This window comes from Croceibacterium xixiisoli (genome assembly GCF_009827305.1).
GTDB classification, from domain to species: Bacteria; Pseudomonadota; Alphaproteobacteria; order Sphingomonadales; family Sphingomonadaceae; genus Croceibacterium_C; species Croceibacterium_C xixiisoli.
In genome coordinates, this window is sequence record NZ_WTYJ01000001.1 from 225588 (window position 1) to 282633 (window position 57046).

The following is a 57046-nucleotide window of genomic DNA, read 5'->3' on the forward strand; positions in this document are numbered from 1 at the left end:
GCGATCGCCCGGGCGCTGGTTGGCCGGCCCGATCTGATGGTGGCGGATGAACCCACCAGCGCGCTCGACGATGCCAATGCGCAGCGCATCGCCCAGTTGCTGATCGATACCGCACGGGCACAAGGCACCACGCTGCTGATCGCCACCCATGACCAGCGCCTGCGCCAGTTCATCCCGCGCTCGCTCGATCTGGCCACCATGGCGGAGGCTGCCTGATGCTCAAGCTCGCCTTTGCCTATATGAACGATCGCCGGCTGGTGACTGGTCTCAACATCCTGCTGCTGGCGCTGGCGGTGGCGACACTGGTGATCCTGCTGCTCGCCTCCACCCAGCTGGCCGACCGGATTCAGCGCAATGCGGAGGGGATCGATCTGGTCGTCGGGGCCAAGGGTTCCCCGCTGCAGCTGATCCTTTCCAGCATCTATCACATGGATCAGCCGACCGGGAATGTGCCGCTCGAAAGTGTGCAGATGCTCCGCCGCGATCCGGCCGTGCGCCAGGTTGTGCCGCTGGCGCTGGGGGACAATTTCCGCGGCTATCGCATCGTCGGCAGCGAACCGGCCTATCTGGGCCTCTACAATGCCGAACTGGCCGAAGGAAAAATCTTCGGGGGTCAGGGGGAGGTGGTGCTCGGCGCCGATGCCGCCCGCAATCTGGGCGCCGGTCTCGGGCAGAAATTCATCGGCAGCCATGGTCTGTCCGACAGCGAGGGCGCCGGTGAACACGATTCGCATCCGTTCGAAACGGTCGGCATTCTCAAGCCCACCGGCACCGTCATCGACCGGCTGATCCTCACCTCGATCGAATCGGTATGGGACGTGCACGGCATCGCGCATGAGGAAGAAGACGCGCATGATCACGATCATGACGCACACGGCCATCACCCCGATCACGAAACCGAAGCCGCCGCCTCGCGTCACGCCGGCCTCTTTCCCGAAGTCACCGCGCTGCTGGTCCGCTATCGCTCGGCCGCCGGGGCGGTTCGCCTGCCATCCATGATCAACCGTCAGACCGATATGCAGGCAGCGGTGCCGGCGGTGGAAACCGCGCGCCTGCTCAACCTGCTTGGGGTCGGGATCGATGGCGCGCGGCTGTTCGCCTGGCTGCTGGCGGCGGTCGGCGGCCTATCGATCTTCGTCACTCTGCTCAATGCCGCCAGCGCGCGCGAAGCCGATCTGGCGCTCCTGCGCGTGATGGGCGCCAGCCGCGCGCGGGTGTTCGGCACGGTCATGGTAGAAGGGCTGGTGACCGCCGGCATCGGTGGGCTGGTCGGCATCGCGCTGGGCCATGCCACGCTCGCCGGGGCGATGGGCAGCTTTGCCGCGCTGGGCGAAATCGGCCTGCAACCGTGGCAGATGCATCCGGGCGAACTGGTGATCCTGGCCGTGGTGCTGCTGATCGGCCTGCTCGCCGCGCTGATCCCGGCGATCCGCGTGTTCCGGATCGATCTGGCCGCCACGCTGGCAAAGGCAGGGTAAACATGATGTCCCGACTGGTTCAACTGGCGCTTGCCGCAACATTCGCCTGCATCGCCGCCGCTCCGGCCCCGGCGATGCAGGATGGCGGGCAGGCCCCGCATGATGGCACCTGGCAACCCGCGCGCACCCCGCCGGGCGGCACCTCCTGGCGCCTGCTGGAATCCACCCGTCTCAACGATCGCACCGATCCATCCACGAAGATCATCTACACCCGGCCGGTCTTCCCCGCCGGGATACGCAATTTGTCCGGGCGGCAGATCAAGGTGGCAGGCTGGATGATGCCGCTGGAAAACGGCGCGCGGCAGAAACATTTCGTGCTGCTCGGCTATCCGCCCGGTTGCCCCTTCCATCTCCATGCGCTGCCGAATCAATTCATCGAAGTCTATTCATCGGTCCCGATCCGGATGGACGAAGTAAATCCGATCATTATTTCAGGCACTCTGGAATTGACCGGCCAGGATGAAAGCGGTGTTTTCTACCGGCTTAGGAACGCCCGCCCGGCGTAGCCTTGCCCAAACTTGCTATCGGCAAATTGGCTTAAATGGTTTTAAACCTTATCGACCTACTCCGGTGGAGAGAGCGATTCGTGCATCAGGCCGTTTCGTCAGCAGGGCGGACAGCGCAAAAATGGTGGGGCAACATCCAGCAGAGACAGGTCCGGCGCCCGTTTTGAGCGGCGCGGAACTGCGTGGAGCGGCGCGATATGCGCTCCTGCTGCGCATCGCCAAGCTGATCGGCGATGGGTGCGAATTCCTCTGCGTGCTGCGCGATGCCTCCGCCACCGGCGTGGCGGTAAAGCTGTTTCACCGCCTGCCGGCCAACATGCCGCTGATGCTGGAAATGCCCAATGGCGATCGCCATCCGCTGCAACTGGTGTGGGAAAACGAAGGCAAGGCCGGTTTCCGCTTCCTGATGCCGGTGGAAATCGACCGTTTCATCGCCAGCCCCAGCCCCTATCCCGCGCGCCCGGTGCGGGCCAATGTGAATATTCCCGTCACCGCCGTCATCGCCGGCCGCCCGGCGCCTGCGCAGATCGGCAATATCTCGCAACAGGGCGCGCTGCTGACCTGTTCGGAACATCTTGCCGTCATGCAGCGGATCCGGATCGAAAGCCCGATGCTGCCCGGCCTGTTCGCGACTGTTCGCTGGCGCCGTGAAATGGATTACGGACTGGTTTTCGAAAACACTTTCACCCTGGCCCAACTGGCAGAATTGCTCGATACACTTCATCGCCGCCAGCACTGAATATTTCTTTCCAGCACTGTGACTTAAGGGGCTGGTAACCATTTTCCTTTACTCCGGAAATCACAAATCTCCGGGGGCTTTCATGACAGATTCGGCAAATGGTACGCGCGGTTCGATGGTTGTTGACGTGGCCATTATCGGCGCGGGGCCGGCTGGGCTGACCGCTGCCTATCTGTTGACCAAAGCGGGCAAGACCGTCGCGATCATCGAAAAAGACGCCACCTATGTCGGCGGCATCAGCCGCACGGTCGAACATGAAGGTTATCGGTTCGATATCGGCGGCCACCGCTTCTTTTCCAAGAGCCAGCAGGTGGTCGATCTCTGGAACGAGATCCTGCCCGACGATTTCATCCAGCGCCCGCGGATGAGCCGCATCTATTACGAAGGCAAATTCTATTCCTACCCGCTGCGCGCGTTCGAGGCGCTCGGCAATCTGGGCGTGCTCCGCTCCACCGCCTGCATGGTCAGCTATCTGTGGAGCAAGCTCTTCCCGATCAAGGACGTGAAAAGCTTCGAAGACTGGACCAGCAACCAGTTCGGCAAGAAACTCTATTCGATCTTTTTCAAGACCTATACCGAGAAGGTCTGGGGCATGCCCTGCAATGAAATGAGCGCCGACTGGGCCGCGCAGCGCATCAAGGGGCTTTCGCTCTGGGGCGCCGTGGTCGACGGCCTCAAGCGTTCGCTCGGTCTCAACAAGCGGCCCAATGACGGGCAGGCGGTCAAGACCCTGCTGGAAAGCTTCCGCTATCCGCGCCTGGGCCCGGGCATGATGTGGGATGCCGCGCGCGACAAGGTGGAGGCGACGGGATCGCGCGTCCATATGAACCACGCACTCAAACAGCTCGCCAGCGATGGCCAGGGCGGCTGGCGCATGACCGCGACCGGTCCCGATGGTGATGTCGTGATCCAGGCCGCCCATGCGATCAGTTCGGCCCCGATGCGCGAACTGGCCGCCCGGCTGCATCCGCTTCCGGCCACGACAATCAATGCCAGCCAGCTCAAATACCGTGATTTCCTGACTGTGGCGCTGATGATCCGTTCGGACGATCTGTTCCCGGACAACTGGATCTACATCCACGATTCGAAGGTCAGTGTCGGCCGCGTGCAGAACTTCCGCAGCTGGTCGCCCGAAATGGTGCCCGATCCCGATGTCGCCTGCGTGGGCCTGGAATATTTCTGTTTCGAAGGGGATGGTCTGTGGTCGCGCAGCGACGATGCTCTGGTCGCTCTCGCCACCCAGGAAATGGAAATCCTCGGCCTGCTCGATCCGAAAGACGTGATCGGCGGCGCGGTCGTGCGGCAGGAAAAGGCCTATCCGGTCTATGACGAAACCTATGCCGCCAATGTCGATGCCATGCGGCATGAACTGGAAGAACGGCACCCGACGCTGCATCTGGTCGGTCGCAACGGCATGCACCGCTACAACAACCAGGATCACGCGATGATGACCGCGATGCTGACGGTGGAAAATATCCTCGCCGGCGAACGGATCTACGACACCTGGTGCGTGAACGAAGACGCCGAATATCATGAAGCCGGCGATGAAGGCGCTGAACGCACGCTGCCGGCCGCACGCGCCGTCACCGCCGATCAGGCCGCCGCGCTCGCATCGGTGCGTGACGTGCCCGAACGGATTGCAGCAGCAGACACCACCCGCCAGGCCGCGTGATGATCGCCCTGGCGCGTCGGCTGCTGGCCGACACCTTCCTGCGCTACGTCGCCGCCAGCGGCGTGGCTCTCGCGGCCGATCTCTCGGCTTTCTTCGCTTTGGTGTTCGGCGGCATGCCCGCTGGCGCCGCCTCCGCACTGGCCTATTCCTTCGGCATCATTGTGCATTGGCTGATCGCCAGCCGCGCGGTGTTCATCGGCGATGTCGCGGAACGCGGCCGTGCCCGCACCCGGCAGAAGGCGCTGTTTGTCCTGTCCGCCTTCGCGGGGCTGGCCCTGACCACGGGCATCGTCAGCGCCGGTGCCGCGGTGGAGGCCAATCTGCTGCTCACCAAACTCGTCGCGGTGGCCACCAGCTTCGCGGCCAATTGGATGATCCGCCGCCGGCTGGTGTTTCGACTGGCCCCGGCAACCGCGTGATCCTGTCCGGGTGGCCCGCCGGTGCGGCGGGTCCGCCACCGGGCGCCATGTTTTCAGGGGAATTAGGCAATGGCATTCTATCTGGTTACCGGCGGTTCAGGCTTTGTCGGCACCTTGCTCGTGTCGCGCCTGCTGGATGAAGGGCATGATGTCGCCAGCATCGATCTGCTGCCGACCAGCCTGTCGCATCCGCGCCTGCGCGCCACCATCGGCGATATCCGCGACCGCGCCACGCTGGATGCCATCTACGCCACCGGCACGCCCGATGCGGTGTTCCATTGCGCGGCGCTGCTGGCCCACGGATCGATCAGCACGTCGGATATGATGTCGCACAATGTGGAAGGGACGCGTGTTCTGGCCCAGGCCAGCGCCGCCGCCCATGTGCGCAAGATCGTCTATCTGTCGAGCAATTGCCTCTGGGGCCGGGGCTTTGATCGCCCGGTCGATCTGGAACAGCCCGAACCATGCGAAGCCTATGGCGTCAGCAAGCTGGAAGGCGAACGCGTGCTGGCCGCGCTGGGTGACCGGATCGAAACGGTTGCCATCCGTTGCCCGACGATCATTGATGAAGGGCGGCTGGGCCTGCTCGCGATCCTGTTCGAATTCATTGCAGACGGCAATCGCGTCTGGCTGGTGGGCAAGGGGGACAATCGCTACCAGTTCATCTACGCCGCCGACCTGCTGAACGCGATGATCCGCGCCGCCCACGTTCCCGGCTCGCATGTGTTCGGCATCGGGTCGGACAATGTCCCGACCATGGCGGAAACCTTCCAGCATGTGATCGATGGCACGGGTAGCCGGTCCCGCCTGGCCGCCGTGCCCAAGGCGCCGATGATCGCCGCGATGAAGATCGCCCACCATCTGCGGATATCCCCGCTCGGGCCCTACCACTATCGCATGATCGCCTCGTCCTTCGTGTTCGATACCAGTCGCATCAAGCAGGTGCTCGGCTGGCAGCCTACGCTCACCAATGGTGAAATGCTGCTCAAGGCCTATCGCTATTATGACAGCAATCGCGCCGAAATAGCGGCCCGCGCCGATGTGTCCGCCCATCGGCAGGCGACGAAGATGGGCGTGATCCGCGTGCTCAAATATATCTCATGATCGTCACCGCCCGATCATCCACCCAGCCGGAAACTGCCACCGGCCGGCGCCCGGATGCCCAGGCGCATGGCTGGGCGCTGGACTGGGCGCAGGGGTGGAAGATCGCGGCGCTGGTCGCCTTCGCCGCCTGGGTGCTGGCGATTGGCGCTCGCCACGAACCCTGGTTCGATGAAGCGCAGGCCTGGCTGCTGGCGAGAGACAGCGGCCTGGTCGAACTGCTGGCTGAACGGGTTCGCTATGAAGGCACGCCGGGGCTGTGGCATGCCATCCTGTGGATCGCGATCCGCTGTGGCCTGCCCTATGCACAGTTTCAGCTGCTGCCGGCAGGCTTCGCCATCGCCGGGGCGGCGGTGGTGTTGTGGCGCGCGCCCTTTCCTGGCTGGATGCGCCTTGCGGTCATCTTTTCCTATTTCTTCGCCTATCAATATTCGGTCGTCGCGCGCAGTTACACGGTGGATCTGCTGCTGATTCCGCTTGCTGCCGCCTTCTTTGCCCAGCGCAGCGAAAGACCGCTGCGCTATGCGCTCGTCATCGGCCTGATCGCCAATCTCAACGCTCACGGCTTTCTCGCTGCGGCGGTGCTGGGGCTGGAACTCGCCTGGCACCTGTATCGCGCTGACCGCCTGCCGTTCGGGCGGCAGGGCCTAACCGGCTGGCAGGCGCTCGCCATCGCGGTCGCGTGCGGGCTCTTCGCCCTGGCCTGCGCCTGGCAGCCGGCGGACAACAACTATGTCCGGGCCGGGCAGGCCTGGATTTTCCGTCCCTTGATCGAAGGGCTAAACTATCTGCGTTATGCCTATGTGGATCGGCTGGCCCTGACCTCTGCTCCAACCACGCAGCTGTCTGCGGTGGAGGCGCTGGCCGGGCTGTTTGTGCTGGCCTTCTGCCTTATCCCCTTGATCGTCCTCGTCGGCAGAGGTCCCCATCGCTGGCTCTGCGTCGGGGTGACCGGTGTCCTTCTGCTGTTTTCGGTCACGACCTACGCCAACTATTGGCACAGCGGGCTGCTCTATCTGTTTTCGCTGTTCGCGCTGTGGATTTCCTGGCCTGCTTCGGTCGCCGCCCTGCGCCGCCATGCGATGATCGGTTTCGCCGTGATTGCGGCATTGCAGATCGTGCAGACCGCCAGGACGGGGATACTCGATGCACGGCATGTCTATTCGCCCGGGCGGGAACTGGCGCTGTTCCTTGCCGATTATCGCGCAAGCCATCCTGATGCCCGGATCAGCGCATTCGGCTTCAAGGCCTTTGCCGCGCAACCCTGGCAGCCGGGCAATGCTTTCGACGGAATTGCCGATCAGGCCTATGTCGACTGGTCGACCAGGGCTGCGTGGGAACCCTTTCCCAATGCCCATGCCTGGCAATCGATCATGCGCGAAACGCCCGATGTGATCGTTGCCTTTGCCCCGGCGTTCGATGCCGACAATCCCGAAGGGCGCATCGATGCCTGCCAGTCAGGCTATGTCCCGATCCGGTCCTTTGCCGGAACAATGGTCTTTCGCGGCTTCGTGGTGGAAGACAATTCGCTGGTGGTGCTGGAACGTCGCGACGCAATCGCCTGCCGCTGACGGGTAGCCCGCTCAGGTCGGCTGGAAATTCATCGCCACGCCGTTCATGCAATAGCGCAGGCCGGTGGGGCGCGGGCCGTCGTTGAACAGATGGCCCAGATGGCCGCCGCAATCGACGCAATGCACTTCGCGGCGCGGATAGCCGAGCTTGTGGTCCACCTTCGTGCCGATGGCGCCCTGCAACGGGCGGAAGAAGCTGGGCCAGCCGGTGCCGCTGTCGAACTTGGTGTCCGACGAAAACAGATTGTTGGTGCAACCTGCGCAGGTGAAGGTGCCCTTGCGGTGCTCCAGATTGAGCGGAGAGGAAAACGGCCGTTCGGTCGCCTCTTCGCGCAGCACGCTGAACTGTGCGCGGGTCAGCCGGCTGCGCCATTGTGCTTCGGTCAGATTGACCCGCAGCGGCCGCGCCTCGGCTGTCTCACCCCAGCCGCCGAACAGCGGAATGGCCACACCCGCGCCCAACAGGGCGAGTGCGGTACGGCGATCCGGGCGAAATGACGTCATGCTGGGCCTCCTCGGGCAGAACGGCTGTCTACGCCGCCTTGCCCGAACGCAGTCTGAACAGCCGGGCAAAAATCCCCCGCCGCTTGCGCCCGGCGCCCTGCGGACCCGATTTCATCACCCGCGTGCGGAACAGCCGTGATCCCACCCGAATGAACACCGCCACGCACACCGCCTGCCACGCCAGCGCCAGCGCATGCGGCCACAGCGCATCCTGCTGTGCCGCGCGGGACAGCATGGCGAAGGGGGAACTCAGCGGAAACGCCACCGCGATCAGCTCCACCGGCTGGCCGATCCGGTTGACCGTGGAGCTGGCGAAGAAAAACAGCAGAATCTGCGCCATGCTGGCCGGCATCGACAGGGTCTGCACCTCGCGCACCGTGGTCGCGAGCGATCCGATCGCCAGGAAGATCGACCCGAGCAACAGATAGCCGGCGGAAAAATACAGCACGCCAAAGGCCACGAACAAGGGCCAGCCCACCGCCGGCGTCGGCAGCACCGGCATGCCCGAACCGCCGAGCGACAGCACCAGCAGAATGGTGGAGGTCCAGACCGCGATCCCGACCATGGACACCGCCAGCATGGCGAACAGCTTGCCCAGGAACACCGCATCCATGGGGATCGCGGCGGCCAGGATCTCGATGATCTTGTTGCCCTTTTCCTCCACCAGGTTGGACAGAACCATGCCCGCCAGCACCATCATCAGCAGGAACAGCAGCAATTGCGCGGCCTGCGCCGTCGCCAGCCGGTCCTGCATCTGTGCCGCGCCGCTGGTGGTCACGGTTTGCACCGCCACCGGCGGAAACTGCGCCGGCTCCGTCTCCAGCGCGGCGGCCCCGATCATGCCCACCACGCCGCGCCACATGCTGCCGCGCTCCGCCGTGGCGGTCAGCACCGGGGCGGCCGGGGTGCCGCTCACGATCGCGGCCAGATTGCCGCCCTTCTCTGCCAGCGTTGCCCTGGCATCGAAGCTTTCCCCCGGCGGCACGGTCTGGATGATCGCCATGTCGGGCACCCCGCCGCTCAACTGCCGGGCGATCCGTTCGCGCGCGGCCAGCATGGCGGCGCCATCTGCCGCGCTCATGGCAATGCCGATCTGCGGCGCGGCCGCTTCGGTGCTCACCTGCCGGCCGATCCCACCCGCCAGCGCGCCCACCACCAGCGGGAACAGCGGCGCCAGCAGGAAGAAGATGAAGGATCGGCTGAACAGGATCGCGCCGATATCGCGCCGCGCCACCACCAGCGCCGCCTGCATCAGCGGCAGTCTGCCCTCGCTCATTGCCCGTCCTCCCCATCGGTGGCGCCGCTGGTCAGCGCCTCGGCCGCCGCCTGCCCGGCAATCGCCACGAAGGCATCATGCAGCCCAGCCCGCTCGATCGAAAGCGAGCGAATCCCAGCATTGCCGGCGATCAGCGCGCGCAGCAGCGGCTCCACCCCGCTTTCGGGCAGCGGAAAATGCCAAAAATTGCCGATCCGGCTGGTGTCGGCGGGCAGCGCCGCGCGCCATGGCCCGTCCGCATCGCTGGTCTCCAGCCGCACCTGCGCCGGAATCCGGTCGCGCGCGGTGTCGACCGATCCGGCATAGGGCACCTTGCCCCCGGCAATGATGGCGACATTTTCGCACAGGCGTTCGGCATGGGCGATCACATGGGTGGAAAACAGCACCGTCGCGCCGCGATCCGCCAGCGACCGAATCAGCCGTTCCAGCTTGCCCTGGTTGATCGCATCCAGCCCGCTGAACGGTTCGTCCAGCACCACCAGCCGCGGTTCATGCACCAGCGTGCCCAGCAATTGCACCTGCTGCGCCATCCCCTTGGACAATTGCCGGATCTGCCGCTCGGCCGCATGGCCCAGGCCATATTCCTCCAGCAAAGCGCGCCCGCGCCGCCGCCCCTCGGCCTGTGGCAATCCGCGCAGCGCCCCCATGAAACCGATCGCCTCATAGGCTTTCATCGCCGGGTACAGCCCGCGCTCTTCGGGCAGATAGCCGATCTGCCGGGCGATATCCTGTGGATTGGCATGGCCCAGCACCCGCCGTTCGCCCGAATCGGGCTCGATAATGCCCAGCAGCATCCGCAATGTCGTGGTCTTGCCCGCGCCATTGGGCCCCAGCACGCCATAGATCGTGCCCTGCGGCACTGACAGATCGACTCCGTCCACCGCCAGCGTCCCGTCGAACCGCTTGACCAGTCCGCGCGCTTCAATGGCCAGCATTCCGGTATTCCCGGAAATGATCGGCCCATTGCCCGTGTTGGCCGCTTGGCCTAGCCGCATTTGCATGATGACCGGCATAGCCGGGGCTTATGGACAGGAGCAAACCGGATTTGGTTAACGCGGCGGTGATCGACGGGCTGAAGGCGCGGCTGATCGATCAGGCGCGCGCGCTGGGTTTTGCCGCCATCGGTTTCGCCCCGGCAGAGGATGATCCGCTGCGCGCGGAACGCCTGCATGAATGGCTCGATGCCGGCTATCACGGCGATATGGCCTGGATGGCGGACCGCGCCGATGTGCGCCAGGGGCCGCAGAGCATGTGGCCCGATGCCGCCAGCGTCATCGCGCTCGGCATGTCCTACGCCCCCGATCATGATCCGCTCGCGCTGGAAGGAAACCCCGAACGCGCGCGCATTTCCGTCTATGCCCAGGGGCGCGATTACCATGACGTTGTGAAGAAGGCGCTGAAGGCGCTCGGCCGTTGGCTGGCCGCGGAAACCAAGGCCCTGGGGCTGGAGGAAGCGGGGATGAAGGTCTTCGTCGATACCGCCCCGGTGATGGAAAAACCGCTCGGCGAAGCGGCCGGGATCGGCTGGCAGGGCAAGCATACCAATCTGGTCAGCCGCGAACATGGCAGCTGGCTGTTCCTCGGCGCGATCTATTCCACCCTGCCTTTTGCGCCCGATGAACCGCATGATGGCAATTGCGGCACCTGCAATGCATGCCAGACCGCCTGCCCGACGGATGCTTTCCCCGCGCCCTATCGGCTCGATGCGCGGCGCTGCATCTCCTATCTCACCATCGAACACCACGGCCCCATTCCGGAAGAATTCCGCCGCCCGATGGGCAACCGCATCTATGGCTGCGATGATTGCCTGGCCGTCTGCCCGTGGAACAAATTCGCCAGCTCCGCCGCGCGCAACCGCGCCTTCATGGCCCGCGCCGAACTGATCGCCCCCCGGCTCGAGGAATTGCTCGCCCTCGATGATGCGGGGTTCCGCAGCCTGTTTTCCGGCTCCCCGATCAAGCGGATCGGGCGCAACCGCTTCGTGCGCAACTGCCTGATCGCCGCGGGCAACAGCGGCAATCCCGCCCTGCTGCCCCCGGTCCGCGCCCTGCTCAACGATGCGGACGACACCGTGGCGGAGGCGGCGAACTGGGCAGAGGCGGAACTTACAGCATCTCCTTGATCGGGATGTCGACATCGGCCAGCACCTCGGGCGCGATCGCTGCCCGCGCTTCCACCAGCTTGCGCCCTTGGGCGTAATCCTTGGTCCGGTTGACGCAATCGAGCGCAATCACTCTGCCATGGCGCAGATAGATCACCGAGAAAGACCGCTCGGCCACATCGCCGCGCAGCACCGTGGCATCATGGCCGATGCTCAGCCCCACGGTCTGCAGCCGCAGATCATATTGGTTGGACCAGAACCACGGCACCGCATGATAAGGCTGCGCCGTGCCGCAGATCATCCTGGCCGCCGCAGTCGCCTGGTCATTGGCGTTCTGCACGCTTTCCAGCCGGATCACCGCCCCATCGGCAAAATCATTGGCATGGGCGGCGCAATCGCCCACCGCATAGATGTCGGGCAGGCTGGTGCGGCTGTATTCATCCACATCCACCCCATTGGCCCCCGAAGCCCCGGCGGCGATCAACGGGCCGATCGCGGGGATGATGCCGATCCCGGCCACCACGATGTCGCAGGCGATGGCGCTGCCATCGGCAAAGCGCGCGCCGGCCACCCGCCCGGTCATGCCATCCATCGTGCCGGTCAGCTCCACCAGTTCGGTTTCCAGCCGCAGATCCACCCCATGCGCGCGATGTTCCGCTTCGTAGAAGGCAGACAAATCCGGCCCCGCCACGCGCGACAGCAGCCGATCCTGCTGTTCGATCAGCACCACCTCGGCCCCCAGCTTGCGCAGCACGGCCGCCGCTTCCAGCCCGATATAGCCCCCGCCAACCACCAGCGCCCGCCGCGCGCCGCCTTCCAGCTCGGCCATCATCCGGTCCACATCGGCCCGGTCGCGCACATAATGCACCCCGCTCAACTGCGCCCCGGGGCAGGAAAGCCGCCGCGGATCACCCCCAGTGGCCCAGATCAGCGTGCCATAGGTCAGCGCTTCACCATTGCTCAGCGTCACGGTTTTGGAGGCCGGATCGACCTTCACCACCGGGCTTTCCAGCCGCAGCGTGATCGCCTTGTCCTGCCAGAACTGCAGCGGGCGGATCAGGATACGCTCGAACGGCTTTTCGCCCGACAGATACTCCTTGGACAGCGGCGGCCGCTCATAGGGCGGATTGGCATCGCGCCCGACCATCAGGATCGACCCCTCAAACCCCGCCTGGCGCAGGGCAATCGCTGCCTGGGCCCCGGCATGGCCGGTACCCACGATAATGATATCCGCCGTCAAATCCGCCTCTTCCCTTTGTGGTGTTTGGCGCTGTTCTATCACCTCTGCCGCAACAGGGTAGTGCGTGAAGGTTGGACGCGGGCGGGGAGTGATTGGAGGCACGCCCGCCCGAGACATGGTGAGCACTCACCCCTTCGGAAGGCACATTTCCAAAGGCTGCGCCCGGCCCATCAGCAGCGCCGTCGTGGCATGGCGATCCACCGCGCGAGAGAACAGATAGCCCTGGCCCAGTTGGCAGCCGAAATCCTGCAAATGCCGCGCCTGTTCCTCGGTCTCGATCCCCTCGGCCACGACGCGGATGTCGAGCTTCCCGGCTATCCCGATCAGCCCCTCGACAATCGCCCTGTCGGCCTCATTGGGTCCCAGCCCGTCGACAAAGCTCTTGTCGATCTTGATGATATCGACCGGCACCGTGCGCAGGTGAGTGAGGGAGGCGTATCCGGTCCCGAAATCATCCAGGGCCACGCGCAGCCCTTTTGTCCGCAGCGCCTCGATGGATTTTTGCACCGCGCGATTGCCATCCCCCATATAGACGCTTTCCGTCACCTCCAGGATGACGTGTTTGAGCGGAACATTCTGCCGCTCGAACGCGCCAACCAAAACATCATGGAAGGTGCAACTGTGCATGTCGGCGGAGGAGACGTTGATGCCAACATGCTGAAACGGAATACCCATGTCGAGCCAGGCGCGAACATCGGCGGCCACCAACTCCACCATCCGCTCCGTCAGGGCCGCGGCAACATGCACATCGGTGGTCGCTTCGTGGAATGAGCTGGCAGAGATGATCTCCCGGCCAATGCGCATCCGGCACAAGGCTTCGAGCCCGACAATCTCGCGCGTGTCGAGCCGCACGATCGGCTGGTAATATCCATCGATCCGGTCTTCGCGCAGTGCCGCATCGACATCCCTGATGGCGGTCAGGCGCTGGGTTATTCTGGTGCCGAGACCAGGCCAGTATCGCACGAACCCCCCGCGTCCGGTCTCCTTGGCATGGTAGAGCGCAAAATCCGCGTTCTGGCGCACGCGCTCGGGAACCCGCTCTCCTGCTCCCAGCACGGCTCCACCAATTGTCGCGCGGGGAACGATCACGTGCCCGCCGCAATCCGCCGGGGTCAGCATTGCCGTCAGGATTCGGTCAGCCATCCCCTCCAGATCATGCAGCGCCTCGGGGGACTGGATAATGATCGCGAACTCGTCACCGCCGACCCGAAACATCCGCTCGGGCGATGCGGCGGCCAGAATCCGCTCGCCGGCCACTTTCAGCAGGCCGTCGCCAGCGTAGTGGCCGAATGTGTCATTCGTGACCTTCAGATTGTCGAGGTCCACCACGAACAGCGCCCAGGACCCTGGCACCTCGCAGTCAAGCGACGCGAGCGCGATGTTGAACGCGGCCCGGTTGGGCAAACCCGTCAGAGCGTCGGTGAACGCCCGTCGCTCATGTTCGGCAACGCGCTGATGGCGGTCGATGGCTATGATGAGCAGGTAAACGCAATGCTGGACGATTTCCTGCTCTAACGCGGTCGGCCCGCGATGCTCTCGGTAATAGAAGGCAAAGGTTCCGATGGGCGCATTCTGGGCATCAAGGATCGGGCTGGACCAGCAGGCGCGCAGCCCGATCGGGAGCGCCAGGTGCTTGTATTTTTCCCAGCGAACATCCGTCTCGATGTCATGCGCGGCAACATCGGTCCGGAGGTAGGCGGCGGCCCCGCAGGAGCCTGTATGCGGTCCAATGGGCAACCCGTCGAGCGCTGCCGAATAGGAATCCGGCAGGCTGGGCCCGGCCAGCGGGTGAAGGATGCCGGCCTGATCCACCGTCAGGACCGAACAGATCGCCCCGTCTACCAGCCTCTCGACCTCGATGCAGAGCCGGGCGGCGGTATGCGCCAGCGTGTGCCCCTTCGCGATCATCTCGAGAATGATGTTATCAAGCTGTAGCAAGGTACCTCGATCCCCGGCGACATGGGGAACAACCCGAAGGCCAAAATGCGGTCAACGAAGCATGAAACAATTTTCTGGACTTGAACCGTACTCACCCTCTTCGCCGGCGCGGTGGTTCGGTGCTTACCGACAGGTCACCTGGCGAGGAAGGGATTGTCAAGGATCGCTGCGCAAGGCCTCAAGACTTTCAAGTCCGAAAATGGAATGAACCGCCCCATGCGCTTTGACGACGCCCGATAACAGCGACTTCGGGGTAGAGTATTGTCGGGAAACGTATGTCTGTTCCATTCACCGACCCCCTATGTCCGTCCCCAACACCCGCGACACTCGCCTGCGACCCCGCCCGCAACACCCGTTAGCAACCCCCGCTCGTGCTGAGCCCGTCGAAGCACAGCCACAAGGTTTGCCTCGTCCGGGAGGCCGGAGCGCAGTCTTCGACGGGCTCGGGCCGGGCGAGTGAGGGCTGCGTTTAGAGCAGTTCCTAGGCGTCAGAGCAGGCGATCTTCAAAATCACCATCCGCCTGCTGCGAAATGATGATCTCAGCCATTTCCGGATGCAGCCGCCTTCTTGCCCTTCGCCCGCGTGATAATGGCTTCCATGTCGAGTGGTCCGGCAACACCGCTGGCCTTGCCACGATCCCATGCCTCGCGCAGCGCCCGCAATTCTTCCTGTCGGAACTCGCGCCGCTCACTCCACAGCCGCATGGCATCGCGCACGACTTCGCTGGCAGAGGCATATTCACCCGCTTCGACGGCGGCATGGATTTTCGCGGCCATCTGATCGGGGACCACCACAGTCATTCTTTCATATGCGTCCATGGATCCGTCACTCACGCTGGTATGATATATTCATAATATCTCATAACCGGATGCTGTTCGACGGGACGCGATCGGCCTTCGACGGGCTTAGGCTGCACGGAGTTTGATGAAAGGCTGCGGCTGGTAAGCGCCAACCCTAACGGAGGAATTGGCTTCGAGCACGCATGACGCGCCCTACGTCAGATGAGCTTTAGCTTGTCAAACAAGGCTCCGTTTCGGCGCTGCGCGTCGCGTAGCACTTTCCCGTAGTCTAGCACTTCGTAGTATGCGTTGTAATTCCGACTATAGCCGTAGAAGCCTTGGCCGTCCGGGAGCATGGTCGCATCTCGTTCTTTTAACACTTGCTTTAGTTTTGGTGTGAGGTCGCAGACCACGTAGCAGGTCGTCGGGATATTAGGGCTGGCGACCGCGATCGGACGTCCATTCGCATCCAGCTTTGTGCCGGAGCGGACTTTGTCGATCACAGCGAATACCTGGTTCAGCGGATTTACGTCGTCGGTATAGTCGTCGCGCATGGGCCGCTTGAACTCGACCACGGTCAGGCTGTTCAGAGGCTGCGGTCCGTCGCCGAGCAAGTATTCTTGGTCGAAGGCGATTAAGTCAGGGCGTAGCGCTGCATCGGATTCAAGCCCGTCAATCGACCGCAGCTGCCTGTCGGAATGGATTACTCCATAGGAATTCAGGCGCTCGTCCAGCAACCAGAGGTTCTGCTGCGAATAGAGCGTGTCATCGGTGCTCGACCTCATCGGAAAAATGATCTGGTGAAGGATTCTCTCCAGCGGATACCGGCCGTCGCTATTCGAACTCAGCGCCTTCTCGAAAAGCTGGAGGATGATCTTCCGGTGCGCGACGTACTGGGCAAGCGCCGCGACGCCGAGCTCGTTGTTGTTCTCCAGGAAATGCGACAGGCGCTCCCGGTAATCCTCGTAGTCGTCCAGCTTGGCCGCCTCGACTATGATCCGACTGCCCTCCTTCTTTAGCTCGACCTCCCGCTGGTGAAGTTCGCGGTGTAGCGCCAACTCCAGCTCGCTCTTGGTCCCGCTAGGCGGAATGCGGTCGATGAACTCGTCGGCGCGCTTGAGCAAGACGCGATAATGTGGCGCGTCGGTGGCGACGTAGCTGCGGATCCGCTCTAGCTTGCTTGAATTGATGTCGGCGAGCACCTCGGACAGGTCGTTTCGCACAAAGTCAAGGCAGGCGTTACGGATTTCCGCCCGCTTGAGATTTGGCACGAGCATGGTGCCCTGTGAGGCCTCGTCATCGGTGTCGTCGTCGATGTCAAACGCCGTCCGCTCCTGGTTGACGTGCTCGTTCAGGAAGCTGCCGGTGACCACTGCGAGATAGACGAATGTTTCTCCGTTGCCGTCCGTCAGACGGCCCGACAGATTCTGGACGAAGTTGTCCAAATTCTCCGACAGCACCGCGCGTTCGTCGGCACAGTATATAAGCCTATGACGGGCGGTGCGCGGCAGGGTTAGTCTAAAGCCGTGAACGGTGAAGTCTTGATCCTTGATGCTGAACGTTGTGCGCGTGGCGTTCTGGCTGAATCCCTCTTCGAAGAAGGCGTTTAGCGACAACCGCTGCTTCCCGGAGCGCAGTTCGATCCGTGGACAGCTCGGCTGCATCAGCAGCAGGATGAAGTGTTCGCACATCCGCAGCGCAATGTGATCGAGGTCGAGGGTTAGTTCGCTTCGGTAGGGTTCCTGGAAGCCAGACAGATTAATGGAAGTCGCAACTTTTGCGTCCCTGGCTGTTTCCGCCTCAACCTGATCGGGATCATATTTGGGGTCAAAGACGAACTTGCGGCGGAGTCGGCCTTCGCCCTCGGCCTCGAACACGCTGTCGATTTCAACCTTGTCGAACGCCTTTAGCCAAAGGAAGCGGCCCACACCTTTACCGCCCTTCGCGAACTTATATTCGGAATAGGCGGTGTTGAACGAGTCCATGTTCTCGTCGGTGAATCCTACACCGTCGTCATAAATGACGAAGCGCTCGATGCGATCGATGTCGTCGATCTTGAGTGAAGGGGCCTCGACGATGTTCACGATGATCGAGCCTTGCACGCCCCGATCTTGTATCGACTGAACGGCGTTCATCACCGCCTCAAACACGGGAAGGAGAGGCTTCCACTTGGGCAGCTTTGTCTGCCTGATCTGACCCGAGAGACTTGCGCGAAACATTCAATGCTTGTGCGGTGAAATGCCAACGGACGCCACCCGAAATTCTCAACTGCTCAGCGACTAGCCGAGACTCATGCATTAGCTTCCGTCGGTATGATCACGCTTGAAACGGACAGGTGCGGCGCCTTGAACGCGATCAAAGACCGTCTTCCCTGCCGCTTGGATCAGTTGCTGCAGCCACTCCTGCAACCGGTACCGGTCTTCGAAGAACGCCAAGCTGTCATCGAAATCCATTATCGGAAGCATGACCTGAAGGTCGTTGAACGGCTGAAAGGTGGACATCGCAAGCCGCATGCGGTCGATGTCGGTGTGGGCAACAACCTTGTTTCGTCGGTCCCAAAGGCGATCATGTAGAGCCTGCTGGTCAGGCTTGGGCTTGATGTCTAACTTCTTGAAGCTTAGCGTGGGTAGACCTTTTGAATGCCCACGCCCCCCTTATTGTTGAATATACTAATCGTTTTAGCCATGTTGCACTCCTATCGTCTGAGCTATAGTTAGTCGATCCGACGGTGGCGCTCAACCGCTGGAGCAGGTGTAAAAAAGATAAATCTGGCCGATTTACTGACAAGTTGATCTGAGGGGCTCTACGCAGGAATGCGTTTTGCCGGCTTGCGTTCAATCCTAAGGCGGGGGCTGCTGTCATCTGAGCGCTGAAGACATACGCAAGGCTTCGGCGCCAACGCTTAGGGATTGAAGGCAACGGACTGTGGGGCATCGCTGAATGACCAGATGAAGTAGAAGGCGGAAGCGCGGGAGCTCTGTTCTTAGGTTCGACGTATGCGAGAGCGATCCATGGGGTTTTTCGAAGCAGTACAGACAGCGACTATTGATGCAGTCCGCCAGGCCGCATCCGAGGCCTATCAGAAGCTTGGCAAGGAAGACCTGTTCGGGTTTGGGCTCTGCACGCACGATGACGTCGACACAGTCTATCACGTGTATGCCACCCGAGATTGGGTGCGGGAACGTGAGGTGGACGACCCTGAAATCGGTTTGATCTCTGTTGAGTGGACACTGGCATCGGATGATGCGCCGTTTCTCGCCCTGTCCAGAATGCTTCAGGAATGGGCTTCGTCAGATGAAACCGCACCGGACGCCGACTATCTCCGCGATCGACGGGAGCGATTTCGCGCATTGGTCGAGGCTATGAAGATATGTAGGGATGAGGGGGTTTTTGATGCAGGCACCTTGCTTTCGGTCAGCAGCACAGACCCTGACGAGGCGATGGTTGTTCTGGCGTGCGACGCAGCAAGACAACTGAACACCCAAGAAAATGCCGTGGCATACTGCGAAATGATGGGATGCTGAGTTCTACTCGTAGATGCCATCCTCCGAGACGGCGTCCTCCTGTCTGCCATCCTTTCACTCAGGTCGCGTATATCGGTCGTCCGCCTTGAAACCTTCGCGAGGTAGAGATTGGGTGCAGATAGCATCTGCCGACATCGAAGCGCCATCGGTCCGAACTACAAAGTACCAATGCCCATCGCTCCGATCAAAAGCTTGTTGGCTTGCTATTTGAACCCCGTGCATGTCCGGTCCCCAGAGAAAGAATGTTATTCGATTTCCATCGTCTGAGGCGATTTCATTCGGACCACCAAATTGCCCGTCCACATAGTAGGTGAGCAAGTCCAAGTTCACGTCAACAATCCAGGTTTGAATTGGCGGTCGGGGTTCCTTGGTGCTTACACAGGTCAGGGTGAAGCGCCGTGGATCGGGGGAATCTGCGGCTAATCCCGTTGCCGACAGCACCATCCCTGCGATGACTGAGAACATGTACTCTCTTTCCCCCTCAACGCGCGCCTACAACACCCCCTCTTGCTGAGTGGGTGGGCCCCGCCACCCCTCAAACCCGCTGCAACAAATTCCGCGCCTGCCCCGCCAGCCGCGCCAGCATCGCCGGCGTCAGCGGCGAAGACGCCTTGGCCCGGGCGATTACATTGCGGAAATGCCGGATCGGCGTCGCATTGCTCTCCGCCCAGCCGGTGATGTGGCTCACCGGATCGGCCGATTTTTTCAGCCCGCGCAGGAAATCGAACCGCATCTGCTGGAAATCGCGGGCGAGGCCGGCCACCAGCAGCCGTTCCCACGGGTCGGACGGGTTCATGACCGATGCCTTGTATTGCGCCCAGTCCAGCCCCAGCCGTTCGCCCAGATCGATGAAGCCATTGGTCAGCTGCACGGCCGGAATGCCGGTTTCGCGCGCCAGCTGCGCCAGACCGATGGCCCCGTCCACGGCGAACAGATTGGCCACCATCCGCGCCAGGTCCTCCGGCGCGCCCACGCCGGTCAGTTCGCCGGCAATCGCCTGCGAATGGTCGCGCGCTTCGGCGGCCAGCAGATCGTCGACATGGTCGATCAGATCGGCCACGCCCTTCTCCACATCGCCAATGATGCGCGATGGCGCGCGGGCCGGGCCGCCGGTGCGCAGCAGATCGGCCATATGGCCGCGCAGCGCCTGGGCCGCCTGATCGAACAGCATCACCCGCGCCTGTTCGGGCATGTCGGCCGCATCGATCGCGTCCCACACCTTTTCCATGCCCAGCAATTCGCCGGCACACACGAAGGCCGCCGCCACCAGATCCAGCCCGGCGCCCTCTTCCTCGGCCAGTTCGAACGGATGGACCATGCCCATGCGGTTGACCATGCGGTTGGCAATCGCCGTCGCCACCAGTTCACCGCGCAGCTGATGGGTCAGCAGATATTTGCGCTGCTGTTCGCGCATCTGCGGCGGGAATTTTTCCAGCAGCAGCGGCACCGTGGCATCGTCCTGCGCCAGATCGCTGGTCTCGATCGCCTCCTGCAGCACCAGCTTGGCATTGGACATCAGCACCGCCAGCTCGGGCCGGGTCAGCCCCTGGCCGTCGGTCGCCCTGCGGGTCAGCACCTGGCTGTCGGCAATGCCTTCGGTCTTGCGGTCGAAATCGCTGATATCCTCCAGCGCTTCGATCAAACGCACCAGCGCCGGCACGGCGGGCGCGCCGCCGCGTTCGGCGATCGACAGCGCCAGCACCTGCAGCCGGTTGTCTTCCAGCACCAGCTCGGCCACCTCGTCGGTCATGTCGCGCAACAGGGCGATCCGGCGCGGTTCGGACAGGCGCCCGGCCCGCCGCGCGGCGGCCAGCGCGATCTTGATGTTCACCTCATTGTCCGAACAATCGACCCCGGCCGAATTGTCGATGAAGTCGGTGTTGATGCGCCCGCCATGCAGCGCATATTCGATGCGCGCCGCCTGGGTCACGCCCAGATTGGCCCCTTCGCCCACCACGCGCGCGCGCACTTCGGCGGCGGTGACGCGCAGCCCGTCATTGGCCGGATCGCCCACCTGGGCATCGGTTTCGGTCGCGGCGCGGATATAGGTGCCGATCCCGCCGAACCACAGCAGGTCGACCGGGCTCTTCAAAATCGCATTGATCAGGCTTTCGGGGTCGAGCGATTCCTCATTGATGCCCAGCACCGCGCGCGCTTCGGGCGACAGCGGAATCTGCTTCATCGATCGGGGGAAGATGCCGCCGCCCTTGGACAGCAGCTTTTCCGAATAATCGGCCCAGCTGGATCGGGGCAGGGCGAACATCCGCTCCCGCTCTTCCCAGCTCGCCGCCGGGTCCGGATCGGGGTCGATGAAGATATGCCGGTGGTCGAAGGCGGCCACCAGGCGGATCGCCTTGGACAGCAGCATGCCATTGCCGAACACATCGCCGGACATGTCGCCGCAACCGGCCACGCGCACCGGCTGGCTCTGCACATCGATGCCCATTTCGCGGAAATGCCGCTGCACCGAAATCCACGCCCCGCGCGCGGTAATCCCCATCGCCTTGTGGTCGTAACCATTGGAACCGCCACTGGCGAAGGCATCGTCCAGCCAGAAATCCAGATCGCGGGCGATGGCATTGGCGGTGTCGGAAAATGTCGCCGTGCCCTTGTCCGCCGCCACCACGAAATAGGGGTCGGGCCCGTCATGGATCACCACCCGGGGCGGATGCACCACCGCATCATCCACGATATTGTCGGTCAGCGACAACAGGGTGCGGATGAACAGCTTGTAGCTTTCGCGCCCTTCCTCGAACCAGGCATCGCGGTCGATCGCCGGATTGGGCAACCGCTTGGGATAAAACCCGCCCTTGGCCCCGGTCGGCACGATCACCGCATTCTTCACCCGCTGCGCCTTCATCAGGCCCAGGATTTCGGTGCGGAAATCGTCCCGCCTGTCAGACCAGCGCAGCCCGCCGCGCGCCACCGGCCCGGCGCGCAGATGGATACCCTCCACGCGGCGCGAATAAACGAAGATTTCGCGCCACGGCACGGGCTTGGGCAGGCCCGGCACCAGCGCCGAATCCAGCTTGAACGCCAGCGCTTCGCTGGCCGCCGGGGCAAAGGCATTGGTCCGCAGCATCGCCGATATGGTCGCCCAATACAGCCGCAGCAGGCGGTCGTCATTGATCGCCGCCACCTCGGCCAGCCCGGCGCGGATTGCCTCTTCCACCTCCTGCACGGCCGCGTCGCGGTCGCCGGTGAAATCGGGGTCGTGCCGCGTGCGGAACAGCTGCACCAGCGCGCGGGCCACGGCGGGCGCGCCCTGCAGTGCATCGACCACCGTATAGATGGTGAAGCTGACATTGGCCTGCCGCAGATAGCGATAGATCGCGCGCAGCCAGTCGGCCTCGCCCGCGCTCAGCCCGGTGCCGATCACCAGCCGGTTGAACACATCGTCTTCGGCCAGCCCGTTGATAACCGCGCGCACCGCCTGCTCGATCGCCTCGGCCCGGGCCAGCAGCGGCTCGGCCGCCTCGCCTGCGGGCAGGGCGATGTGAAAATCATGGATCGTGTCGTGATCCCCGCCGGTCAGCTCAGTCTCTTTTTCCGCCAGCACGCGGAAACCGAAATTCTCCAGCGCCGGCACCGCGTCGGACAGCGGCATGGCGCCGCCCTGCTGATAGATTTTCAGCCGCAACTGCCCATCGGGGTCGGCGGCATGGCGGAACAATCGCGCATCGCGCCCCAGCGGGCAGGTGTCTTCGGCGGCGGGCAGGGCGCGCAGGCGCAAAATGTCCTGTGCGGCTTCCGGCGGACCATAGGCAGTGCGATAGGTGGAAGGGAAGCTTTCGGCATAGCGGGTGGCCAGCGCGGCGGCGCGGCCGGCCTCCTCATCCTCGCGCAGCGCGCTTTCCACCGCATCGCCCCAGCCGCGCAGCATATCCTGCAGCGCGCTGTCGATATGCTGGCTGTCGACCCGGCCTTTTCCACCCTCATTGTCGAGCATGAAGCGCAGCATGGCCAGCGCCCCGCCTTCCACCATCAAGCTCCAATCCACGGTGGTGGCGCCGGTTTCGCGCTCGATCAGCTCCTGGATTTCCAGCCGCGTGGTGACGGACATCATGTCGCGCGGCAGCCAGGCAAAGGCGAAGATGTGCCGTTCCAGCGGGGCGGAGACCACCACGCTGCGCGGGCGGGGGCGGTCGGTCAGCGCCATCAGCGTGGTGGCGACATGCGATGTGTCGCGCGGCGAAAACCCGATCACCAGATCATGCGGCAACACGCTCAGCGCATGGACCAGCGCCTTGCCGTCATGGCTCTGCGGTTCGAAGCCCAGTCTGGCCATGATCAGGGACAGGCGCTGGCGGATGATCGGCACCTGATCGGGATGCGCGCCCAGCGCCGCGCTGGTCCAGATCCCGGCATGGACAGACAGCGCGGTCACCCGGCCATCTTCCAGCAGCGGCACGATGAACAGATCCATCGGCACCCGGCGATGCACGGTCGAAAGCTGGTCGGCCTTCAGGATCAGCGGAGCCCGCCCGGGCTTGCCATCCTTGCCGTCGAACCAGGCAAAGGCCCGGTCATAGGCATCATCGGGCAGCAAGGCGCGGCGGCTGGCGCGGCAAATGCCCAGCGTATCGCTGCGCGTGCCATCGCGGCGGCGGGTGACATGGCCCAATATGGTCATGCGATCATCGGCCAGCCAGCGCAGCAGCGCGGCCCCTTCGGGATCGGCCAGCAGATCGGCATCGTCGATCATCGCAGCGCGCATCTGCGGCCAGTCGCGCACGGCGGCCCGCACATCGGCCAGCGCCACCGCCAGATCCTGCTCCAGCGCGCGGCGCAGCTTGGCATCCACGCGCACGGTTTCGATATAGATCATCGATTCCTGGCGTTCGCCCGCCCCTTCGCCCTCGGGCATGGAGGTCAGCGTGCCATCGGTATCGCGCCTGACGGGCAGCACCGGATGCACCAGCCGGTCGATCGGCAGTCCGTGGGACGATACCACCGCCGCAATCGAATCGACCAGGAACGGCATATCCTTGTTGATCACCGCGATGCGCAGGCTGCGCTGCGTGCCCGTGCCGCTGCGCAGCAGCAGCCCGGCGGTGCCATGCTTGCGCTGCTGCGCGGCCTCGAACAGGAACGCCGCCGCTTCATCCAGCGCCTCGCTGGTCAGTTGCGCCTCACCCGGCAACAGCGATGCGGCGATGTGATCGCGCAGCCGGGCAATCATGGCCTTTTGCTCGGGGCCATGATGGGGCTGGTCGTGCACTTCCGCTGTTGCCACGCGCTCTCTCCTGTATCTGTCCGTTCGTAGACGGGCGGGGCGACCGGTTCGTCCGGCCGCTGCCTATGGTATGAACCTTTGAGTGCTGGTCGCCACCCCCAAAATCAGCCGTTCCCGATCAGCCTCTCATGGCTTCCTGCACCAGTTCCAGCGAACGGCTGCGGGCTTCGGGGTCGAATGTTGCGCCCGAAAGAATCAGCTCATCCGCGCCGGTGCGCTGGATGAAGCGGCCGATCCGTTCGCGCACGGTCGTGGGCGATCCTACCGCGCGGGCCACATCCATGCGTTCCAGCATGGCGCGGGCGACATCGGGCAGATCAGCGCGATAATCGCGGATCGGCGGGGGCAGGCGGCCGGGGTCCCCGGTCCGCAACCGCACGAAGCTCTGGTCCTGACTCGTGGCGATCAGCTCCGCCTCGGCATCGGTCTCGGCGGCGATCACGGTCATCGCTGCCATGGCGTGCGGCTTGTCCAGCTGTGCCGAAGGCTGGAACTGCGCGCGATAGGTGGCCAGCGCCGCATCCAGATGATCAGGGGCGAAATGGCTGGCAAAGGCATAGGGCAGGCCCAGCCGCGCGGCCAGCTGCGCACCGAACAGGCTCGATCCCAGCATCCACATCTGCACCTGCGCGCCGAAGCCCGGCGTCGCGGTGATGCGCAGGTCGACATCCCCGGTGAACAGCGCGCGCAGTTCCACCACATCCTGCGGGAAATATTCGGCCGCCCGGTGCAGATCCTTGCGCAGCGCCTGGGCCACAATGCCCGCAGCCCCCGGCGCGCGGCCCAGCCCCAGGTCGACGCGACCGGGGAACAGCCCATCCAGCGTGCCGAACTGTTCGGCAATCACGAAGGGGTTGTGATTGGGCAGCATGATCCCGCCCGAACCGATCCGGATCGTGCTGGTGCTATGGCCGACATGCGCCAGCACCACCGATGTGGCGCCCCCGGCGATGCCCGCCGTGGCATGGTGTTCGGCCACCCAGAACCGGTGATAGCCGAGCCTTTCGGCGGCGGCGGCCAGCCGGCCGGTTTCGCGCAGGGCATCCTGCAGCGCGGTGGCGGGATCCCCGCCTTCGCGGATCGGGACCAGATCTAATACGGAAAGGGGGATCATCGGCCTGCCGGGGCTCCATCAAGTTGTGCCAGGTAATTGCCGGCGGCCGCTGCCTCCGGGGAATTGGGCGCCAGCTCGATCACCGAATGCCAGCTCTTGCGCGCCGCCGCCTCATCGCCCGCCAGCGCCGCGATCAGCCCGGCTTCCAGCCCCACGGCGGGCAGCTGCGGCGCCAGCCGTGCGGCCGTGGCGATCTGCGCCTGCGCCGTCGTCAGATCGTCCTGCCGCCGGGCCAGCGTCGCCGACAGCAGCCACACCTCGGCATCCTGCGGGATTTCCTTCTGCGCGCGGTCCAGTTCCTGCCGCGCCTCATCCTCGCGATCCAGCCCTACCAGCGCGCGGGCCCGGTCGGACATGGCTTCGCCCGCCAGCTGCATGTTGCCGGCGCTGCGCGCATCGGCAATCGCCAGGTCGAAATTCGTCAGCGCCGCCTCATGGCGCTCTTCGGCCAGCGCGGCATTGCCCGCCATCGCCGCCAGCCGGGCCCGCGCGGCACTGTCCGTCGGCGCCCGGGCATTGCGCGCGGCCAGAAAAGCCTCTTCGGCCGCCTGCCAGCGCAGCAGGCTCATATAGGCATAGGCCAGGCATTGCTGCGGATTGCTTTCATCGGGCCCGGCCACTTCGCTGGCCCATTGCGATGCCTCGGTAATCGCACTCGCCGGGTCCTGCCGCGCCTGCGCCATGCAGGTCTGCAGCCGGGCTTCCTCCCCGGTCAGGCCCACGGCGGATGCCTGGGCGAACAGCAGGGACTGGAACAACGGTGTGATGGCGGGAATCATGGCAGGGCCTCGTCAGCCTAGGGTGGTGATCGTCTGCAGCAGCAGGGCGATATCGCCATCGCGGGACAAGCGGTGGTCGCCGCGTTTCACCAGCGTCAGCTGCACATCGTCTGAACGCAATGCTGCCGTCAGTCGGGCAGACACCGCTGGCGGCACCTCGGCGTCGTCCTGCCCGTGCAGCAAGCGAACGGGCGCGGTAATCGCAATCTCCCCCTCCAGCTGGCGCAGCGCCTGGCCATCCTGCCAGAATGCGGGATGGGTCGGGGTCGGTTCGGGGCCATAGGGGTTGTGCCGCCGCAGCACCTCGCCCGCGGCCAGCACCGCCTGCTCGTCCGCGTCATAACCCCATTGGGTGAAATCGGGCGCGGCGGCGATGCCGATCATGCCCGCCAGTCGCGGCCCCAGCGCCTGCCCCACCAGCAGCATCAGCCAGCCGCCCATGGATGATCCGATCAGCAGCACGGGGCTCTCCGGCTCCAGCCGCGCGGCAATCAGTGCCAGCACCTCATCGCGCCAGCGTGACAGCGTGCCATCGGCAAAATCGCCGCTGCTCTGTCCGCAGCCCGAATAATCCAGCAACAGGCACGCCCGGCCGGTCCGTTCGGCAAAATCCATCACCGCGGCGGCCTTGCTGCCGGCCATGTCGGACATGTATCCGGGCAGGAACACCAGCGTCGGGCCATGCCCGGCCAATTGCTGGAAGGCGATCTGCCGGCCGTCGGCCAGCGTGTGGAACCGGATATCCTGCATCGCCGGGCAAGATGTGCCTTCGGGCCGATGACCACAAGGGCTGCGCGGTGAAATCGGGGTCGCGGCGGTGGTGGGGCGTGCTCATGCGCAGGCAGGGCGCGCTGCTACGTACCCCTGCGCGCGCCTCAGCGCCGCGCGGCGGCGAACCGGGTGATGTCGGTCAGCTCCTGCGACAGCAGCAATTCGGCCGCCTGGTTGTTGGCCAGCAGCGCCCGATGCAGCGCCGCCAACCGCAGCACCAGCCGCTCCAGCTTGCCCGCATTCCAGCGCCGCAACTGGTTCGCCAGATCGCGCCGGTCATTGCGGAACACCCGTCTAGCGCGTTGTTCCTGCTCTAGAAAATCATCGATCCGCCCGCCCGGTCCCAGCCGCGCGGTCAGCTGCGCCAGCTGCGCCGCCCGCCGTTCCATCGCCAGCAGCACGGCCACCGGGTTCAGCGAAACATCGCGCATCCGTTGCAATTCCGCCGCCAGCCGCCCGCTCTCGCCCGACAGCACGGCGTTGACCAGCGGCATAAACCCATCCTCCTCAGTCGCCGCCCCAATCGCATCCAGCGCCTCCCCATCCGCCATCTTCGGCGCATGCGGCGTCGCATCAAGATATAGTGCCAATTTGGCGATTTCGGACCGTGCAAGCCGTATATCCAGGCTCACCGCGCGGGCGATCCGTTCAGCCACATCGCGGCCCAGTTTCAGCCCTTCGCCATGGGCAATGGTCATCACATCTTCGGTAATGGTCCGGAAATCAGGCGGATAGAACATAGCCACCAGCCCGTCGGGCCGGTTTTCCAGCAGCTTGGCCGTCCGCGCCTTGTCGGTGGCCGATGTCGCGATGATCAGCACCGGGCAGGCCCCATCGCCCTCGCCACCGTCGATCACCGCCAGCAAATTCTTCACCGCATCATGCGCTTCATCGCCATTGGCGCGCACCCAGATATGCCGCTTGTCGCCAAACAGCGACGTCGATCGCGCCTCATCCGCCAGCAGCACCGGATCGCTGCGCAGCGTGGCGCCGGCAATCTCGACCCGCTCGCCCGCTTCCGGCAAAATTCCCACCAGCCGCTGCGCCGCCTCGGTCGCGCCGGCTTCGTCCTGTCCGCAGAAAAACGCGATGCGCAGCGATCCCGCCGCGCGCTGCGCGACGTTGGAAAAATCGCGCTGGCTGGCCTTCACGACTGCGCGCGCAGCGCCAGCGACAGCCGGGTCACGATCCGGTCCGCGACATCGCGGGTCAGATTTTCCAGCGCGGTCTGTTCGGCGGCGATGGTCGCATATTCGGAACTGACCACGTCGATCCCGGCATCCGATCCGGCCGTGGCATCCACCAGCACGCGCCCGGTGGACAGCTCCACCAACTGGAACCGCGCCCGCAGCGTGCGCCGTTGCCGGCCCACGGTTTCGTCGGTCAGCAGGCCCATGCCTTCCAGCCGATCATCCAGCAGCACGTCCAGCCGATAGGCGGGTTCTGCACTGCCCCCGGCGGACAGCCGATCACGCAGGGCATTGCGCATCAGCCAGCCGGCGCGCCCCTGGATCGCAGGTACATCGACCGCCGACAGCCCCTGCGCCACGGCGGCGCCCTTGGTGCCGGCATACATCGGCTGCAGCCCACAACCGCTCAGGCTCGCCGATGCCATCACGGCGACCGCCGCCAGCGAAAAAGCGCGCAGCATCCTCATGCGACGATATTGACCAGCCTGTCGGGCACGACGATCACCTTGCGAACCTCTGCTCCATCGATCGCACGCTGGACCTTCTCGGATGCCAGCGCAAGCGCTTCCAATTCGGCGGAGGGCAGGCCCTTGGCCACGGTCAGCGTGTCGCGCAGCTTGCCCTTCACCTGCACGGCGATGGTCACCTCGTCATCCACCAGCAGGGCGGGGTCGACCGCCGGCCAGGCCGCATCGGCGATCAGCCCTTCGCCGCCGATCCGTTCCCACGCCTCTTCGGCCAGATGCGGCATCATCGGGGCGATCAGCAGCAGGATGGCGCGAATGGCGGCGCTGCGATCGGCCGATGCCGCCGCCTTGTCGACCGCGCTGGTCAGCTCGTAAATCCGCGCCACGGCCTTGTTGAACGACAGCGCCTCCACATCGCCGGCCACGGCCGCGATCGTCTGGTGCATCTTGCGCGCCAGCGACTTGTCTTCCCCCGTGGCGGCCGCGTCATATTGCGCAAACAGGCGCCACAACCGCTGGACGAAACGCGCGCAGCCTTCGATGCCAGCGGCCGACCAGGGCAGATCGCGTTCGGGCGGGCTGTCGGACAGCATGAACCAGCGCACCGCATCCGCGCCGAACCGATCGACGATGGCGTCGGGATCGACGACATTCTTCTTCGATTTGGACATCTTCACCACCGGGCCGATGGTGATCGCGCTGCCATCGGCAATCCGCACGGCGCCCTCGCCGCTGCGGCTTACCTCGTCCGGGGTGAAATAGACCGGCTGGCCATTGTCCGGGTTCTTCTGCTCATAGGTTTCATGCGTCACCATGCCCTGGGTAAACAGGCTGGCGAAGGGTTCCTTCACCTCCAGCGCCCCGATATGGGCCAGCGCGCGGGTCCAGAACCGGGCATAGAGCAGATGCAGGATCGCGTGCTCGATTCCGCCGATATATTGCGCCACCGGCATCCACTGGGCGATTTCGGCTGTATCGAACGGCTTGTCCGTCGGCTGGCTGGCAAAGCGCAGGAAATACCACGAACTGTTGATGAAGGTGTCGAGCGTGTCGGTTTCCCGCGTCGCCTCCGCGCTGCAGCTCGGGCATTGCGTGTGCTTCCAGGTTGGATGGCGGACCAGCGGATTGCCGGGCACCGACATGTCGACATCTTCGGGCAGCACCACGGGCAGCTGGTCCTTGGGCACGGGCACCACGCCGCAGGCATCGCAATGGATGAAGGGGATCGGCGTGCCCCAGTACCGCTGGCGCGACACGCCCCAGTCGCGCAGGCGCCACACGGTCTTGCCTTCGCCCCAGCCTTCGCTTTCGGCCCGACCGATCACGGCAGCCTTGGCATCGGCCACGCTCATGCCGTTCAGGATCGCGGAATTGACCAGCACGCCATCGCCGGCTTCCGCTTCGGTCAACGGGGCATCCGCCGCATCGGCGGACGATGCCACCACGCGGATGATCGGCAGGTCGTATTTGGTCGCGAAGTCGAAATCGCGCTGATCATGGCCGGGCACGGCCATGATCGCCCCGGTGCCATAATCCATCAGCACGAAATTGGCGATATAGACGGGCAGGCGCCGCTGCGGATCGAGCGGATGGACCGCCGCAATACAGGTGTCAAAGCCCAGCTTTTCGGCGGTTTCCAACTCCGCCGCCGTGGTGCCGCCGGCGCGGCATTGTTCGATGAACCTGGCCGCTTCGCAATTGTTGGCGGCAATCGCCTGCGCCAGCGGATGATCGGGCGCCACCGCCACGAAGCTGGCGCCGAAGATCGTGTCCGGCCGCGTGGTATAGACGTCCAGCGTCTCGCCATTGGTCAGGTTGAAGCTGAACTGCAGGCCCTGGCTCTTGCCGATCCAGTTTTCCTGCATCAGCCGGACTTTTTCGGGCCAGCCATCCAGCGTGCCCAGCCCGTCGAGCAGATCCTGCGCGAAATCGGTGATCTTCAGGAACCACTGATTCAGCTTGCGCTTTTCGACCAGCGCGTTGGACCGCCAGCCGCGCCCGTCGATCACCTGCTCATTGGCCAGCACGGTCTGATCGACCGGATCCCAATTGACTGCGCTTTCCTTCCGATAGACCAGGCCCGCCTGATACAGATCGATGAACAGCGCCTGCTCATGCCCGTAATAGGCGGGGTCGCAGGTGGCGAGTTCGCGGCTCCAGTCCAGCGCAAAGCCCAGCCGCTGCAACTGTGCCTTCATATTGGCGATATTGTCATAGGTCCAGGCGCCGGGATGGACGCCCTTTTCTATTGCGGCGTTTTCCGCTGGCATGCCGAAGGCGTCCCAGCCCATCGGGTGCAGCACCTCATGCCCGGTCATCCGCTTGTAACGGGCCAGCACGTCACCCATGGTGTAATTGCGCACATGGCCGATGTGAATGCGCCCCGAAGGATAGGGGAACATTTCCAGCACATAGATCTTGGGCTTGGTGCTGCCGCTGTCGGCTTCAAAACTGCGGGCGTCGGTCCACGCACGCTGCCAGCGCCCGTCGGCCTGCGACGGTTCGAATCGGGTTTCGGTCATGGTGCCCCCCTAGAGCGAATTCGGCGCAGGGGGAATCACCTGCCGGCCCGGAAATCATGGCATCCTGAACGCAGGCCCTGAACGCAGCCATGTCCGGATGCGGGAAAATGCGGTGTCGCTGCAGGCGACCCGATCCGATCACGAACCGGGACCGCCTGCAACAAGGGATCAGCCGATGGCGGACCGGCGCAGATCGCGCGCCTTGGTCAGGATGATGTCTTCCAGTTTCTGCACGGTGGCGGCCTGAACCGGGGCCTGCACCCAGGCGCCGCCCTGCTGCACTTCGCGGCTGGCGGCCACGCGCACGGCATCGGCACGCAGATCCTGGTCCAGAATGGTCACCGACAGCTTGACCCGCTCTGTCGGGGCATCGGGGCTGGAATACCAGTCGGTCACGATCACGCCGCCGGTGCTGTCCGCCTGGGTCAGCGGCATGAAGGACAGTGTTTCGAGCGCGGCCCGCCACAGATAGGAATTCACCCCGATGGCGTTGACCTGCGATGCGGCGATATCGGCCTTGGGCCGACCACCACCGCCACCGCATGCGGCGAGCGCAAGCCCGAGACCGCCCACCAGGGCGACATGCAATACGCGCTGATTCGCGATGGCCGGGGTGACGGCCTTGAAGATCGCGGAAATGCTGGGTGACGCCATTCTCGGTCCTGTTTCTCTGAAAGGAGCTTCTGCCTTTGCCGCCTCTATAGTCTGCGTGGCGCAGGCGGCAAGTTCGGGGAAGGGCTCGCGTTTCGGGGCCTCGTTTGCGGGGTCCTTTTGCGCTACCGGGCGGTGAACCGGCGGTTAACTGTCGCGCCAATTGTTGAAGCTGTGCAACACTCCTGTCAAACTTGACGTTCAGAGGCGATGCGGACTCGCCAAAGGGATACACCCGGGCTTAGGATTGTTGAGAATAAGAATCAGCTGGACCGTCGGTGGATCGCGATGGTTTAACAGGCGGTTCAGGGATATAGGGCTATCGTCCGCACTTTTCGCGGACATATGGGGCAGGTGATAAGGTGAAGAAGCGCGGTAACAGCCTTGATATGCGTCGACGCGGGATCGCGATCGCGCTGGCTGTGTCGGCCTGCGTCGCCATCCCCACCGCCGGTTTTGCCCTTGGCGATATGGCGCAGGGCAGCCTGGTCAATGTGACCGCAGCCGGGCGCTTCGGTTCCTTCACCCCCGCTTCCGTCGATGAACGCCTGGCCCGCTTCGTTGCCGAACACAGCAGTGGCTCGGCGCCGATGATGCGCTTTACACCGGCAGGTGTCGCCGAACGTGGCAACCGGTCGGTGACTGTTGCTGTCCGGATCGACCAGCGCGCCGCGCGCTCTATTTCGGCGCGTGCCGGTGGTGTCGCCGCCAAGGATCAGATTGCCGCCGATACCGGTCTGGGCATTGCTCCGACCCGCTACAATCTGGGCATATCGCGCAATTTCCAGAGCTTTGCGAAGCCGGCGGCGCCGGAAAGGCCGTTGGCCCTGTCGCGCCAGCTGTCTGACGCGGCGATGCCTGATCTGTCCGAGTTTCGTCCTTCGCCGGGTGCGAGGGAAGAACCCAGCCGCTTCGCACCGCGAATCGCGCTTGAAGATCGTGATCGCGTCGCTGGCCGTGGCCAGCGCACGATCGATGATGGTGGCCAGCAGATCGTCGATCTGGGCGGCAGCTATCGCCTGACCCGCAATCTGGACGTGACGGCAGGCGTGCGTTATTCGCAGGAACGCGATCGGATCGTGCCGATCACCGAACCGGCGAAGCAGGAAACCCAGGCGGTCTATATCGGAACCGAATTCCGCTTCTGATTCTGATGGTCGCCGGCTTTTTCCGGGTGGTTCCGGACGCTTTTCGCCCTGTGTAAACGCCCATTTGTAAGCAAGTATTTCTTTTGCTTTTGCGCTTTACGCAACGCCCGTGAACATGCTTAAACTCCCGAATTACCAATGTTTTTGGGGGAGCTAGCATGTCGCGCGTTGCAATCGTCACCGGTGGTACCCGGGGTATCGGCCGGGCCATTTCCGAAGCGCTGAAGAACGACGGCTTCACCGTTGTCGCCAATTACGCCGGCAATGAGGAGAAGGCACGCGCCTTCACCGATGAAACCGGTATCCCTGCCTACAAATGGGATGTGGGCGAACATGAAGAAACGTTGGCGGGTTGCGCCAGGGTAGAGGCTGAAGTGGGTCCGATCGATGTTGTGGTCAACAATGCCGGCATCACCCGCGACGGCACGCTGCTGAAGATGAGCTTTGACGATTGGCGCGATGTCATGCGCATCAATCTGGGCGGCTGCTTCAACATGGCCAAGGCAACCTTCCCGGGTATGAAGGATCGCGGCTGGGGCCGGGTCATCAATATCGGTTCGATCAATGGTCAGGCCGGCCAATATGGACAGGTCAATTATGCTGCTGCGAAAAGCGGCATCCATGGCTTCACCAAGGCACTGGCCCAGGAAGGGGCGCGGTTCGGCATCACCGTGAACGCCATCGCACCGGGTTACATCGACACCGACATGGTGGCGGCGGTGCCGGCCAATGTGCTGGAAAAGATTGTTGCCAAGATTCCGGTCGGCCGCTTGGGCAAGGCGCAGGAAATCGCCCGTGGCGTGGCTTTCCTTTCTTCCGACGATGCCGCTTTCGTTACCGGATCGACCCTGTCGATCAACGGTGGCCAGCACATGTATTGATGCGGTGACCGCGCCGGATCTCTACCATCCGCCGGTCAAGCGCTCGATCGAAATTGCCGGTCACAAGACCTCGATCAGTCTGGAACCGCTTTTCTGGGCCATGCTCAGAAAAGCGGCAGAGGCTGAAGGTCTGCCCCTGAACGCCCTGGTGGCGCGGATTGATGCCGAACGCATCGCCGCAGACACCCCGCCAGGGCTGGCGGGGGCGATCCGTCTATGGCTGGCTAGCCGCCTGACTCTCTGAGCGGCAGAGGCTGGATTGCCTCGCAGCTGCGGAATTCAGTAATTGGCCGGCGGATCGCTGGCCGGGAAGCTTTCGTCGCTGGCCTGATCAACCTGGTCCCAGCCTCTCTTCGGCGTGTCGCGCATGGCATCCGGCCCCGCGTCGCGCACTTCCGGTGCAGTATGGGCATAGCCGTCAGGCCCGGCCATGAACAGGCGGACGAATTTGTATCCGACGAAGCCCAGGACTCCGACTGCGGCCAGTTTCACCAATGCCATGCCTCTCTCCTTGCTCCGGCCCTGTCAGCCAATGCTGACATTTTCCCGGTCACGTCTGACCAACGCATCAGGCGGAAAATTGGTCCGGCATAAAACCGCGTTACATGGTGGTTGACCTGTTAATCCTGCTCTTCGTATGGGCATTACATGAGCGTTCGCAAGCCGATCCGCAAAGCCGTCTTCCCAGTCGCCGGACTGGGCACGCGCTTCCTGCCCGCCACCAAGGCTATTCCCAAGGAATTGCTGCCGATCGTTGATCGGCCGTTGATCCAGTATGCCGTGGATGAAGCGCGGGAGGCGGGGATCGAGCAGATGATCTTCGTCACCGGGCGCGGCAAAACCGCTCTGGTCGAAAATTTCGACATCGCCTTCGAACTCGAGCGCACCATGTCCGAACGGGGCAAGGATCTGTCCGTTCTTGAACCCACCCGCTTTACTCCTGGCAATCTCATCACCGTGCGGCAACAGGTCCCAATGGGTCTGGGCCATGCCATCTGGTGTGCCCGCGCAATCGTGGGTGATGAGCCCTTCGCCGTGCTGCTGCCGGATGAACTGATGGTCGGGAAACCCGGCTGCCTGGCGCAGATGGTCGACGCCTACAATCAGGTTGGCGGCAATCTCATCTCCGTGCTTGATGTCCCGCATGAAGAGGTGTCGAGCTATGGCGTGATCGATCCGGGCGCGGCGAATGGCGATCTGATCGAAGTGCGCGGCCTTGTGGAAAAGCCGCCGGTGGATCAGGCACCGTCGAACAAGATCATCTCTGGCCGTTATATTCTGCAGCCCGATGTGATGCGCACGCTGGAAAACCAGGAAAAGGGCGCCGGCGGGGAAATCCAGCTGACCGACGCCATGGCGCGCATGATCGGCAGTCAGCCGTTCCACGCGGTCACCTTCGACGGCGCGCGCTATGATTGTGGCAGCAAGACCGGTTTCATCGAAGCCACGCTGGCCTTGGCGCTGGCGCGTGACGACATGGCCGCCGACGTGCGCCGCATTGCCGAACGCCTGCTCGCGGCCGCTCCGGCCTGACACCTGCCGCCTGTCATGTCCGCGATCGCGCAGGCATGACAGGCGGCCTGGGCTGGCGGTTGCATTGCCTCGTTCTTCTGCGGCATGATGCATTCATGAAGCTGGCAGACTGTACCATCTGAAGCTGCTTCCGCGCCCTGGCGCGGGAAGCACCTGCCCCGGTCCGCTACCAATGCAGACCGGTCTCGTTCGCGCGTGCGAACCCAGGGCCGCTCTGTGCGGCTGCAGATCAATGGTACACTATCATGGCACATGTCTTCGACAGCCCGTTCAAGGGCATCACGCTTGATCGTCAGGTCACCCATCCCAACATCGTGGTGGGTCGCTACAGCTATTATTCGGGCTACTACCACGGCCATGGATTTGATGATTGCGCCCGCTTCCTGCTGCCGGACGAAGGCGTCGATCGGCTGATCATCGGCAGCTTCTGTTCGATCGGTTCCGGGGCAGCCTTCATCATGGCTGGCAATCAGGGGCACCGGAACGACTGGATCAGCACGTTTCCCTTCCACTGGATGCCGGAGGTTGCCGCCTTCGCCCGGGCTGAAAATGGCTATCTGCCGGCGGGGGATACGGTCATCGGCAATGATGTCTGGATCGGATCGGAAGCAATCGTGATGCCGGGGGTGGCGATCGGCCATGGTGCTGTCATCGGTACCCGCGCGCTGGTGACACGCGATGTGGAACCCTACGCCATCGTCGGCGGCAACCCGGCCCGGATCATCCGCCATCGCTTCGATCCGTCAGAGGTGGATATGCTGCTGCAGATGCGCTGGTGGGATTGGGATGACGATCGCCTGCAGGCCGCCATGCCGATCCTGACCAGCGGCAATGTAAGGGCACTGCATGATCATTGGCAGGCCGCGATCAGCATCTAGAGCGGCGATCCGCTTGCACCGGGTCCGAGCCAGAGGTGATTTCGCCTGCCTGGAAATCCTCTGGCGCCAGAACGAGAAAAGGCGGCTGGGTCGCCCCGGCCGCCTTTTCTCGAGCACGCTCTGGTGCCTTGCCTGTCGGCTTATTCGGGGCCGCCGCGACCGCCTTCGACTTCACCTGCCGCCAGCTGGATATCGCCGGTCATGTAGGGGCGGGGATCGACGGCATCGCCGGATACGCGGACTTCATAATGCAGATGCGGGCCGGTGGAACGGCCGGTCGAACCGACGAAGCCGATCAGCTGGCCCTTGGTGACGCGGTCACCTTCGGCGACGGCATAGCCGGACAGGTGGGCATAGCGGGTCTGCAGATCGCCGCCATGTTCGATCGAGATGAAATTGCCATAGCTGCTGAAGCGCGAGGCACGCGATACCAGACCATCGGCCGTGGCATAGACGGGTGTGCCGGTCGGCGCGGCCAGATCGATACCGGAATGGGCGCGGCGGCCACCCAGAACCGGGTGATTGCGCATGCCATAACTGCTGGACAGGCGATAGCCCTGCATCGGTGACTGCGAGGGGATGGCAACGGCTGCACGCGGTTGGGTCGGGATGATACCGGTGGCGCGGCTTTCTTCGCCGCCCCAGCTGGCGAACAGTTCGCGGAATTCCGTGTCGCCGGAAATGGATGATTCTGCCTTTACCGAACCAGCAATCTGCGTGGTTGCGGCGGTTTCATTGGCCAGTGCGGGCGTTGCCAGCGTGGCGACCAAACCGGCAATTGCCCCGAGTCCGTGCTTGAGAAACATGCGATCCCTTTATTCTCGTACATCGGTTACCCGATGCGGGCCCCGAGCTATCCGCACGGTGCAATCATGCCCCGCTCCGGCCCGTCGAAATGTGATCCGTTTGGAACTCCCGTCCCTCTCGTCGGTTGAGAGGTATCCGGGGTAAAGGTTAATCACGCAACAGGCGTGTAGAAATCGCGCGACAAACCGGCTGCAAGACGCGCTGAGTCGTTGAACGGTGGCCGCAGGGTGCCGTGAAAGTGCCGCGCTACCAGCGTTTTCCAGTGATCCGCCGGGGATTCCTGATGGATTTCGCACCATTTGGTGAAGTGTTTTACGCCCATCCGGACATGGCGGATTTCATCGTCAAGGATTCGCTGCAGCAGTCTGGCGCCCTGTCGATCGCCCTGTGCCTCTACCCGGTCACGGGTTGCCGGCGTCACATCCAGCCCGCGCGCTTCCAGCACCAGCGCCAGCCGCGCCGCGACATCCTCGCTGGTCAGCTGTGCTGCTTCCCACAGGCCGCCATGCGCAGGCAGCGCGCCGTAATGCGTAAGCAGCGCGCGCAATTTCCGCTCGATGAGCGCAAAATGCATCGCCTCGTCAGCGGCCACGGCCAGAAAGTCATCCGTGAATTCCGGCGCCATGTCCGCCCCGAACCGGCCCACCATATCGAGCGCCAGATCGATCGCAACGAACTCGATATGGGCCAGCGAATGCCACAGCGCGATCCGCGTCTGCTCCGATCCGCCGCGCCGTCTTTTCGGCATTCGGCCAGGTGGCAACAGCTCCAGATAGTCGGGCCAGGCTGGCTTGTCCGGCATCGGCGTGTCGCCATGTCCGGCAAGCCGCCCCATCCGCCAGTCGCGCACCAGTTTTCGCGTGGCCATGACCTTGCTGCGCGGATCACCCGTCAACAGGGCGGCACGGATTGCATCAGACAGCGATGGCACGGCGGGGTTCAGGATCGCAGAGCCTGGGCTGCTGCAAGCACGGCGGCGGCGTGGTCCTTCACCTTCACCTTGCGCCAAACGGATGCAATTCGTCCTTCGGCGTCAATCAGATAGGTGGTGCGTTCCATCCCCATATAGGTGCGGCCGTACATGTTCTTTTCCACCCAGATGTCCAGAGCATCGGCCAGGCCGTCGGTCTCCGCATCGGAGGCCAGCGGCACCGTCAGCCCATGTTTGGCCGTGAACTTCACATGCTTGGCCGGGGGATCCTTGCTGATCCCCAGCACAGCCACGCCGGCTGCGGTAAACTGTGGCAGCAACGTGGAAAAATCACTGGCCTCGGTGGTGCAGCCGGGGGTGTCATCCTTGGGGTAGAAGAACAGCACCGCAGGCTTGCCGCGCAGATCTGCTGCGCTGATGCTGCCGCCTTCGGGCGTCTGCAGGGCGATGGCGGGAAAAAGGTCGCCAATATCGGGCCGGGTGCTCACGCGTCGATCTCCAATTGCTGGCCGAACAAATCGGCCCAGGTCGCTGCCACCCCATGGCGCGCCTGCCCCAGGGCTTGCAACAGCGCATCGAAATCCTCCACCCCGCAAGCGCCCGCCAGCGCAGCGCAGGCGGCGTTGGACGGTGGCTTGCAGTCGGGTGCCAGCAATCGGGCGGCGACCAGCAGGCGCGATAGCAGGCTGTGATGCGCCGAGAAGCTTTCGGTCAGCAGCCCTTCGGCCACCAGCTGCTCGATGGCCGCTTCCAGATTGGGGTCGAAGCCGGTCCGATCGCGAAGCTGCAGAAAATGAACGATGAATTCGCAATCGACCAGGCCGCCGCGCAGCAGTTTGGCGTCCAGCGGGCCGGCCGGGCGCTTGTGTTCGGCCATGTCTCCGCGCATTTTCAGAATATCGGCCTTCAGCTGCACCGGGTCACGCGGGCTGGCCAGCACTTCGCGGATCGTCTGGCGCAGGGCCGCCTGCGCCGCATCCGGGCCGAACAGGGGCCGCGCACGGGCCAGGGCCATGTGTTCCCAGGTCCAGGCGTCGTCACGCTGATAGCGGGCAAAGCCGGCCAGATTGACCGCCAGCGGCCCCTGGTTGCCTTGCGGACGGAGCCTGGTGTCAACTTCGTACAGCGCGCCCTCAGCCGTCGCGACGCTCAGCGCGGCGGTCACCCGCTGGGCCAGCCGGTTGAAATAGAGCGAGGCGGTCAGCGGACGCCGCCCATCTGATTCGACGCCGATGTCTCCGGTGAACAGATAGATCAGGTCCAGATCGGACGCATGGGTCAACGCCCCGCCGCCCAACCGGCCCAGGCCCAGCACCACCAGATCGCCGCCCGGTACCTTGCCATGGTTGGTTTCGAATTCGGCGGTCGCCGCCTCTGCGGCAGACGCCAGCGCCGCCTCCGCCACGCGGGAAAGGCCGGCCGCGATATCCAGCGGATCCTGCCGCGAATCGATCAGCTGAACGCCCAGGGCGAAGCGTTCTTCGCCCACTTCGTGCCGGATCTGGCTAAGGCGCTGTTCGTAATCATCGCCCGCCTCCCGGCGCTGCATGCGGGCCTTCAGCGCGGCGACATCAGCGGGCAGATCGAACGCCGTGCTATCAATCAGAGCATCGAGCAGATCGGGACGCCGGGCCATTTCTTCGGCCAGCGGCGGAGCCAGGGTCAGGATCTGCAACACCAGCTGCAGCAGGCCCGGGCGTTGTTCGAACAAGCGGAACAGGTTCACCGCCGTGGGCAGGCGGGTCAGCAGCGATTCCCACCGGGTTGCTGCCCCATCCGGATCGGGCGCGCGCTCCAGCGCATCAAGCAAATCGGGCAGGATCGCGTTGAAGGCGCTGCGGGCCTCGGTGCTGCGCAGGGCGCGCAAATTGTCGCTCCATTGCTGTGCCCGTTCAGCAAAGCGCGACGGTGCCGGGCTGCGCGACGTTGATCCGCCGTCCTGATTGTCGAGCAGGGAATCATAATGATTGCCGACCAAGCGACAGATCCCCCGCACTTCCTCGATCAGTGTGGCACCGTCCGGCAACCCGTCGAGCCGGGCGATGCCATCGATCGCGGCCGGATTGTCGGGCAGCTTGTGGGTCTGCCGATCTTCCACCATCTGAATCCGGTGTTCGACGGTGCGCAGCCGGTCGTAAGCCGTGCCCAGTTCCCGCGCCGCATCGGTGGAAATGATTCCCTCTCCCGCCAGGGCATCCAGAGCCGCGCGGGTGCCGCGCAGCCGCAGCGAGGGCATGCGCCCGCCGTAGATCAGCTGATGCGTCTGGGCAAAGAACTCGATCTCCCGAATTCCGCCGCGCCCGCGCTTCACGCAAAAGCCAGGGCCCGGCTCCAGCGGGCCGGAAAAGGTGTCGCGAATGCGGGTGGTGAGCCGGCGGATTTCCTCGATCGCCATGAAATCGAGACTGCGGCGCCAGATGAAGGGGCGAATGGCCGCCAGAAACGCTTCGCCGGCGGGGATTTCTCCGGAACAGGCCCGTGCCCGGATGAAGGCTGCCCGTTCCCATGCCAGGGCAGAGCTTTCGTAGTGGGTCAGCGCCGCATCGACCGAAATCGCCAGCGGAGACACTTCTGATGCCGGCCGCAGCCGCAGATCGACCCGAAAAACATAGCCGTCCCCGGTCTGCCGGCTCAGCAGTTCGACAATGGTGCGGGCATAACGCTGGGCTGCCTCGCCCGGGTCGTCGCGTTCCCGCCGGGGCAGGGTGCGCGGATCATAGAGCAGAATCGGGTCGATATCGGAACTGTAGTTCAGTTCCTGCGCGCCATGCTTGCCCAGGGCGAGCGCGAGAAAGCCTGTTGGCGCGGCATCCGGCACGCGGCGGCGAATAGCCTCGGTGATGGCGGTGTCCAGCGCCCGGTCGGCAAAGGCCGACAGCTCGTTCACCACCGTGGTCAGCGGAAAATCGCCGGCCAGATCGCCGATTGCCAGCGTCAGCGCCAGGGCCAGCCGCTCGCGGCGCAGCGCCTGATCGACATCGGTTGCGCCCGCGCCCGCCTGCCGCGCCCGTTCCAGTGCCGCCGCGCCATCGCCCTCCGCCAGGCGCCCGGTCAGATCCGGCATTCGGTCCAGCGCCAGCGAAAGGAAGGGGGCATCGGCCCGGGCGCGATCGATGGCGGATTGCCAGTTTCCAGTCATATCGCCTGAGTGCATGGACGCAGCCGCAAGGGCAAGGGCCTGCAGAGCTGTGAAGGGCGCTCGTATTGTTGCTGCGGCAGGCTGAGCTTGCGGCGGGGGCAGGGCTTTGCCAGAGGGAATTCAACGCCATGCCGACGCACTTCCCCCAGCTTAACCGGGCGCTTGCCCTGGCCATGATCCCTGCGCTGGCCGCCTGTGCGCACACTGCTGCCTATCCGGGTGTCGATCAGCAGGCTCTGGCTGCATTGGCCGATATGCCGGCGGGTGAGATATCGGCGCCGACTCTGCGCAATGTCACCGCGACACTGGCTTCGGATGAATTCGAAGGGCGGGCGCCAGGCACGCCGGGTGAAGAGAAGACGCTGGACTATCTGGTGGAACGCTTTGCTGCTGCCGGCCTGCAGCCCGGCAACAAGGGCAGCTGGTTCCAGGACGTGCCGCTGGTCGAGCTGACCGCTGAAGATCTTTCCCCCCTGCAGGTCGCAGGCAAGGGCGTACCGCTGACGATTCCGGCGGGCAGCGGCTGGATCGGGGTTTCCTATCGCGAACAGCCGGCCATCGATCTGGCGAACAGCGAAATTGTCTTCGTCGGCTATGGTATCAATGCCCCGGAAAAGGGCTGGAACGATTATGCCGGGATCGACATGCGCGGCAAGGTGGCGCTCATCCTGGTCAATGATCCCGATTATGAAAGCCCGGAGGCGACCGGCCTGTTCGAAGGGCGGGCGATAACCTATTACGGCCGCTGGACCTACAAATTTGAAGAAGCGGCCCGCCAGGGCGCTGCCGCGGCACTGATCGTGCATGATGATTTTCCCGCATCCTACGGCTGGAACGTGGTGGAAAGCAGCTGGGGCGGGCCGCAATCGCATGCCCGGCGTGCCGATGGCGGGGCGGATCAGCCGCTGATCAGCGGATGGGTCAGCAAGCCGTCGGGCGAAGCGATCATCAGGGCGGCGGGGCAGGATCTGCGCCAATTGTCGCGTGCGGCCAGCCGGCGGGGCTTTCGCGCGCTGCCGCTGGGGCTGACGGCGGAGGCCAGTTTTCGCAACACCGCGCGTCCCTTCGCGTCGAAGAATGTCGTGGGCATCCTGCCAGGCAGCACCCGGCCGGATGAATATGTGCTCTATACGGCGCATTGGGATCATCTCGGCCGATGCCCGGCCAATGACGCCGGCGACGACATCTGCAATGGCGCCATCGACAATGCCACCGGCACGGCGGCGCTGGTGGCATTGGGGGAAGCGCATGTTCGCGCCGGCCCGGCAGAACGCAGCCTGGTGTTCCTGGCAGTGACGGCGGAAGAACAGGGACTGCTGGGATCGGAATTTTATGGTTCGGATCCGATCTTTCCGCTGTCGCAGACCGTGGGCGGGGTGAATATGGACGCTCTCTATCCCACCCCGCCGGCCCGCGATGTCGAGGTGGTCGGCGCGGGCAAAAGCGCGCTCGACAGCTATCTGGATGCGGCCCTGCGCGCGCTGGGCCGCCGCGCCATGCGTGATGCCGCGCCTGAGGCGGGGTTCTATTATCGATCCGATCATTTCAGCCTCGCCAAGCGGGGCGTGCCGATGTTCTATGTGAAGACCGGCAAGGATCTGGTCGACGGGGGCCGGGCAGCGGGCCAGGCCTTTGCGGCGCATTACCGTGACAATATCTATCACGGACCCGATGACGAATTTGATCCTGATTGGAAGTGGGACGGCATGGTATTGGATTTGCAGCTTTATTACCGACTTGGCCGGATGCTGGCGAACAGCGGGGACTGGCCCAACTGGTATGCGCATGATGAATTTCGGCACATCCGCGACGCCAGTTGCAATCAGGGGCAGGGGTGCTGACCATGACACGTTTGATGCCACCCGAATGGGCGCCGCAGGATCTGCTGTGGATCGGCTTTCCGCATGATGGGGACGAATGGCCGGGGTTCCTGTCCCAGGCGCAGGAGCAGATGGCGGCCTTTGCCAATGCCGTCGCCGAAACCGGGCAGGAGGTCCGACTGGTGGTGCGCGACGCTGCCAATGAAATGCGGGCGCGGCAGTTGGTCAGCGGCGCGGTGACGGTCGAACGTCGGGTCTATGGCGATATCTGGCTGCGCGATACCGGCCCGCTGGTGACGCTGGACGCGCAGGGCGGGCGGTTCGGCCAGCTGTTCGGCTTCAACGGCTGGGGCGGCAAATTCCTGATGGACGGTGATCAGGAGATCGGCGCCGATCTGGCTGATTCGGTCGGCCTGGCGCATGCGAAGGCCGATTGGGTGCTGGAAGGCGGGGCGGTGGATGGCGATGGCACCGGTCTGGTGGTGACCACCGAACAATGCCTGCTCAACCGCAATCGCAATCCGCACCTGACCCGTACGGAGATCGAGGGGCGGCTGGCGCGCGATCTGGGGTTCGACCGGGTGCTGTGGCTGGGGGATGGCCTGCTGGGCGATCATACCGACGGGCATGTCGACAATCTCGGTCGCTTCATCGCACCGGGCGAACTGGCGCTGCCACGTGCCAGCGGGCCCGGCGATCCGCACCGCGCCGTGTATGAAGATGCCCGCGCCCGCGCGCTCGATTTCGGCGTGAAGGTGCATGAGATTCCGTCCCCCGGCGCCATGGGTGAAGGGGATGATATCGAACCGGCCAGCTACATGAATTTCGCCATCTGCAACCAGATGGTGGTGGTGCCGATCTATGGTTCGCCGCATGATGCGGATGCCGTGGCGGCGGTGGGCGATCTCTTCCCCGGCCGTGCGGCGGTCGGCCTGCGCGCGGATGCGGTGCTGGCCGGTGGTGGCAGCTTCCATTGTTCCAGCCAGCAGTTGCCAACGGCGGGTTAACGTTTTGTTAGGGGTTTGGGCGCAGGGTCCGGGGTATGATCAAGGCAATTGCCCTTTCCCGGTTGGTTGCGCATCACAGCGCCATGGCCGCTCGCAGTATTGTCGTGGTGGCCTGCGCGTCCGCGCTGATCATCGCCGGGCGCGCCCTCCCTTTCTGACAGTATCGCGGAGTCGGCCCAGCGCCGGCGACCTGACTCTTCGCTACCCGGCGTGATGTCGATCGCGCCTGCTTCGCTGCAATTGGCGGTGGATGGTGCGCAGCATCATGCCGGTGCTGCGGATGGCTGCATCGATGCGATCATCGCAACACTGGCAGATTTCCCCGCTGATCAGGCCGGCATCCGGCTGCAGGGGATTGACCGGCTGCAGCCGCTTCTCGCGCCAGCCGGCCCTGTCGGCGCGGTTGCTGCGCTGACACTGGGCCCGGATTGCAGACCGGTTCGTGCGATCCTGTTCGATAAGACGGCCGCGCGAAATTGGCCGTTGGGCTGGCATCAGGACCGGACGATCTGCGTTGCGGAGCGGCGCGATGCGCCGGGGTTTGGCCCGTGGACGGTCAAGCACGGGCTGCAACATGTGGCACCGCCGTTTAATGTTCTCGCCAGGATGATCACCCTGCGGGTCCATCTGGACGATGTCGATAATGACAATGCCCCGCTCAAGATCGCATGCGGTTCCCACCAGATGGGATTGATATCGGTGCCCGATGTTTCATCGGTGGTGGCGGGTGCGCGCATCGCTCACTGTCTCGCACGGGCTGGCGATATCTGGGCCTATACGACGCCGATCCTCCATGCTTCCGATTCGGCGCGCAATCTGCGCCGGCGGCGGGTGCTGCAGATTGATTATGCGGCAGGCGATTTGCCGCATGGTCTCCACTGGCTGGGGGTCTGACGCCTGTTTCGACAGTGTGACCCGTGGTTTTTGTGCCACAGCAAACCGCGTTTTGCGGTGCAACATAATTGAGATGATGGACAGATATCTCTTCGCCTGCCTAATTTGTCCTCACTTGGCGGATGCTCTCTCCACGTAGAGAGGGTGCTGCTCAGGCGCAGGAAGGAACGTTTGCCCATCAACAAGGGAAATGTTCCATGATCTATCGTATTGCCGCCGCCGCTGCCCTTCTGTGCGTTGCCATGCCCGCTGCCGCTCAGGAAGAAGCCGAATCCGAATTCACCGTATCCGGCAGTGCCACGCTGGTTTCCGACTATCGCTTCCGTGGCGTGTCGCAGTCGGACGAGGAAATGGCCATCCAGGGTGGCGTTTCCGTCTCGCACACCAGCGGCTTCTATGCCGGTACCTGGGCGTCCAGCCTGGCCGGCTGGGGCACCTTTGGTGGTGGTTCCATCGAACTCGATCTCTATGGCGGCTTCGTCTATCCGGTGGCCGAAGGCGTGAACCTGGATGTCGGCGTGACCTGGTACATGTATCCGGGCGGCGCGGACACCACCGACTTCGCCGAACCCTATGTCAAACTGTCGGGCGATGTCGGCCCGGCCAGCGTGCTGGTCGGCGTGGCCTATGCTCCCAAGCAGGAAGCCCTGGGCAACTGGTACAACCATCCCGATAGCGCGATCGGCGACAAGGAAGACAATTTCTACATCTGGGGCGACGTCAGCTCGGGCATTCCGGGCACGCCGCTGACGCTGAAGGGCCACCTCGGCTATTCGGACGGCAACCCCGGCCTGGGCCCGAACGGCACCAGCATTGCGCCGACCGGCAGCTATCTGGACTGGATGCTCGGTGCAGACGTCGCAGTCGGCCCGCTGACGCTGGGCGTTGCCTATGTCGACAGCAACATCGACGATTACGGCTACCTCGGCAGCGGCTTCGCCAGCACCAAGGATGGCAGCAGCATCTCGGGCAGCCAGGTGGTGTTCTCGCTCTCCGCAGGTTTCTGATCGGCCGATCCAGGGGCAGCCGGTTCGCCGGCTGCGCCACGAAAAAGGGGCGCCCTTTGCCGGGGCGCCCCTTTTTGTTTGTCCTGATCGGTCTGTTCGGCTCAGCCGCGCAGATCGGGCGGGGTCGCGCCGGTGCGCAGCAGCGCGATGGCATCGTCGAGCGACAGGAACTGCTGCTGCTGTTCACCCAGCGTGCGCAAGGCCACGGTGCCTTCCTCAGCCTCCCGCTTGCCGACCACCAGCATGTGCGGAACCTTCTGCACCGAATGTTCGCGCACCTTGTAGTTGATCTTCTCGTTGCGCAGATCGGTTTCCACGCGAATGCCGGCTGCCTGCAGCTTGGCGGCCACCACCTTGGCATATTCGTCCGCATCAGAAACGATGGTCGCCACCACCGCCTGCACCGGCGCCAGCCACAGCGGCAGCTTGCCGGCGTAATGTTCGATCAGAATGCCGATGAAGCGTTCATAGGAACCGAAGATCGCGCGGTGCAGCATCACCGGGCGATGGCGGCCGCCATCTTCGGCAATATAGCTGGCATCCAGCCGTTCGGGCAGCACGCGGTCAGACTGGATCGTGCCCACCTGCCAGGTGCGGCCGATCGCATCGGTCAGATGCCATTCCAGCTTCGGAGCGTAGAAGGCGCCTTCGCCCGGCAGCTCTTCCCAGCCGAATTCCTCGCCAGCCATGCCCGCCCGCTCGACGGCATCGCGCAACTCGGATTCGGCCAGATCCCACATTTCTTCCGTGCCGAACCGCTGTTCGGGGCGCAGCGCCAGCTTGATCGAATATCCTTCGAATCCGAGATCGCGATAAACGCGGTCGGCCAGCGCGCAGAACTTGCGCACTTCGTCCACGATCTGGTCTTCCCGGCAGAAGATATGGGCATCGTCCTGCGTGAACTGGCGCACGCGCATCAGCCCATGCAGCGCGCCATGCGGTTCGTTGCGGTGGCAGCAGCCGTTCTCGTAGATGCGCAGCGGCAGATCGCGATAGCTCTTGATGCCCTGCTTGAAGATCAGCACATGCGCCGGGCAGTTCATCGGCTTCAGCGCCATCCATTCGGCGGCGTCGGAAACCAGCGGGCCTTCATCTTCGGTATTGGGCACTTCGTCAGGGATGACGAACATGTTTTCGCGATATTTGCCCCAATGGCCCGACTGTTCCCACTGGCGGGCATCCATCACCTGCGGCGTCTTCACCTCGCGATAGCCGCCACCATCGATGGCGCGGCGCATATAGGCTTCCAGCTCGCGCCAGATGATATAGCCCTTGGGGTGCCAGAACACCGAACCATGCGCTTCGGCCTGCAGGTGGAACAGGTCCATATCCTGCCCCAGCCGGCGGTGATCGCGCTTGGCCGCTTCTTCCAGCCGCACAAGATGCGCATCCAGCTGCTTCTTGTTCAGCCAACCGGTGCCATAGATACGGCTGAGCATCGCATTGCGCTGGTCGCCGCGCCAATAGGCGCCTGACACGCGCGTCAGCTTAAAGGCCTGGGTGTCGAGCTTGCCGGTGGAGGCCAGATGCGGGCCACGGCACAGGTCGAGCCATTCATTGCCCGAATGATACACGGTCAGCGGTTCGCCTTCGGGCAGTTCCGCCGCCCATTCCGCCTTGAAGCTTTCACCATGGTCCTGGAACCACGCAATCAGCTGATCGCGGCTCCATTCCTCCCGCCGCAGCGGCTTGTCCGCGCGGATGATGTCACGCATCTTTTCCTCGATGGCGGGCAGATCGTCATCGGTGAAGGGGCCGCGCGCGCCGGGCGCGAAATCGTAATAGAACCCATCGTCGGTCGCCGGGCCGAAGGTGATCTGGGTATCGGGCCACAGCGCCTGCACCGCCTCTGCCAGCACATGGGCAAAATCGTGCCGCGCCAGTTCCAGTGCATCGGCTTCATCCCGCTGGGTCACCAGCGCCAGTTGCGCATCGCCGTCGAACGGGCGGTTGATATCCCGCAGTTCGCCATCCACCCGCGCGGCAATTGCCGCCTTGGCCAGGCCCGGTCCGATCGCTGCGGCGATATCCGCCGGGGTCGATCCCGCCGGCACTTCGCGCACCGAACCATCGGGGAGGCTGATCTTCAACATTTCGCTCATTGCTGCCGTCTTTCCGTTTGCGGCGCGATGGCACAAAGCCGCTCGCGCCGAAAGTCCTACCGGAAGGGAATGGGTGCTACAGGCTGTCCAAACCGCAGGTCACCCCTTGCCTGCAGCGCTGCTGGATTACCGCAGCGGCCTATTGTTGCGGGACGGAAAAGCTTCCGGTCACGCGGCCACTGCTGGTGGTAGTGGTTCCGCCCGTGGCCGGTGCCGCGCCACGCCCGTCCACGCTGGACCGGCCGGTTTTCAGATCGATGGTTAGCCGTCCGCCATTCAGCGTATCGGTACCACGCCGCAAAGCGACACCGCCCGACAGCACGATCACCCGGCTGTTGAAATCATACACGCCCGCCGAACCTTGCGCGCGTTCATTGCCGCGCGTCACTACGACGCCCCCTGTGGCATCGATCCGCTGAATGGTCAGGGTTCCGGCATCGGCATAGGCAACCGTGGTCCGGGCGGCGGTCAACCGCATGTCGCCCTGGTTGATCACCACATTGCCCGACAGCACCACGCGCTTCTGCCGATCCTGCAATTCGATCTGATCGGCCGCGAAATTGACCGGCTGATCCGAACTGAAGCTGGCGATCTGCTGCGCCTGCACCCGTGTCTCGAACGCAGTCGCCACCAGGGCAGCGGCGCCGAAGCCGGCCAGCAGGGAAATCATGGCAGTGCGGATATGCGGCGTGCGGATCATCGTGCGCCTGATAGATCGTCCGGGCGGGAAGGGAAAGCACGACTTGTCATGCTGACCGTAACCGCATTGACGGCACCAGAAGATGGCTGAACAATGAGGTCGTGCTTCACGGCATTTGCAGCTTGCCGGGGATCATCCGCATGCGGGCATTGCCTTCCAGCGTGACCGTGCGTTCAGCCAGGCTGGCGCGCATCCGGTCTGCCTGGAAAGTCCCGGCCGGGATGGCGCCTTCCACCCGGCCATCGCCCTGCAGCGTCTGATTGGGCAGGCTGACCGAAACATTGCGCGCCTGAACTCGATATCCGTCTGCGGCAGCGAACTGCAGCATGCCGTCTACCGCGACCTCTTCGGTGTCGATTCCATAGCGACCGGCCTTGGCGCTCAGCACGGCCGGGCCATCGGGCAGGTTGAGCCGCGCGGTCAGATTGCTCAGCTGCACGACCGGCACGCTGGCACTGCGCTGGACCGCCTGGCCGGAAGAGAGTGAGAACGGGCGTCCGCCATCATCGAGTCCGCGATACATGGCATTGTCCACGCGCAGCCGATCATCAGCGGTGGCGACCTTGTTGCGATCGAGCAGGAAGCTGATTTCCCCGCGCGGGCTGAGCGGGGCGATAAGCATGGTCGCGGCCACCGCGCCCACCAGCGCGGGAAGGGCAACAGACAGCAGGCGCACCATTCTGTCCAGCGGTCCGCCGGGGGTGGCGAAGGCCTGCCGTTTGGTCCTGATTCTGTCCGCGCGCTCGGTCATGCGTTTCGTTTTATCCGCAGCCGATTACTCGTGGCTGAAGATATCCTTGTCCGCCCACCCTGCCAGATCCAGCTTCGCCCGTGTGGGGAGGAAGTCGAAGCATGCCTGAGCAATGGCGGTGCGGCCTTCGCGTTCCAGCCTGACGGTCAGAATCTCCACCAGACGGTGCAGGAAGCGCACGTCAGACGCGGCATAGTCGCGCTGCGCGTCGTTGATGACCGGCGCGCCCCAGTCGCTCGACTGCTGTTGCTTGCTGATATCTTCGTGCAGCAATTCGTTGATCAGGTTCTTCAGGCCATGCCGATCCGTATAGGTCCGGGTCATCTTGCTGGCGATCTTGGTGCAGAACACCGGCGCCGCCGTGACGCCCAGATAATGTTGGATCGCGGCCAGATCGAAGCGAGCGAAATGATAATATTTCACCCTTTCCGGATCGGCCAGCACCGCCTTCAGGTTCGGCGCGTCGTAATCGCTGCCCACCTTGAAGCGCACCAGATGTTCATCGCCCCGGCCATCGCTGATCTGCACCACGCACAGCCGGTCACGTGCAGTGACCAGGCCCATGGTTTCGGTGTCGACGGCGACGGGACCTGGCGCGAGCACATCCTCGGGCAGGTCTTCTTCGTGAAAATATACGGTCATCGGGCGGCAGCCTTAGGCCGATTGCCGGCTGAGGGAAAGGGGCCGCTGGCGGCAAAAGCGCGGCTGCGCTAACCCTGCAGCATGAGCGATGCGATACCCGAAAGCTGGCGCCCGGCGCTGGAACCTGCCCTGGCCTTGCCGGAATCACGCCAGTTGGGCGCCTGGCTGAAACAGCAGGAGGCAGCCGGGAAGCAGATATTTCCCCCGCGTGGGCAGCGACTGAAGGCACTGGAACTGACACCGCTGGACAGCGTGCGCGTCGTGATCCTGGGGCAAGACCCCTATCACGGGCCCGGTCAGGCACATGGCCTGTCCTTTTCTGTGCCCGACGGCGTGCGGCAGCCGCCATCGCTGGCCAACATATTCAAGGAATTGCAGGCAGATTGCGGCATCGAGCGGCCGATCTCCGGCAATCTGGAAGGCTGGGCCCGCCAGGGCGTGCTGCTGCTCAACAACGCGCTGACGGTGGAATCGGGCCAGGCGGGCAGCCATGCCGGGCGCGGTTGGGAAGCGATTACGGATGCGGCCGTGGCGGCCGTGGCGGCGCGCAGCGCGCCCACGGTGTTCATCCTGTGGGGACGACATGCGCGGACCAAGGCGGAACGGGTAAAGGGGCTGACATCCGGCCCCCATCTGATGCTTACCAGCGCCCATCCCAGCCCATTGTCGGCTCATAATGGCTTCTTCGGGTCACGCCCATTCAGCCAGGCCAATGAATTTCTTGAAAAAAATGGGCGCGGAACGATCGCGTGGCAGCGTCTGTGAGCGTTCGCCGCCGCCACAGTGTGGCGGATTCGGACAGTGTTATCGCAGCGATTGCAAAAAGTTCCCATGAATGCGAAATGCGCGCATGGAATCTGACGCTTCAAAACCGCAGACAACGATCGAATGGGGCCTGCTGGGTCAATCGATCGGCCCGCGCATCCGGTTGCTGCGCAACGCGCTGACCGCAAGGTCCATTTCTGCATCGGCGCCCTATGGCCTGCCGACCGGATCGCTGACGGTGCTGGCACTGATCGCGGCCAACACAGGCAGTTCGCAAACCGCGTTGGCCCGCAGCGCCGGGCTGAACAAGTCAGCGCTTGTCGGGATCGTGGACGAACTGGAAGCGCGCGGCCTGGCTGCCCGTGACCGGTCTGAACGGGATCGCCGCCGCAACAGCCTGTCGGTGACGCCGGAAGGCGAAGAGGTGATGCGCACGCTGTTTACGGCCGTGACCACCAATGAGGCGCCCATCCGGGATGCGTTGGGCCAGCAGGATATGACCCTGCTGCTCAGCCTGCTCGACCGGGCGATCGAGGCTGTGCAGGAGGCTGACGGCTGAGGACTTCCGGGTCGGCCCGGCCCGGGTTAAGGGCCGGAGATGTCTACCTCCAAGGATGTAATCCGGCTGGGCAAGCTGATCGCTGCCCGCCATGGCTGGCCCGCGGCCAAGGCGTTCAAGGCCTATCGCATGACCGATGCCGATCGGGCTGCGATCACCACCAGCGCGCTGGATCTACTGGCGCTTTTCCCTTCCACCATCAACGCCGATTCCGGCGCCATGCTGAGCGCGGCCTTTGCCGTGCAGTTGGAACGCGCGCTGTCTGCCCCCGAGGGGGTACCGGTGCAGGTGGTTTCGGGCGGGCTCAGCATTGCCGGGCAGATGTGTTCGGCAGCGGCGACTCGCCGGATCATGTCTGGGTGATGGTCGGCCCCCACGTGGCGGATATCGCCCTGTTCCGCCTGGCCTATGCCCGCTCCGCCCCGGCGGCGCTGTTTCATCACATCGATCGCATGTTTGGCCCGAACAAGGCGCTCTATGTCGATCACTGGTCGCGCACGCGCCAGATCGGCCTGATCTATGAACCCCGCGATGTTCTGGCAGAGGCGGATGTTACCGCCCTGATGGGCGACGCCTATCGGGCCATCCAGGCTGCGCGCGGCGGGGAATGATCGCGATCACAAGCCTGCGGTAAAACCGGGCAGAACAAGAAAAAGCGCCCCGAACCAGCCGGTCCGGGGCGCTTTTCGGTCTCGATACCTGTCGCGATCAGCGCGGCAGTTCCGTTACGCCCATCAGGGCTTCATCCACGGCGCGTGCAGCCTGCCGACCTTCGCGGATCGCCCACACCACCAGGCTCTGGCCACGGCGCATGTCGCCGCAGGCGAAGATCATGTCTTCGCTGGTGCGATATTCGAACGTGTTGGCATCGACATTGCCGCGATCGGTCAGCTTTACGCCGGCCTGGCTCAGCAGGCCGTTCTTCTTTGGCCCCAGGAAACCCATGGCCAGGAAGATCAGATCCGCCTTCAGCGTGAACTCGCTGCCGGGAACTTCTTCCAGTTTGCCGTTGCTCCAGTCGGCGCGAACGCACTTCAAACCGGTCACTGTGCCGTTTTCGCCCACCACTTCCTTTGTCAGCACGGCCCAGTCGCGGTCCACGCCTTCTTCGTGGCTGCTGGATGTGCGCAGCTTCAGCGGCCAGTTCGGCCAGGTCATCAGCTTGTTTTCGCGTTCCGGCGGCTGCGGCATGATCTCGATCTGGGTCACGCTGCGCGCACCCTGACGGTTGGAGGTGCCGACGCAGTCGGAACCGGTGTCGCCGCCGCCGATCACGATCACATCCTTGCCTGTGGCCGACAGTGTGCCACGCGGTGCGGCGCGGTTTTCATCGTCACCGGCCACGCGCTTGTTCTGCTGGGTCAGGAATTCCATCGCCTGGCGCACGCCGGGCATTTCCGCGCCGGGGATCTGCAGCGGGCGGGCGTCTTCGGCGCCGCCTGCCAGCACGATCGCGTCGAAGTTTTCCTTCAGCGACTTGATCGAAACATCAACGCCAACTTCGGTGCTGGTTTTGAAGGTCACGCCTTCGGCTTCCATCTGCACCGCACGGCGGTTGATCAGATGCTTTTCCATCTTGAAGTCGGGGATGCCGTAACGCAGCAGGCCACCAACCCGGTCGGCCTTCTCGAACACCGTCACCGAATGGCCGGCGCGGGCCAGCTGCTGGGCGCAGGCCATGCCGGCCGGACCCGATCCGACCACGGCCACGCTCTTGCCCGTACGCACGGCCGGAACCTGGGGTTCGATCCAGCCTTCTTTCCATCCGCGATCCACGATCGCGCATTCGATGCTCTTGATCGTGACGGGTTCGTCGATCAGGTTCAGCGTGCAGCTCGCCTCGCACGGGGCAGGGCAGATACGGCCGGTGAATTCCGGGAAATTGTTCGTCGAATGCAGCGTTTCCAGCGCATTGCGCCAGTCGCTCTCATAGACGAGGTGGTTCCAGTCCGGGATCATGTTGTTCACCGGACAGCCATTGTGGCAATAGGGAATGCCGCAGTTCATGCAGCGCGACGCCTGGGTCTTCAGGCTGGTCTCGCTGTGGGGAACCACGAACTCGCGATAGTGCTTCAGGCGTTCCACAGGCGCATCATAGGTGCGATCCTGCCGGTCAACCTCGAGGAATCCGGTTTCCTTACCCATCTTCTCTATCCTTACTCGGCTGCAACCGAAGCGGCGATTTCGCGCTCTGCTTCGAGCTGGCGCAGGGCCAGCGCATAATCCTTCGGCATGACCTTGACGAACTTGGTCAGCGCATTGTCCCAATCGGCCAGCAGGGCGGTGGCGCGGGCCGATCCGGTGTGCAGCTTGTGCCGTTCCACCAGAATGCGCAGGCGCTGCGCATCATGGCGCAACATGTCGCCCATGCCGTAATCGCCCACATGGCTCGCCCGCTGCTGCGGGTAACCCTGACCTTCATCGTCGCTGGCCGTGCCATCCATGGCCAGCAGATCGACCTGGGCCGGGTTGCAACGGTTACGGAACTGTCCGTCCTCGTCATAGACATAGGCAATGCCGCCCGACATGCCGGCCGCGAAATTGCGCCCGGTCTTGCCCAATACGCAGACAACGCCGCCGGTCATATATTCGCAGCCATGGTCACCCGTGCCTTCGACCACCGCAATGGCGCCCGAATTGCGGACGGCGAAACGTTCGCCGGCCACACCGTTGAAGAAGGCTTCGCCCGCGATCGCGCCATAGAGCACGGTGTTGCCGACGATGATGTTTTCGGTCGGATCGCGCGGTGCCTCGGCCGGCGGCCGCACGATGATGCGCCCGCCCGACAGGCCCTTGCCGACATAGTCATTGGCATCGCCGACCAGGTCCACGGTTACCCCATGGGCCAGCCAGGCAGCGAAGCTCTGGCCGGCAACGCCGGTGAAGTTAATCCGCAGCTGATCCGCCTTGAGCCCGGCATGGCCGTGCTTGCGGGCGATTTCACCCGACAGCATGGTGCCGGCGGTGCGGTTGACGTTGCGGATCTGGCGGTCGATCACCACCACTTCGCCATCGTCGATGGCCGGCCGTGCGGCGGCAATCAGATCATTGTCCAGCGCGGCATCCAGCCCGTGATCCTGCACGCCGGTCTGGCGCAGGCCCGTACCTTCTGCCGGGGTCACCTGATACAGCAGGCGCGACAGATCCACGCCTTCGGCCTTCCAGTGGTTGACCGCGCGGCGCGTATCGATCCGGTCGACGCGACCGACCATTTCCTCGACCGTGCGGAAACCCATCTCGGCCATGATCTGGCGCAGTTCTTCCGCAACGAAGAAGAAGTAATTGATCACATGTTCGGGCTGACCGACGAAGCGCTTGCGCAGCAGCGGGTTCTGCGTCGCCACGCCCACCGGGCAGGTGTTGAGATGGCACTTGCGCATCATGATACAGCCGGCCGCGATCAGCGGGGCGGTGGCAAAACCGAATTCCTCTGCTCCCAGCAATGCGCCGATGGCGACATCGCGGCCGGTGCGCAGGCCGCCGTCGACCTGCACCGCAATGCGGCTGCGCAGGTCGTTCAGCAGTAGGGTCTGCTGGGTTTCGGCCAGGCCGATTTCCCACGGACTGCCGGCATGGGTCAGGCTGGTCAGCGGCGATGCACCGGTGCCGCCTTCATAGCCGGAAATGGTCACATGGTCGGCACGCGCCTTGGAAACGCCGGCAGCGACCGTGCCCACGCCCACTTCGGACACCAGCTTCACGGAAATGCGCGCGACCGGGTTCACGTTCTTCAGATCGTGGATCAGCTGCGCCAGATCCTCGATCGAATAGATATCGTGGTGCGGCGGCGGGGAGATCAGGCCGACGCCCGGGGTCGAATGGCGGGTGGCGCCGATGGTCTTGTCCACCTTGTCACCGGGCAGCTGGCCACCTTCGCCGGGCTTCGCGCCCTGTGCCATCTTGATCTGGATGTCGTCGGAATTGACCAGATATTCGGTGGTCACGCCGAACCGGCCCGACGCGACCTGCTTGATCGCCGAACGCATGGAATCGCCATCGTCCATCGGCAGGAAGCGCTTGGGATCTTCGCCGCCTTCACCAGTGTTGGACTTGCCGCCGATGCGGTTCATCGCCAGGGCCAACGTGGTGTGCGCTTCCCAGCTGATCGAGCCATAGCTCATCGCGCCGGTGACGAAGCGCTTCACGATTTCGGCCGCAGGTTCGACTTCGGAAATGTCGATCACCTTGTCGGCCTTCTTCAGTTCCATCAAGCCACGGATCGTCAGCAGGCGTTCCGACTGTTCGTTGATCGAACGGGCGAATTCCTCGTAGCTGGCGAAATTGTTGCCACGCACCGCGTGCTGCAGGCTCGCCACGCTGGCCGGAGTCCAGGCGTGATCTTCACCGCGCAGGCGGTACTGATACATCCCGCCGACATCCAGCATGTTGCGATAGATCGGGTTGTCACCATAGGCGGCGGCGTGGCGGCGAACCGCCTCTTCCCCGACTTCACGCAGGCCGATGCCTTCGATCGTGGTTGCCGTGCCGGTGAAATAGGCAGCGATGAAATCGCTCGACAGGCCGATCGCGTCGAAGATCTGCGCCCCGCAATAGGACTGGTAGGTCGAAATGCCCATCTTGGACATGACCTTCATGATCCCCTTGCCGATCGCCTTGACGTAGTTCTTCTGCACATCCTTCGCCGAAAGGTGCGGCAGCTTCTTCTGACGGATGTCCTCCAGCGTTTCGAACGCCAGATAAGGGTTGATGGCTTCGGCGCCATAGCCGGCCAGCACGCAGAAATGGTGCACTTCGCGCGCTTCGCCGGTTTCCACGACCAGCCCGGTCTGCATGCGCAAACCCTGGCGGACCAGGTGATGGTGCACGGCAGCGGTTGCCAGCACGGCTGGCATGTCGATCCGCTCGGCGCTCTGGGCCCGATCGGACAGGATCAGGATGTTCTTGTCCTGCAGCACGGCCTCGGTGGCGGCCCAGCACATTTCCTTGATCGCCATTTCCAGCCCGTCGACGCCGGTCGATGCGTCCCAGGTCATGTCGATCGTGGCGGTGCGGAATGCGCCGTCGAGCGATTCCTCGACCGAGCGGATCTTGGCCAGATCCTCATTGGTCAGGATCGGCTGCGACACTTCCAGCCGCTTGTGCACGCCGGCATCATGACCCAGCAGATTGGGGCGAGGACCGATCATGGACAGCAGGCTCATCACCAGCTCTTCGCGGATCGGGTCGATCGGCGGATTGGTGACCTGGGCGAAGTTCTGCTTGAAGTAATCGAACAGCAGGCGGCTCTTGTCCGACAGCACGGCAATCGGCGTGTCGGTGCCCATCGAACCCAGCGGATCATCGCCATTGGCGGCCATCGGTTCCAGGAACTTGGTGATGTCTTCCTGGGTGTAGCCGAAACCCTGCTGGCGGATCAGCAGCGATTCCTCGTCAGTGACGATCTCTTCGCGGTCGCTGTCGATCGCTTCGAGATCTTCCAGCTTGTACTGTGCCTTGGCCAGCCAATTTTCATAGGGTTCGGCATTGGCCAATTCGGCCTTCAGCTCTTCGTCCTCGACGATGCGGCCCTGTTCCAGATCGATCAGCAGCATGCGGCCCGGCTGCAGGCGCCATTTGCGGATGATGTCCTCGTCCTTGAACGGCAGCACGCCGCTTTCCGAAGACAGACAGATCAGATCGTCCTTGGTGACGCAGAAACGCGCCGGGCGCAGGCCGTTGCGGTCCAGCGTCGCGGCGATCTGGCGGCCATCGGTGAACGCCACGGCGGCGGGGCCGTCCCATGGTTCCATCAGCGCGGCGTGATACTCGTAAAACGCCTTGCGGGCCGGATCGATCAGCGGATCGCGCGACCATGCTTCCGGGATCAGCATCATCATGGCGTGGGCCAGCGAATATCCGCCCAGCAGCAGCAGCTCCAAAGCATTGTCGAGGCAGGCCGTGTC

52 protein-coding genes (2 of these 52 only partly in view) are annotated in these 57046 nt (G+C 63.9%); 25 read left to right on the forward strand and 27 right to left on the reverse strand.

The annotated features are described in order from the left end of the window. The 8 genes from GRI97_RS01100 to GRI97_RS01135 all read left to right on the forward strand — a co-directional run. Positions 1 to 216, forward strand: the final stretch of a protein-coding gene (locus tag GRI97_RS01100; RefSeq protein WP_161389310.1) for an ABC transporter ATP-binding protein. It extends 441 nt beyond the left edge of the window; only the last 216 of its 657 coding nucleotides appear in the window; its start codon lies beyond the left edge, outside the window; it ends in the stop codon at positions 214 to 216. Then, entirely contained in the window at positions 216 to 1478 is a 1263-nt protein-coding gene (locus tag GRI97_RS01105; RefSeq protein WP_161389311.1) for an ABC transporter permease, read from the forward strand. The genes GRI97_RS01100 and GRI97_RS01105 overlap by 1 nt, the downstream gene beginning before the upstream one ends. A gap of 5 nt (positions 1479 to 1483) precedes the next feature. Further along, positions 1484 to 1984 (forward strand): DUF3299 domain-containing protein, encoded by a 501-nt coding sequence (locus tag GRI97_RS01110; protein WP_202392542.1) that lies wholly within the window; start codon positions 1484 to 1486, stop codon positions 1982 to 1984. A gap of 163 nt (positions 1985 to 2147) precedes the next feature. Continuing rightward, a complete protein-coding gene (locus GRI97_RS01115) occupies positions 2148 to 2723 on the forward strand; it encodes a PilZ domain-containing protein (RefSeq protein ID WP_161389312.1) in 576 nt (191 codons plus the stop codon). Between the two features lie 82 nt (positions 2724 to 2805). Then, positions 2806 to 4395 carry an NAD(P)/FAD-dependent oxidoreductase gene (locus GRI97_RS01120; protein ID WP_161389313.1) on the forward strand — a complete coding sequence of 530 codons (1590 nt, stop codon included), beginning with the start codon at positions 2806 to 2808 and terminating at the stop codon, positions 4393 to 4395. Next, positions 4395 to 4814, forward strand: coding sequence for a GtrA family protein (locus GRI97_RS01125; RefSeq protein WP_161389314.1), 420 nt, complete (start codon positions 4395 to 4397; stop codon positions 4812 to 4814). The genes GRI97_RS01120 and GRI97_RS01125 overlap by 1 nt, the downstream gene beginning before the upstream one ends. Before the next feature lie 69 nt (positions 4815 to 4883). After that, a complete protein-coding gene (locus GRI97_RS01130; protein ID WP_161389315.1) occupies positions 4884 to 5918 on the forward strand; it encodes an NAD-dependent epimerase/dehydratase family protein in 1035 nt (344 codons plus the stop codon). Next, entirely contained in the window at positions 5915 to 7486 is a 1572-nt protein-coding gene (locus GRI97_RS01135; protein ID WP_161389316.1) for a hypothetical protein, read from the forward strand. The genes GRI97_RS01130 and GRI97_RS01135 overlap by 4 nt, the downstream gene beginning before the upstream one ends. A gap of 12 nt (positions 7487 to 7498) precedes the next feature. Here the strand turns inward: GRI97_RS01135 and msrB are convergent, their stop codons facing one another. The 3 genes from msrB to GRI97_RS01150 are packed head-to-tail and all read right to left on the reverse strand — an operon-like array spanning position 7499 to position 10201. Further along, positions 7499 to 7990 (reverse strand): peptide-methionine (R)-S-oxide reductase MsrB, encoded by a 492-nt coding sequence (gene msrB / locus GRI97_RS01140; protein ID WP_161389317.1) that lies wholly within the window; start codon positions 7988 to 7990, stop codon positions 7499 to 7501. A 28-nt stretch (positions 7991 to 8018) separates the two neighbouring features. Beyond that, a complete protein-coding gene (locus GRI97_RS01145; protein WP_161389318.1) occupies positions 8019 to 9266 on the reverse strand; it encodes an ABC transporter permease in 1248 nt (415 codons plus the stop codon). Next, complete coding sequence (locus GRI97_RS01150) at positions 9263 to 10201, reverse strand: ABC transporter ATP-binding protein (RefSeq protein WP_235917563.1); 939 nt, start codon at positions 10199 to 10201, stop codon at positions 9263 to 9265. The genes GRI97_RS01145 and GRI97_RS01150 overlap by 4 nt, the downstream gene beginning before the upstream one ends. Before the next feature lie 89 nt (positions 10202 to 10290). On the opposite strand from GRI97_RS01150, the gene queG reads away from it, so the two are divergent. Continuing rightward, on the forward strand, positions 10291 to 11388 hold the full coding sequence (gene queG / locus GRI97_RS01155) for a tRNA epoxyqueuosine(34) reductase QueG (RefSeq protein WP_161389319.1): 1098 nt from the start codon (positions 10291 to 10293) through the stop codon (positions 11386 to 11388). On the opposite strand, the gene GRI97_RS01160 is transcribed toward queG, so the two are convergent. From GRI97_RS01160 to GRI97_RS01175, 4 genes are all read right to left on the reverse strand, one after another. Beyond that, entirely contained in the window at positions 11372 to 12607 is a 1236-nt protein-coding gene (locus tag GRI97_RS01160) for an NAD(P)/FAD-dependent oxidoreductase (protein WP_235917564.1), read from the reverse strand. The genes queG and GRI97_RS01160 overlap by 17 nt on opposite strands. 126 nt (positions 12608 to 12733) lie before the next feature. Continuing rightward, a complete protein-coding gene (locus GRI97_RS01165; RefSeq protein WP_202392543.1) occupies positions 12734 to 14545 on the reverse strand; it encodes a putative bifunctional diguanylate cyclase/phosphodiesterase in 1812 nt (603 codons plus the stop codon). A 540-nt stretch (positions 14546 to 15085) separates the two neighbouring features. Continuing rightward, complete coding sequence (locus tag GRI97_RS01170) at positions 15086 to 15346, reverse strand: type II toxin-antitoxin system ParD family antitoxin (RefSeq protein ID WP_235917565.1); 261 nt, start codon at positions 15344 to 15346, stop codon at positions 15086 to 15088. A gap of 197 nt (positions 15347 to 15543) precedes the next feature. Continuing rightward, positions 15544 to 17460 carry a hypothetical protein gene (locus GRI97_RS01175; RefSeq protein ID WP_161389322.1) on the reverse strand — a complete coding sequence of 639 codons (1917 nt, stop codon included), beginning with the start codon at positions 17458 to 17460 and terminating at the stop codon, positions 15544 to 15546. Positions 17461 to 17637: 177 nt separating this feature from the next. Between GRI97_RS01175 and GRI97_RS01180 the strand changes: the two genes are divergently transcribed. Beyond that, positions 17638 to 17898 carry a hypothetical protein gene (locus GRI97_RS01180; protein WP_161389323.1) on the forward strand — a complete coding sequence of 87 codons (261 nt, stop codon included), beginning with the start codon at positions 17638 to 17640 and terminating at the stop codon, positions 17896 to 17898. Positions 17899 to 18336: 438 nt separating this feature from the next. Continuing rightward, a complete protein-coding gene (locus GRI97_RS01185) occupies positions 18337 to 18849 on the forward strand; it encodes a DUF4303 domain-containing protein (protein WP_161389324.1) in 513 nt (170 codons plus the stop codon). 54 nt (positions 18850 to 18903) lie between these two features. On the opposite strand, the gene GRI97_RS01190 is transcribed toward GRI97_RS01185, so the two are convergent. The 9 genes from GRI97_RS01190 to GRI97_RS01230 form a co-directional block, all read right to left on the reverse strand. Then, positions 18904 to 19314, reverse strand: a complete 411-nt coding sequence (locus GRI97_RS01190) for a hypothetical protein (RefSeq protein ID WP_161389325.1) — start codon at positions 19312 to 19314, stop codon at positions 18904 to 18906. A gap of 70 nt (positions 19315 to 19384) precedes the next feature. Further along, positions 19385 to 24031 carry an NAD-glutamate dehydrogenase gene (locus tag GRI97_RS01195; protein ID WP_161390750.1) on the reverse strand — a complete coding sequence of 1549 codons (4647 nt, stop codon included), beginning with the start codon at positions 24029 to 24031 and terminating at the stop codon, positions 19385 to 19387. Positions 24032 to 24203: 172 nt separating this feature from the next. After that, on the reverse strand, positions 24204 to 25199 hold the full coding sequence (locus GRI97_RS01200; protein ID WP_161389326.1) for an LLM class flavin-dependent oxidoreductase: 996 nt from the start codon (positions 25197 to 25199) through the stop codon (positions 24204 to 24206). Continuing rightward, positions 25196 to 25978: a tetratricopeptide repeat protein gene (locus GRI97_RS01205; RefSeq protein ID WP_161389327.1), complete on the reverse strand. Its 783-nt coding sequence runs from the start codon at positions 25976 to 25978 to the stop codon at positions 25196 to 25198. Before GRI97_RS01205 ends, GRI97_RS01200 begins: the two co-directional genes overlap by 4 nt. 12 nt (positions 25979 to 25990) lie before the next feature. Then, entirely contained in the window at positions 25991 to 26728 is a 738-nt protein-coding gene (locus GRI97_RS01210; RefSeq protein ID WP_161389328.1) for an alpha/beta hydrolase, read from the reverse strand. 125 nt (positions 26729 to 26853) lie between these two features. Beyond that, the gene (holA, locus tag GRI97_RS01215) at positions 26854 to 27900 is read right to left on the reverse strand and encodes a DNA polymerase III subunit delta (RefSeq protein WP_161389329.1); all 1047 of its coding nucleotides are present in this window, start codon (positions 27898 to 27900) and stop codon (positions 26854 to 26856) included. Then, entirely contained in the window at positions 27897 to 28400 is a 504-nt protein-coding gene (gene lptE / locus GRI97_RS01220) for an LPS assembly lipoprotein LptE (RefSeq protein ID WP_377019601.1), read from the reverse strand. Before lptE ends, holA begins: the two co-directional genes overlap by 4 nt. 2 nt (positions 28401 to 28402) lie before the next feature. After that, the gene (gene leuS, locus GRI97_RS01225; protein ID WP_161389331.1) at positions 28403 to 30928 is read right to left on the reverse strand and encodes a leucine--tRNA ligase; all 2526 of its coding nucleotides are present in this window, start codon (positions 30926 to 30928) and stop codon (positions 28403 to 28405) included. A gap of 168 nt (positions 30929 to 31096) precedes the next feature. Then, a complete protein-coding gene (locus tag GRI97_RS01230) occupies positions 31097 to 31582 on the reverse strand; it encodes a DUF3576 domain-containing protein (RefSeq protein WP_161389332.1) in 486 nt (161 codons plus the stop codon). A gap of 359 nt (positions 31583 to 31941) precedes the next feature. Here GRI97_RS01230 and GRI97_RS01235 point away from each other — a divergent pair, with 359 nt between their 5' ends. The 3 genes from GRI97_RS01235 to GRI97_RS01245 all read left to right on the forward strand — a co-directional run bounded on the left by GRI97_RS01235 (position 31942) and on the right by GRI97_RS01245 (position 33852). Beyond that, on the forward strand, positions 31942 to 32727 hold the full coding sequence (locus tag GRI97_RS01235; RefSeq protein WP_328598471.1) for a hypothetical protein: 786 nt from the start codon (positions 31942 to 31944) through the stop codon (positions 32725 to 32727). A gap of 158 nt (positions 32728 to 32885) precedes the next feature. After that, positions 32886 to 33608: an acetoacetyl-CoA reductase gene (phbB, locus tag GRI97_RS01240; protein ID WP_161389333.1), complete on the forward strand. Its 723-nt coding sequence runs from the start codon at positions 32886 to 32888 to the stop codon at positions 33606 to 33608. 4 nt (positions 33609 to 33612) lie between these two features. Continuing rightward, entirely contained in the window at positions 33613 to 33852 is a 240-nt protein-coding gene (locus tag GRI97_RS01245) for a ribbon-helix-helix domain-containing protein (RefSeq protein WP_328598472.1), read from the forward strand. Positions 33853 to 33887: 35 nt separating this feature from the next. Here the strand turns inward: GRI97_RS01245 and GRI97_RS01250 are convergent, their stop codons facing one another. Beyond that, positions 33888 to 34109 (reverse strand): hypothetical protein, encoded by a 222-nt coding sequence (locus tag GRI97_RS01250; protein WP_161389334.1) that lies wholly within the window; start codon positions 34107 to 34109, stop codon positions 33888 to 33890. Between the two features lie 147 nt (positions 34110 to 34256). Between GRI97_RS01250 and GRI97_RS01255 the strand changes: the two genes are divergently transcribed. After that, positions 34257 to 35141 carry a UTP--glucose-1-phosphate uridylyltransferase gene (locus GRI97_RS01255; protein ID WP_161389335.1) on the forward strand — a complete coding sequence of 295 codons (885 nt, stop codon included), beginning with the start codon at positions 34257 to 34259 and terminating at the stop codon, positions 35139 to 35141. A 245-nt stretch (positions 35142 to 35386) separates the two neighbouring features. Continuing rightward, positions 35387 to 36019, forward strand: coding sequence for a type B chloramphenicol O-acetyltransferase (gene catB / locus GRI97_RS01260; RefSeq protein WP_161389336.1), 633 nt, complete (start codon positions 35387 to 35389; stop codon positions 36017 to 36019). 140 nt (positions 36020 to 36159) lie between these two features. On the opposite strand, the gene GRI97_RS01265 is transcribed toward catB, so the two are convergent. The 4 genes from GRI97_RS01265 to GRI97_RS01280 all read right to left on the reverse strand — a co-directional run bounded on the left by GRI97_RS01265 (position 36160) and on the right by GRI97_RS01280 (position 40896). Next, positions 36160 to 36825, reverse strand: a complete 666-nt coding sequence (locus GRI97_RS01265) for a M23 family metallopeptidase (protein WP_161389337.1) — start codon at positions 36823 to 36825, stop codon at positions 36160 to 36162. 152 nt (positions 36826 to 36977) lie between these two features. Further along, the gene (locus tag GRI97_RS01270; RefSeq protein ID WP_328598473.1) at positions 36978 to 37757 is read right to left on the reverse strand and encodes a ferritin-like domain-containing protein; all 780 of its coding nucleotides are present in this window, start codon (positions 37755 to 37757) and stop codon (positions 36978 to 36980) included. A gap of 8 nt (positions 37758 to 37765) precedes the next feature. Beyond that, positions 37766 to 38245, reverse strand: coding sequence for a peroxiredoxin (locus tag GRI97_RS01275; protein WP_161389338.1), 480 nt, complete (start codon positions 38243 to 38245; stop codon positions 37766 to 37768). Further along, on the reverse strand, positions 38242 to 40896 hold the full coding sequence (locus tag GRI97_RS01280) for a [protein-PII] uridylyltransferase family protein (RefSeq protein ID WP_161389339.1): 2655 nt from the start codon (positions 40894 to 40896) through the stop codon (positions 38242 to 38244). The genes GRI97_RS01275 and GRI97_RS01280 overlap by 4 nt, the downstream gene beginning before the upstream one ends. A 128-nt stretch (positions 40897 to 41024) precedes the next feature. Between GRI97_RS01280 and GRI97_RS01285 the strand changes: the two genes are divergently transcribed. The 5 genes from GRI97_RS01285 to GRI97_RS01300 all read left to right on the forward strand — a co-directional run bounded on the left by GRI97_RS01285 (position 41025) and on the right by GRI97_RS01300 (position 45624). Next, complete coding sequence (locus GRI97_RS01285; protein ID WP_235917566.1) at positions 41025 to 42737, forward strand: M28 family peptidase; 1713 nt, start codon at positions 41025 to 41027, stop codon at positions 42735 to 42737. A gap of 2 nt (positions 42738 to 42739) precedes the next feature. Further along, positions 42740 to 43723 carry an agmatine deiminase family protein gene (locus GRI97_RS01290; protein ID WP_161389341.1) on the forward strand — a complete coding sequence of 328 codons (984 nt, stop codon included), beginning with the start codon at positions 42740 to 42742 and terminating at the stop codon, positions 43721 to 43723. Between the two features lie 35 nt (positions 43724 to 43758). Further along, a complete protein-coding gene (locus GRI97_RS18745) occupies positions 43759 to 43881 on the forward strand; it encodes a hypothetical protein (RefSeq protein ID WP_268891140.1) in 123 nt (40 codons plus the stop codon). 55 nt (positions 43882 to 43936) lie between these two features. Then, complete coding sequence (locus tag GRI97_RS01295) at positions 43937 to 44617, forward strand: phytanoyl-CoA dioxygenase family protein (RefSeq protein ID WP_161389342.1); 681 nt, start codon at positions 43937 to 43939, stop codon at positions 44615 to 44617. Positions 44618 to 44814: 197 nt separating this feature from the next. After that, entirely contained in the window at positions 44815 to 45624 is an 810-nt protein-coding gene (locus tag GRI97_RS01300; protein ID WP_161389343.1) for a TorF family putative porin, read from the forward strand. Positions 45625 to 45725: 101 nt separating this feature from the next. Here the strand turns inward: GRI97_RS01300 and thrS are convergent, their stop codons facing one another. The 4 genes from thrS to GRI97_RS01320 all read right to left on the reverse strand — a co-directional run bounded on the left by thrS (position 45726) and on the right by GRI97_RS01320 (position 49819). Continuing rightward, the gene (gene thrS / locus GRI97_RS01305) at positions 45726 to 47726 is read right to left on the reverse strand and encodes a threonine--tRNA ligase (protein ID WP_161389344.1); all 2001 of its coding nucleotides are present in this window, start codon (positions 47724 to 47726) and stop codon (positions 45726 to 45728) included. A gap of 139 nt (positions 47727 to 47865) precedes the next feature. Continuing rightward, a complete protein-coding gene (locus GRI97_RS01310; RefSeq protein WP_161389345.1) occupies positions 47866 to 48426 on the reverse strand; it encodes an LptA/OstA family protein in 561 nt (186 codons plus the stop codon). Positions 48427 to 48532: 106 nt separating this feature from the next. Then, the gene (gene lptC, locus GRI97_RS01315) at positions 48533 to 49177 is read right to left on the reverse strand and encodes an LPS export ABC transporter periplasmic protein LptC (protein ID WP_161389346.1); all 645 of its coding nucleotides are present in this window, start codon (positions 49175 to 49177) and stop codon (positions 48533 to 48535) included. A 24-nt stretch (positions 49178 to 49201) separates the two neighbouring features. Next, a complete protein-coding gene (locus GRI97_RS01320; RefSeq protein WP_161389347.1) occupies positions 49202 to 49819 on the reverse strand; it encodes a ribonuclease D in 618 nt (205 codons plus the stop codon). 81 nt (positions 49820 to 49900) lie between these two features. Here GRI97_RS01320 and GRI97_RS01325 point away from each other — a divergent pair, with 81 nt between their 5' ends. The 4 genes from GRI97_RS01325 to GRI97_RS18510 all read left to right on the forward strand — a co-directional run bounded on the left by GRI97_RS01325 (position 49901) and on the right by GRI97_RS18510 (position 51754). After that, positions 49901 to 50584, forward strand: coding sequence for a uracil-DNA glycosylase (locus GRI97_RS01325; protein ID WP_161389348.1), 684 nt, complete (start codon positions 49901 to 49903; stop codon positions 50582 to 50584). A gap of 85 nt (positions 50585 to 50669) precedes the next feature. Then, a complete protein-coding gene (locus tag GRI97_RS01330; protein WP_161389349.1) occupies positions 50670 to 51143 on the forward strand; it encodes a MarR family winged helix-turn-helix transcriptional regulator in 474 nt (157 codons plus the stop codon). Between the two features lie 39 nt (positions 51144 to 51182). Then, complete coding sequence (locus GRI97_RS18505; RefSeq protein WP_235917567.1) at positions 51183 to 51506, forward strand: hypothetical protein; 324 nt, start codon at positions 51183 to 51185, stop codon at positions 51504 to 51506. Then, positions 51506 to 51754 carry a hypothetical protein gene (locus GRI97_RS18510; protein WP_235917568.1) on the forward strand — a complete coding sequence of 83 codons (249 nt, stop codon included), beginning with the start codon at positions 51506 to 51508 and terminating at the stop codon, positions 51752 to 51754. The genes GRI97_RS18505 and GRI97_RS18510 overlap by 1 nt, the downstream gene beginning before the upstream one ends. 97 nt (positions 51755 to 51851) lie before the next feature. Here the strand turns inward: GRI97_RS18510 and GRI97_RS01340 are convergent, their stop codons facing one another. Then, positions 51852 to 53288 carry a glutamate synthase subunit beta gene (locus GRI97_RS01340; protein WP_161389350.1) on the reverse strand — a complete coding sequence of 479 codons (1437 nt, stop codon included), beginning with the start codon at positions 53286 to 53288 and terminating at the stop codon, positions 51852 to 51854. Between the two features lie 11 nt (positions 53289 to 53299). Further along, positions 53300 to 57046, reverse strand: partial view of a glutamate synthase large subunit gene (gltB, locus tag GRI97_RS01345; protein WP_161389351.1) — the 3' portion only. The gene runs 897 nt beyond the window's last position; only the last 3747 of its 4644 coding nucleotides appear in the window; the start codon falls outside the window, past its right edge — the gene reads right to left on this strand; it ends in the stop codon at positions 53300 to 53302.

Bases quoted from the DNA above. Each gene is read 5' to 3' on its own strand.
- GRI97_RS01105 (WP_161389311.1), top strand. From the start codon at position 216: ATGCTCAAGCTCGCCTTTGCCTATATGAACGATCGCCGGCTGGTGACT.
- GRI97_RS01110 (WP_202392542.1), top strand. From the start codon at position 1,484: ATGTCCCGACTGGTTCAACTGGCGCTTGCCGCAACATTCGCCTGCATC.
- GRI97_RS01120 (WP_161389313.1), top strand. From the start codon at position 2,806: ATGACAGATTCGGCAAATGGTACGCGCGGTTCGATGGTTGTTGACGTG.
- GRI97_RS01125 (WP_161389314.1), top strand. From the start codon at position 4,395: ATGATCGCCCTGGCGCGTCGGCTGCTGGCCGACACCTTCCTGCGCTAC.
- GRI97_RS01130 (WP_161389315.1), top strand. From the start codon at position 4,884: ATGGCATTCTATCTGGTTACCGGCGGTTCAGGCTTTGTCGGCACCTTG.
- GRI97_RS01135 (WP_161389316.1), top strand. From the start codon at position 5,915: ATGATCGTCACCGCCCGATCATCCACCCAGCCGGAAACTGCCACCGGC.
- msrB (WP_161389317.1), bottom strand. From the start codon at position 7,990: ATGACGTCATTTCGCCCGGATCGCCGTACCGCACTCGCCCTGTTGGGC.
- GRI97_RS01145 (WP_161389318.1), bottom strand. From the start codon at position 9,266: ATGAGCGAGGGCAGACTGCCGCTGATGCAGGCGGCGCTGGTGGTGGCG.
- GRI97_RS01150 (WP_235917563.1), bottom strand. From the start codon at position 10,201: ATGCTGGCCATTGAAGCGCGCGGACTGGTCAAGCGGTTCGACGGGACG.
- queG (WP_161389319.1), top strand. From the start codon at position 10,291: ATGGACAGGAGCAAACCGGATTTGGTTAACGCGGCGGTGATCGACGGG.
- GRI97_RS01170 (WP_235917565.1), bottom strand. From the start codon at position 15,346: ATGACTGTGGTGGTCCCCGATCAGATGGCCGCGAAAATCCATGCCGCC.
- GRI97_RS01175 (WP_161389322.1), bottom strand. From the start codon at position 17,460: ATGAACGCCGTTCAGTCGATACAAGATCGGGGCGTGCAAGGCTCGATC.
- GRI97_RS01180 (WP_161389323.1), top strand. From the start codon at position 17,638: ATGATCACGCTTGAAACGGACAGGTGCGGCGCCTTGAACGCGATCAAA.
- GRI97_RS01185 (WP_161389324.1), top strand. From the start codon at position 18,337: ATGGGGTTTTTCGAAGCAGTACAGACAGCGACTATTGATGCAGTCCGC.
- GRI97_RS01190 (WP_161389325.1), bottom strand. From the start codon at position 19,314: ATGTTCTCAGTCATCGCAGGGATGGTGCTGTCGGCAACGGGATTAGCC.
- GRI97_RS01195 (WP_161390750.1), bottom strand. From the start codon at position 24,031: ATGATTGCCCGGCTGCGCGATCACATCGCCGCATCGCTGTTGCCGGGT.
- GRI97_RS01200 (WP_161389326.1), bottom strand. From the start codon at position 25,199: ATGATCCCCCTTTCCGTATTAGATCTGGTCCCGATCCGCGAAGGCGGG.
- GRI97_RS01205 (WP_161389327.1), bottom strand. From the start codon at position 25,978: ATGATTCCCGCCATCACACCGTTGTTCCAGTCCCTGCTGTTCGCCCAG.
- GRI97_RS01210 (WP_161389328.1), bottom strand. From the start codon at position 26,728: ATGCAGGATATCCGGTTCCACACGCTGGCCGACGGCCGGCAGATCGCC.
- lptE (WP_377019601.1), bottom strand. From the start codon at position 28,400: ATGCTGCGCGCTTTTTCGCTGGCGGCGGTCGCCGTGATGGCATCGGCG.
- leuS (WP_161389331.1), bottom strand. From the start codon at position 30,928: ATGACCGAAACCCGATTCGAACCGTCGCAGGCCGACGGGCGCTGGCAG.
- GRI97_RS01230 (WP_161389332.1), bottom strand. From the start codon at position 31,582: ATGGCGTCACCCAGCATTTCCGCGATCTTCAAGGCCGTCACCCCGGCC.
- phbB (WP_161389333.1), top strand. From the start codon at position 32,886: ATGTCGCGCGTTGCAATCGTCACCGGTGGTACCCGGGGTATCGGCCGG.
- GRI97_RS01250 (WP_161389334.1), bottom strand. From the start codon at position 34,109: ATGGCATTGGTGAAACTGGCCGCAGTCGGAGTCCTGGGCTTCGTCGGA.
- GRI97_RS01255 (WP_161389335.1), top strand. From the start codon at position 34,257: ATGAGCGTTCGCAAGCCGATCCGCAAAGCCGTCTTCCCAGTCGCCGGA.
- catB (WP_161389336.1), top strand. From the start codon at position 35,387: ATGGCACATGTCTTCGACAGCCCGTTCAAGGGCATCACGCTTGATCGT.
- GRI97_RS01265 (WP_161389337.1), bottom strand. From the start codon at position 36,825: ATGTTTCTCAAGCACGGACTCGGGGCAATTGCCGGTTTGGTCGCCACG.
- GRI97_RS01280 (WP_161389339.1), bottom strand. From the start codon at position 40,896: ATGACTGGAAACTGGCAATCCGCCATCGATCGCGCCCGGGCCGATGCC.
- GRI97_RS01285 (WP_235917566.1), top strand. From the start codon at position 41,025: ATGCCGACGCACTTCCCCCAGCTTAACCGGGCGCTTGCCCTGGCCATG.
- GRI97_RS01290 (WP_161389341.1), top strand. From the start codon at position 42,740: ATGACACGTTTGATGCCACCCGAATGGGCGCCGCAGGATCTGCTGTGG.
- GRI97_RS18745 (WP_268891140.1), top strand. From the start codon at position 43,759: ATGATCAAGGCAATTGCCCTTTCCCGGTTGGTTGCGCATCACAGCGCC.
- GRI97_RS01295 (WP_161389342.1), top strand. From the start codon at position 43,937: ATGTCGATCGCGCCTGCTTCGCTGCAATTGGCGGTGGATGGTGCGCAG.
- GRI97_RS01300 (WP_161389343.1), top strand. From the start codon at position 44,815: ATGATCTATCGTATTGCCGCCGCCGCTGCCCTTCTGTGCGTTGCCATG.
- thrS (WP_161389344.1), bottom strand. From the start codon at position 47,726: ATGAGCGAAATGTTGAAGATCAGCCTCCCCGATGGTTCGGTGCGCGAA.
- GRI97_RS01310 (WP_161389345.1), bottom strand. From the start codon at position 48,426: ATGATCCGCACGCCGCATATCCGCACTGCCATGATTTCCCTGCTGGCC.
- lptC (WP_161389346.1), bottom strand. From the start codon at position 49,177: ATGACCGAGCGCGCGGACAGAATCAGGACCAAACGGCAGGCCTTCGCC.
- GRI97_RS01320 (WP_161389347.1), bottom strand. From the start codon at position 49,819: ATGACCGTATATTTTCACGAAGAAGACCTGCCCGAGGATGTGCTCGCG.
- GRI97_RS01325 (WP_161389348.1), top strand. From the start codon at position 49,901: ATGAGCGATGCGATACCCGAAAGCTGGCGCCCGGCGCTGGAACCTGCC.
- GRI97_RS01330 (WP_161389349.1), top strand. From the start codon at position 50,670: ATGGAATCTGACGCTTCAAAACCGCAGACAACGATCGAATGGGGCCTG.
- GRI97_RS18505 (WP_235917567.1), top strand. From the start codon at position 51,183: ATGTCTACCTCCAAGGATGTAATCCGGCTGGGCAAGCTGATCGCTGCC.
- GRI97_RS18510 (WP_235917568.1), top strand. From the start codon at position 51,506: ATGGTCGGCCCCCACGTGGCGGATATCGCCCTGTTCCGCCTGGCCTAT.
- GRI97_RS01340 (WP_161389350.1), bottom strand. From the start codon at position 53,288: ATGGGTAAGGAAACCGGATTCCTCGAGGTTGACCGGCAGGATCGCACC.